At 71.0% G+C, this 55,563-nt stretch carries 52 protein-coding genes and 3 pseudogenes (2 of these 55 only partly in view); 25 read left to right on the top strand and 30 right to left on the bottom strand.

Going from position 1 to position 55,563, the window contains the following annotated elements:
* Both ACIQTP_RS32155 and eno read left to right on the top strand, forming a co-directional pair.
* Positions 1-2,203, top strand: partial view of a discoidin domain-containing protein gene (locus ACIQTP_RS32155; protein WP_403406522.1) — the 3' portion only. 2,069 nt of this gene lie to the left of the window's left edge; the window shows 2,203 of its 4,272 coding nt (coding positions 2,070-4,272); its start codon lies beyond the left edge, outside the window; the stop codon is at positions 2,201-2,203.
* Positions 2,204-2,475: 272 nt separating this feature from the next.
* Positions 2,476-2,688, top strand: a pseudogene (gene eno / locus ACIQTP_RS32150) (phosphopyruvate hydratase); the annotation flags it as partial.
* A 25-nt stretch (positions 2,689-2,713) separates the two neighbouring features.
* Here eno and ACIQTP_RS32145 read toward each other — a convergent pair.
* Positions 2,714-2,869: pseudogene (locus ACIQTP_RS32145) on the bottom strand (substrate-binding domain-containing protein); the annotation flags it as partial.
* Between ACIQTP_RS32145 and ACIQTP_RS32140 the strand changes: the two are divergent.
* Positions 2,870-3,091: pseudogene (locus ACIQTP_RS32140) on the top strand (hypothetical protein); the annotation flags it as partial.
* Between the two features lie 79 nt (positions 3,092-3,170).
* Here the strand turns inward: ACIQTP_RS32140 and ACIQTP_RS32135 are convergent.
* On the bottom strand, positions 3,171-3,671 hold the full coding sequence (locus ACIQTP_RS32135; protein WP_403406519.1) for an HAD family hydrolase: 501 nt from the start codon (positions 3,669-3,671) through the stop codon (positions 3,171-3,173).
* Between the two features lie 321 nt (positions 3,672-3,992).
* Here ACIQTP_RS32135 and ACIQTP_RS32130 point away from each other — a divergent pair, with 321 nt between their 5' ends.
* From ACIQTP_RS32130 to ACIQTP_RS32095, 8 genes are all read left to right on the top strand, one after another.
* Entirely contained in the window at positions 3,993-6,161 is a 2,169-nt protein-coding gene (locus ACIQTP_RS32130) for an MMPL family transporter (RefSeq protein WP_403406516.1), read from the top strand.
* Positions 6,158-6,859, top strand: coding sequence for a response regulator transcription factor (locus tag ACIQTP_RS32125; RefSeq protein WP_403406513.1), 702 nt, complete (start codon positions 6,158-6,160; stop codon positions 6,857-6,859). Before ACIQTP_RS32130 ends, ACIQTP_RS32125 begins: the two co-directional genes overlap by 4 nt.
* Complete coding sequence (locus ACIQTP_RS32120; protein ID WP_403406511.1) at positions 6,856-8,283, top strand: sensor histidine kinase; 1,428 nt, start codon at positions 6,856-6,858, stop codon at positions 8,281-8,283. Before ACIQTP_RS32125 ends, ACIQTP_RS32120 begins: the two co-directional genes overlap by 4 nt.
* A gap of 107 nt (positions 8,284-8,390) precedes the next feature.
* Positions 8,391-9,107 (top strand): GntR family transcriptional regulator, encoded by a 717-nt coding sequence (locus tag ACIQTP_RS32115; protein ID WP_403406508.1) that lies wholly within the window; start codon positions 8,391-8,393, stop codon positions 9,105-9,107.
* Positions 9,108-9,291: 184 nt separating this feature from the next.
* The gene (locus ACIQTP_RS32110) at positions 9,292-10,518 is read left to right on the top strand and encodes an MFS transporter (protein WP_403406505.1); all 1,227 of its coding nucleotides are present in this window, start codon (positions 9,292-9,294) and stop codon (positions 10,516-10,518) included.
* Positions 10,519-10,548: 30 nt separating this feature from the next.
* The gene (locus ACIQTP_RS32105) at positions 10,549-11,910 is read left to right on the top strand and encodes an acyclic terpene utilization AtuA family protein (protein WP_403406502.1); all 1,362 of its coding nucleotides are present in this window, start codon (positions 10,549-10,551) and stop codon (positions 11,908-11,910) included.
* A gap of 2 nt (positions 11,911-11,912) precedes the next feature.
* Entirely contained in the window at positions 11,913-12,230 is a 318-nt protein-coding gene (locus tag ACIQTP_RS32100) for a DUF4387 domain-containing protein (protein WP_403406499.1), read from the top strand.
* Between the two features lie 342 nt (positions 12,231-12,572).
* Complete coding sequence (locus tag ACIQTP_RS32095) at positions 12,573-13,769, top strand: glycoside hydrolase family 64 protein (protein WP_403406497.1); 1,197 nt, start codon at positions 12,573-12,575, stop codon at positions 13,767-13,769.
* A 14-nt stretch (positions 13,770-13,783) separates the two neighbouring features.
* On the opposite strand, the gene ACIQTP_RS32090 is transcribed toward ACIQTP_RS32095, so the two are convergent.
* On the bottom strand, positions 13,784-14,443 hold the full coding sequence (locus tag ACIQTP_RS32090; protein WP_403406494.1) for a TetR/AcrR family transcriptional regulator: 660 nt from the start codon (positions 14,441-14,443) through the stop codon (positions 13,784-13,786).
* A 128-nt stretch (positions 14,444-14,571) separates the two neighbouring features.
* On the opposite strand from ACIQTP_RS32090, the gene ACIQTP_RS32085 reads away from it, so the two are divergent.
* Positions 14,572-15,135: an NADPH-dependent FMN reductase gene (locus ACIQTP_RS32085; RefSeq protein WP_403406491.1), complete on the top strand. Its 564-nt coding sequence runs from the start codon at positions 14,572-14,574 to the stop codon at positions 15,133-15,135.
* Between the two features lie 134 nt (positions 15,136-15,269).
* Positions 15,270-15,947 carry an AIM24 family protein gene (locus ACIQTP_RS32080; protein ID WP_403406488.1) on the top strand — a complete coding sequence of 226 codons (678 nt, stop codon included), beginning with the start codon at positions 15,270-15,272 and terminating at the stop codon, positions 15,945-15,947.
* 64 nt (positions 15,948-16,011) lie between these two features.
* Here ACIQTP_RS32080 and ACIQTP_RS32075 read toward each other — a convergent pair whose 3' ends face one another.
* From ACIQTP_RS32075 to ACIQTP_RS32065, 3 genes are all read right to left on the bottom strand, one after another.
* A complete protein-coding gene (locus ACIQTP_RS32075) occupies positions 16,012-17,787 on the bottom strand; it encodes a M4 family metallopeptidase (protein ID WP_403406485.1) in 1,776 nt (591 codons plus the stop codon).
* Positions 17,788-17,988: 201 nt separating this feature from the next.
* Complete coding sequence (locus ACIQTP_RS32070; RefSeq protein ID WP_403406482.1) at positions 17,989-19,044, bottom strand: polyprenyl synthetase family protein; 1,056 nt, start codon at positions 19,042-19,044, stop codon at positions 17,989-17,991.
* Complete coding sequence (locus ACIQTP_RS32065; RefSeq protein WP_403406479.1) at positions 19,041-20,099, bottom strand: tetratricopeptide repeat protein; 1,059 nt, start codon at positions 20,097-20,099, stop codon at positions 19,041-19,043. Before ACIQTP_RS32065 ends, ACIQTP_RS32070 begins: the two co-directional genes overlap by 4 nt.
* Before the next feature lie 292 nt (positions 20,100-20,391).
* Between ACIQTP_RS32065 and ACIQTP_RS32060 the strand changes: the two genes are divergently transcribed.
* Together ACIQTP_RS32060 and ACIQTP_RS32055 are read left to right on the top strand one after the other, a co-directional pair.
* Positions 20,392-21,294 (top strand): aminoglycoside phosphotransferase family protein, encoded by a 903-nt coding sequence (locus ACIQTP_RS32060; protein ID WP_403406476.1) that lies wholly within the window; start codon positions 20,392-20,394, stop codon positions 21,292-21,294.
* Positions 21,295-21,339: 45 nt separating this feature from the next.
* A complete protein-coding gene (locus ACIQTP_RS32055) occupies positions 21,340-21,966 on the top strand; it encodes an alpha-ketoglutarate-dependent dioxygenase AlkB (RefSeq protein WP_403406473.1) in 627 nt (208 codons plus the stop codon).
* 39 nt (positions 21,967-22,005) lie between these two features.
* On the opposite strand, the gene ACIQTP_RS32050 is transcribed toward ACIQTP_RS32055, so the two are convergent.
* The 3 genes from ACIQTP_RS32050 to ACIQTP_RS32040 all read right to left on the bottom strand — a co-directional run bounded on the left by ACIQTP_RS32050 (position 22,006) and on the right by ACIQTP_RS32040 (position 25,349).
* Positions 22,006-22,605 carry a TetR family transcriptional regulator gene (locus ACIQTP_RS32050; protein ID WP_403406614.1) on the bottom strand — a complete coding sequence of 200 codons (600 nt, stop codon included), beginning with the start codon at positions 22,603-22,605 and terminating at the stop codon, positions 22,006-22,008.
* The gene (locus ACIQTP_RS32045) at positions 22,602-24,047 is read right to left on the bottom strand and encodes an MFS transporter (RefSeq protein ID WP_403406470.1); all 1,446 of its coding nucleotides are present in this window, start codon (positions 24,045-24,047) and stop codon (positions 22,602-22,604) included. Before ACIQTP_RS32045 ends, ACIQTP_RS32050 begins: the two co-directional genes overlap by 4 nt.
* Before the next feature lie 99 nt (positions 24,048-24,146).
* Positions 24,147-25,349, bottom strand: coding sequence for an FAD-dependent monooxygenase (locus tag ACIQTP_RS32040; protein WP_403406467.1), 1,203 nt, complete (start codon positions 25,347-25,349; stop codon positions 24,147-24,149).
* A gap of 338 nt (positions 25,350-25,687) precedes the next feature.
* On the opposite strand from ACIQTP_RS32040, the gene ACIQTP_RS32035 reads away from it, so the two are divergent.
* Together ACIQTP_RS32035 and ACIQTP_RS32030 are read left to right on the top strand one after the other, a co-directional pair.
* The gene (locus ACIQTP_RS32035) at positions 25,688-26,083 is read left to right on the top strand and encodes a tyrosinase cofactor (protein ID WP_403406464.1); all 396 of its coding nucleotides are present in this window, start codon (positions 25,688-25,690) and stop codon (positions 26,081-26,083) included.
* A gap of 34 nt (positions 26,084-26,117) precedes the next feature.
* The gene (locus tag ACIQTP_RS32030; RefSeq protein ID WP_403406461.1) at positions 26,118-26,942 is read left to right on the top strand and encodes a tyrosinase family protein; all 825 of its coding nucleotides are present in this window, start codon (positions 26,118-26,120) and stop codon (positions 26,940-26,942) included.
* Positions 26,943-27,350: 408 nt separating this feature from the next.
* Here the strand turns inward: ACIQTP_RS32030 and ACIQTP_RS32025 are convergent, their stop codons facing one another.
* The 3 genes from ACIQTP_RS32025 to ACIQTP_RS32015 form a co-directional block, all read right to left on the bottom strand.
* Positions 27,351-28,070 (bottom strand): ribonuclease H, encoded by a 720-nt coding sequence (locus tag ACIQTP_RS32025; RefSeq protein ID WP_403406458.1) that lies wholly within the window; start codon positions 28,068-28,070, stop codon positions 27,351-27,353.
* Positions 28,051-29,106, bottom strand: coding sequence for an ArsR/SmtB family transcription factor (locus ACIQTP_RS32020; protein ID WP_403406455.1), 1,056 nt, complete (start codon positions 29,104-29,106; stop codon positions 28,051-28,053). Before ACIQTP_RS32020 ends, ACIQTP_RS32025 begins: the two co-directional genes overlap by 20 nt.
* Positions 29,107-29,284: 178 nt before the next feature.
* Positions 29,285-30,082, bottom strand: coding sequence for a VOC family protein (locus ACIQTP_RS32015; protein ID WP_402040455.1), 798 nt, complete (start codon positions 30,080-30,082; stop codon positions 29,285-29,287).
* A gap of 145 nt (positions 30,083-30,227) precedes the next feature.
* On the opposite strand from ACIQTP_RS32015, the gene ACIQTP_RS32010 reads away from it, so the two are divergent.
* The 3 genes from ACIQTP_RS32010 (at position 30,228) to ACIQTP_RS32000 (ending at position 33,564) form a co-directional block, all read left to right on the top strand.
* Positions 30,228-31,244 (top strand): zinc-binding alcohol dehydrogenase family protein, encoded by a 1,017-nt coding sequence (locus ACIQTP_RS32010; RefSeq protein WP_403406611.1) that lies wholly within the window; start codon positions 30,228-30,230, stop codon positions 31,242-31,244.
* 64 nt (positions 31,245-31,308) lie between these two features.
* Positions 31,309-32,535, top strand: a complete 1,227-nt coding sequence (locus ACIQTP_RS32005) for a PP2C family protein-serine/threonine phosphatase (RefSeq protein ID WP_403406452.1) — start codon at positions 31,309-31,311, stop codon at positions 32,533-32,535.
* Between the two features lie 96 nt (positions 32,536-32,631).
* Positions 32,632-33,564, top strand: coding sequence for an SGNH/GDSL hydrolase family protein (locus ACIQTP_RS32000; RefSeq protein ID WP_403406449.1), 933 nt, complete (start codon positions 32,632-32,634; stop codon positions 33,562-33,564).
* Here the strand turns inward: ACIQTP_RS32000 and ACIQTP_RS31995 are convergent.
* The 9 genes from ACIQTP_RS31995 to ACIQTP_RS31955 form a co-directional block, all read right to left on the bottom strand.
* A complete protein-coding gene (locus ACIQTP_RS31995; protein WP_403406446.1) occupies positions 33,533-33,820 on the bottom strand; it encodes a hypothetical protein in 288 nt (95 codons plus the stop codon). The genes ACIQTP_RS32000 and ACIQTP_RS31995 overlap by 32 nt on opposite strands.
* A 328-nt stretch (positions 33,821-34,148) precedes the next feature.
* Complete coding sequence (locus tag ACIQTP_RS31990; protein ID WP_403406443.1) at positions 34,149-34,544, bottom strand: nitroreductase/quinone reductase family protein; 396 nt, start codon at positions 34,542-34,544, stop codon at positions 34,149-34,151.
* Positions 34,545-34,599: 55 nt separating this feature from the next.
* Positions 34,600-35,241: a TetR/AcrR family transcriptional regulator gene (locus ACIQTP_RS31985; RefSeq protein WP_403406440.1), complete on the bottom strand. Its 642-nt coding sequence runs from the start codon at positions 35,239-35,241 to the stop codon at positions 34,600-34,602.
* Positions 35,238-37,244, bottom strand: a complete 2,007-nt coding sequence (locus tag ACIQTP_RS31980) for a CocE/NonD family hydrolase (RefSeq protein WP_403406437.1) — start codon at positions 37,242-37,244, stop codon at positions 35,238-35,240. The genes ACIQTP_RS31985 and ACIQTP_RS31980 overlap by 4 nt, the downstream gene beginning before the upstream one ends.
* Entirely contained in the window at positions 37,241-38,968 is a 1,728-nt protein-coding gene (locus ACIQTP_RS31975) for a dipeptide ABC transporter ATP-binding protein (RefSeq protein ID WP_403406434.1), read from the bottom strand. The genes ACIQTP_RS31980 and ACIQTP_RS31975 overlap by 4 nt, the downstream gene beginning before the upstream one ends.
* Positions 38,968-39,861: an ABC transporter permease gene (locus ACIQTP_RS31970; RefSeq protein ID WP_403406431.1), complete on the bottom strand. Its 894-nt coding sequence runs from the start codon at positions 39,859-39,861 to the stop codon at positions 38,968-38,970. The genes ACIQTP_RS31975 and ACIQTP_RS31970 overlap by 1 nt, the downstream gene beginning before the upstream one ends.
* Entirely contained in the window at positions 39,858-40,814 is a 957-nt protein-coding gene (locus ACIQTP_RS31965) for an ABC transporter permease (protein ID WP_403406428.1), read from the bottom strand. The genes ACIQTP_RS31970 and ACIQTP_RS31965 overlap by 4 nt, the downstream gene beginning before the upstream one ends.
* 3 nt (positions 40,815-40,817) lie before the next feature.
* A complete protein-coding gene (locus tag ACIQTP_RS31960; RefSeq protein ID WP_403406425.1) occupies positions 40,818-42,401 on the bottom strand; it encodes an ABC transporter substrate-binding protein in 1,584 nt (527 codons plus the stop codon).
* A gap of 592 nt (positions 42,402-42,993) precedes the next feature.
* Positions 42,994-43,476, bottom strand: a complete 483-nt coding sequence (locus tag ACIQTP_RS31955; protein WP_402040428.1) for a VOC family protein — start codon at positions 43,474-43,476, stop codon at positions 42,994-42,996.
* A 158-nt stretch (positions 43,477-43,634) separates the two neighbouring features.
* On the opposite strand from ACIQTP_RS31955, the gene ACIQTP_RS31950 reads away from it, so the two are divergent.
* From ACIQTP_RS31950 to ACIQTP_RS31940, 3 genes are all read left to right on the top strand, one after another.
* Positions 43,635-44,873, top strand: a complete 1,239-nt coding sequence (locus tag ACIQTP_RS31950; RefSeq protein WP_403406422.1) for an epoxide hydrolase family protein — start codon at positions 43,635-43,637, stop codon at positions 44,871-44,873.
* A 193-nt stretch (positions 44,874-45,066) separates the two neighbouring features.
* Entirely contained in the window at positions 45,067-45,720 is a 654-nt protein-coding gene (locus ACIQTP_RS31945; protein ID WP_403406419.1) for an ATP-dependent Clp protease proteolytic subunit, read from the top strand.
* Position 45,721: 1 nt separating this feature from the next.
* Complete coding sequence (locus ACIQTP_RS31940) at positions 45,722-46,324, top strand: ClpP family protease (RefSeq protein ID WP_403406416.1); 603 nt, start codon at positions 45,722-45,724, stop codon at positions 46,322-46,324.
* A 69-nt stretch (positions 46,325-46,393) separates the two neighbouring features.
* Here the strand turns inward: ACIQTP_RS31940 and ACIQTP_RS31935 are convergent, their stop codons facing one another.
* Positions 46,394-46,876, bottom strand: coding sequence for a helix-turn-helix domain-containing protein (locus ACIQTP_RS31935; RefSeq protein WP_403406413.1), 483 nt, complete (start codon positions 46,874-46,876; stop codon positions 46,394-46,396).
* A gap of 87 nt (positions 46,877-46,963) precedes the next feature.
* On the bottom strand, positions 46,964-47,485 hold the full coding sequence (locus ACIQTP_RS31930; RefSeq protein ID WP_403406608.1) for a DinB family protein: 522 nt from the start codon (positions 47,483-47,485) through the stop codon (positions 46,964-46,966).
* A gap of 261 nt (positions 47,486-47,746) precedes the next feature.
* Between ACIQTP_RS31930 and ACIQTP_RS31925 the strand changes: the two genes are divergently transcribed.
* Positions 47,747-47,974, top strand: a complete 228-nt coding sequence (locus ACIQTP_RS31925; protein WP_403406411.1) for a DUF5133 domain-containing protein — start codon at positions 47,747-47,749, stop codon at positions 47,972-47,974.
* Positions 47,975-48,277: 303 nt separating this feature from the next.
* Here the strand turns inward: ACIQTP_RS31925 and ACIQTP_RS31920 are convergent, their stop codons facing one another.
* The 5 genes from ACIQTP_RS31920 to ACIQTP_RS31900 form a co-directional block, all read right to left on the bottom strand.
* The gene (locus ACIQTP_RS31920; RefSeq protein ID WP_403406408.1) at positions 48,278-49,606 is read right to left on the bottom strand and encodes a diacylglycerol/lipid kinase family protein; all 1,329 of its coding nucleotides are present in this window, start codon (positions 49,604-49,606) and stop codon (positions 48,278-48,280) included.
* Between the two features lie 228 nt (positions 49,607-49,834).
* Positions 49,835-50,278, bottom strand: coding sequence for a response regulator (locus tag ACIQTP_RS31915; protein ID WP_402040413.1), 444 nt, complete (start codon positions 50,276-50,278; stop codon positions 49,835-49,837).
* Positions 50,275-51,942, bottom strand: coding sequence for an ATP-binding protein (locus ACIQTP_RS31910; RefSeq protein ID WP_403406405.1), 1,668 nt, complete (start codon positions 51,940-51,942; stop codon positions 50,275-50,277). The genes ACIQTP_RS31915 and ACIQTP_RS31910 overlap by 4 nt, the downstream gene beginning before the upstream one ends.
* Positions 51,939-53,210, bottom strand: a complete 1,272-nt coding sequence (locus tag ACIQTP_RS31905; RefSeq protein ID WP_403406402.1) for a PP2C family protein-serine/threonine phosphatase — start codon at positions 53,208-53,210, stop codon at positions 51,939-51,941. The genes ACIQTP_RS31910 and ACIQTP_RS31905 overlap by 4 nt, the downstream gene beginning before the upstream one ends.
* 35 nt (positions 53,211-53,245) lie before the next feature.
* Positions 53,246-53,698 carry an ATP-binding protein gene (locus tag ACIQTP_RS31900; RefSeq protein ID WP_403406398.1) on the bottom strand — a complete coding sequence of 151 codons (453 nt, stop codon included), beginning with the start codon at positions 53,696-53,698 and terminating at the stop codon, positions 53,246-53,248.
* A gap of 232 nt (positions 53,699-53,930) precedes the next feature.
* Between ACIQTP_RS31900 and ACIQTP_RS31895 the strand changes: the two genes are divergently transcribed.
* A complete protein-coding gene (locus ACIQTP_RS31895) occupies positions 53,931-54,458 on the top strand; it encodes a MarR family winged helix-turn-helix transcriptional regulator (RefSeq protein ID WP_403406395.1) in 528 nt (175 codons plus the stop codon).
* A 7-nt stretch (positions 54,459-54,465) separates the two neighbouring features.
* On the opposite strand, the gene ACIQTP_RS31890 is transcribed toward ACIQTP_RS31895, so the two are convergent.
* Positions 54,466-54,795: an STAS domain-containing protein gene (locus ACIQTP_RS31890; RefSeq protein ID WP_403406393.1), complete on the bottom strand. Its 330-nt coding sequence runs from the start codon at positions 54,793-54,795 to the stop codon at positions 54,466-54,468.
* 261 nt (positions 54,796-55,056) lie between these two features.
* Positions 55,057-55,563 carry the 3' portion of a MarR family winged helix-turn-helix transcriptional regulator gene (locus ACIQTP_RS31885; RefSeq protein WP_403406390.1) on the bottom strand. Its footprint extends 6 nt past the window's final position, so the window shows 507 of its 513 coding nt (coding positions 7-513); the start codon falls outside the window, past its right edge; the stop codon is at positions 55,057-55,059.

Here is a 55,563-nt window from a genome sequence, read left to right as displayed (position 1 = left end):
GAAGGCCGCCACGGCGGTCGTCCCGGCCCTCGCGGCCGGCGATTCGACGACGGTCACGGCGAGCATCGGCACCCGGGATGCGGGCAGTTACCCGGTCGGCGCCGAGGTGGATCCGTCGAACAAGGTCATCGAGCAGAACGAGGCGAACAACACCTTCACCCGCACCGATGCCCTCGTCGTCAAGCCGGTCTCCAGCTCCGACCTGGTCGCCGCACCGGTGGCATGGACCCCGTCCAGCGCCTCGGCGGGCGACAACGTCACGTTCACCGTGGCGATCAAGAATCAGGGATCGGTCGACTCGGCCTCCGGCGCCCACGGCGTCACGCTCACGATTCAGGACGCCAACGGCACCACCGTCAAGACACTCACCGGCTCCTACAACGGCACCATCGCCTCCGGCCAGACGACCGCACCCGTCAGCCTCGGCTCATGGACGGCCGTCAACGGCAAGTACACCGTCAAGACGGTCATCGCCGACGACGCCAACGAACTACCGGTCAAGCGGACCAACAACACCACCACTCAGAATCTGTTCGTCGGCCGCGGCGCGGACATGCCGTACGACATGTACGAGGCCGAGGACGGCACCGTCGGCGGCGGCGCCAAGATCGTCGGCCCGAACCGCACGATCGGTGACATCGCGGGCGAGGCGAGCGGCCGCAAGGCGGTGACCCTCACCGGGACCGGCCAGTACGTCGAGTGGACCACCCGGGCGGCCACCAACACCCTGGTGACCCGCTTCGAGATCCCGGACGGCACCGACACGACGCTCAACATCTACGTCGACGGCCAGTTCCTCAAGGCCATCGACCTCACCTCGAAGTACGCCTGGCTCTACGGCAACGAGACCTCACCCGGCAACTCGCCCGGCTCAGGTGCCCCCCGCCACATCTACGACGAGGCGAACGTCCTGCTCGGCAAGACCGTGCCGGCCGGTTCCAAGATCCGGCTCCAGAAGGACGCGGCCAACACCTCCACGTACGCCGTCGACTTCATCAACCTCGAACAGGCGACGGCGGTCCCGAACCCGGACCCGGCCGCCTACACGGTCCCGGCCGGTTTCTCGCACCAGGACGTGCAGAACGCGCTCGACAAGGTCCGCATGGACACCACGGGCAAGCTCGTCGGCGTCTACCTGCCGGCCGGAGACTACGAGACCTCCAGCAAGTTCCAGGTCTACGGCAAGGCGGTCAAGGTCCTCGGAGCCGGGTCGTGGTTCACCCGCTTCCACGCACCCGCCTCGCAGGAGAACACCGACGTGGGCTTCCGGGCCGAGGCGACCGCCAACGGCTCCTCGTTCACCGGCTTCTCCTACTTCGGCAACTACACGTCCCGGATCGACGGTCCGGGCAAGGTGTTCGACTTCTCCAACGTCTCCAACATCACCATCGACGACATCTGGGTCGAACACATGGTGTGCCTGTACTGGGGCGCCAACACCGACAACATGACCATCAAGAACTCCCGCATCCGTGACACGTTCGCCGACGGCATCAACATGACGAACGGCTCCACGGACAACCACGTGGTCAACAACGACGCCCGCGCCACGGGCGACGACAGCTTCGCGCTCTTCTCGGCGATCGACGCGGGAGGCGCCGACGAGAAGAACAACCTCTACGAGAACCTGACGTCGACGCTCACCTGGCGTGCGGCCGGTATCGCCGTCTACGGCGGCTACAACAACACCTTCCGCAACATCCGGGTCGCCGACACCCTGGTCTACTCCGGCATCACGATCTCCTCGCTGGACTTCGGCTACCCGATGAACGGCTTCGGGACCGATCCGACGACGATCGAGAACGTCTCCCTGGACAGAACCGGGGGTCACTTCTGGGGCTCGCAGGTCTTCCCGGCCATCTGGGCGTTCTCGGCCTCCAAGGTCTTCCAGGGCATCCGGGTCAACGACGTCGACATCGACGACTCCACCTACGGAGGAGTGATGTTCCAGACCAACTACGTCGGCGGCCAACCGCAGTTCCCGGTGCAGGACACGATCTTCACCGACATCTCCATCACCAACTCCAAGAAGAGCGCAGACGCGTTCGACGCCAAATCCGGATTCGGCATCTGGGCCAACGAGCTGCCCGAGCCCGGTCAGGGACCCGCCGTCGGTGAGGCCACGTTCCGCAACTTGCGGATGAGCGGCAACGCGGAAGACATCCGCAACAAGACCACCACCTTCCAGATCAACATCCAGTAGCTCCCGACAGCACCGCATCGAGCGGGGCCGCCCTTGTGAAGGGCGGCCCCGCTTCGCCATGTCCGTGGCGAGCTGGCGAAGTGCCTGGGTGTCGCCTGTGCCGGCGGCCTTCCGGGCGAACCGTTCAGCTGTCGTTCCGTCCGGCGCGATCGACGCGCCCTTCCGCGCCGTCGGCGTGCCGGCCGGCCCCTGACCGCCGCCCAACTCGCGGTCGGCCGAGGGAACTCGACACATGCGTCGGCCCCTGCCGGACGGCGCGAAACGTCCAGCCGGGCTACACCGTCGTCATGTCCCACCGCTCGGGCGAGACCGAGGACACCACCATCGCCGACCTCGCCGTCGCCACCGGCTGCGGCCAGATCAAGACCGGCTCGCTCTCCCGCGCCGACCGCACCGCCAAGTACAACCAGCTCATCCGCGTCGAGGAGGACCTTGGCACCCAGGCCCGCTACGCGGGCCGGAAAGCCCTGGGGCTGCGCCGCTGACGCCGACGCGCTGCTCAAGGGGCCGCGCCTTCGCCACAACAGGTTTGTTCGCGTTCTTGAGCCGGGCGATCGGGTAGTCATTGATGGCGTCGGCCGACTCGGGGAAGTCCACACCCTCCACCTTGTCACCGGCCGCCTTCACATCGGTCTCGTAGACGACCACCGCGTCGGCCTCCTTCACAAGGTCTGCGTCCAGGACCGGATGCGCGAACACGGTCACCCGTCTGCGGCAGTGGCTCCAGGACGGCGCCCACTTCTACGTCTGCGGCGGCGCGGCACGCGTGGCCAAAGACGTCGGCCAGCGCTCAAGGACATCGCCGCCACCCAGGGCGGCATGGACAAGGATGAAGCCACTGCCTACGTCAGGCGTCTTTCCGCGGAGGAACGCTACGCCCGCGACGTCGACGGACTGACGGCGCTTCCTGCCGAGGCGAGACCGGCCCGGCGGAGCAGGGGGCCCATCTCATTCGGGCTGATGCCGCTCATGCCCTGCCCCGTTGGCTGCTTCCGGCCGGTGGGGATTCCACCCGACCCCTACGGCCCCGCGCATCGCGTCGCGGCCCAATTCCCTGGCCCAATCCAGCAATTCGGGTGCGGCCAGGCCGGTGCCGGTCGAGGGCGGCCCCGGGAAGGGACGGTACGACCGCGACGTACAGCCCGGCAGCGCGCGCCGAGGAGATGCCGGTGGCCGAGTCCTCGAAGGCGACGGAACGCTTCGGAGCCGCACCGAGCGCCCCGCACGCCGTGAGGCAGAGGTCTGGAGCGGGCTTGGGGGAAGGCACCTCGTCGGCGGCGAACGAGTGGGTGAAGCAGTCGGCGAGGCCGGCCGATCCCAGCGCCGTGTCCAGCGGTTCCCGGGGACTGTTGCTGGCGACGGCCACGGGCACGGCTGCCCGGCAGGCGCGTACCAGCTCCGCTGCCCCAGGGAGGGCGACGGCACCCCGGGCCAGTTCCTTGCGAACTCCTCCGAGGAGTTCTGTCATCGCACATCACACCTCACGATGACGCTCTTGACCTTGGCATTCCGCTTCCCTGGCCGAATGGCGGCCGAAAGAACGAGAGGCAAAGACGAAATGTCAGCAGGTTCTATAGGGAATTCCTGTGGCAGCCCGGCAGGCGAGAGCGCGAGGTGATCAGCGAGGCCGGAACCGTCAAGGAACCGTCAGGTTGTGCGGGGCAGAACCGTCAAGCGCCAGAGCTTTGCTGAGGGCTTCGCTGACACCTCTTGACGGAAACGGACTGTGATCATGGCTGTGTTGCTTCATCGATGGGGGGTGTTCGCGGTACGCCGTCGCCGTACGGTCTTGACCGTATGGCTGCTCGTCGTCGCCGCGATCGCCACTCTGGGAATCGGTTTCGCGGGGAGCTTCGACTCCAAGTCGGACATCCCCGGATCGGCCGCCCAGAGCGCCCTGACCAAGATGGACCGGCATTTCGGGTCGTCCGACCACCAGAGCGCGGAGATCGTCTTCGAGGCCCCGACGGGCACCTCGTTCAAAGACCCGGCCAAGGCCACCGCGCTGAAGCAGTCGCTGACCGCTGCGGCCACCGTGCCCGGCGTCACGTCGGTCAGCGATCCGATGCGCAGCCAGACCGTGTCGCCGGACGGGAAGACGGCTGTCGCCCAGGCGGAGTTCTCCACGGCCAAGGACCAGGACGTTCCCCAGGCCGACCTTGATGCCCTCAAGGACACCGGAGCCAGCAGCCGCGCCGCAGGGATCGACGTGCTCTTCGGCGGCGACGCCTACAAGCAGTCCACGGCACCGGTGGGGCCGACGGAGGGGATCGGCGTACTCGTGGCGCTGGCCGTTCTGGCGATCACCTTCGGTTCTCTGCTGTCCGCAGGAATGCCGCTGGTCACCTCCCTGCTCGCGGTGGTGGCGAGCATGACGGGGCTGATGGGCCTGTCCTCGGTCCTGAGCATCTCCGACAACGCGCCGACGCTCGCCATCATGCTGGGCCTCGCGGTGGGCATCGACTACGCCCTGTTCATCGTCTCGCGCCACCGCACCGAGCTGGCACAGGGCCGCAGCGTGAAGGACGCCGCGGCCCGCGCGACCGCGACCGCGGGGAGCGCGGTGGCGTTCGCCGGACTGACCGTGGTCATCGCGCTGGCCGGTCTGACGGTGGCGGGGGTTCCGGTGCTCACCTCGATGGGCCTGAGCGCCGCGGCAGCGGTGACCGTTGCGGTCGCCATGTCACTGGGGCTGCTGCCGGCCCTCCTGGCAGTCGCCGGGGAGAGGCTGCGCCCCAAGCCCGGTTCACGAGCCGCACGAAGGATGCGCAGCTCCCAGGATCCGGCCGCCAAGCCTTCGATGGGGGCGCGCTGGGTCGGGGCCGTCGTGCGCCGTCCGTGGCGGGCGGTCATCACCGTCACCCTGGCTTTGGCCGCACTCGCCGTGCCTGCCGCCCAGCTCCAGCTCGCCCTCAGCGACGACGGCAGCGAACCCACGTCGACCGCCGCGCGCCAGGTCTACGACAAGATCGGTGACGCCTTCGGTCCGGGCGCCAACGGCCCCCTGGTCGTCCTGGTCACCGGCGCGCCGAAGGGTGCTCTGAAGGACACCGGCCGGGAAGTCGCCAAGGATCTGTCCGGGATGAGCGGCATCACGCGCGTCAGCCCTGTCGACTACTCCCCGGACGGAGCCGCCGCCCGGGTGCAGGTCATCCCGACGACGGGACCCCGAGATCCGGCGACCAGCACCCTGGTCACCCGTTTGCAGGATCGTGTGGCGCCGCTGGCCAAGCGGAGCGGCAGCGACATCGCCGTCACCGGCCAGACCGCCGTCAGCATCGAGGTCTCCGACAAGCTCAGTGCCTCCCTGCTGCCCTTCGCCCTCGTCGTTGTCGGACTCTCGCTCCTGCTGCTGATGTCCGCGTTCCGTTCCATCGCCATCCCCGTCAAGGCCACCGTCGGCTTCCTGCTGTCCGTCGGCGCGTCCTTCGGCGCGATCGTCGCCGTCTTCCAGTGGGGCTGGCTCGCCGGGACGCTCGGTGTGCCCTCCACCGGGCCGATCGCCAGCTTCGTGCCCATCATCGTGATGGCCGTCCTGTTTGGCCTGGCCATGGACTACGAGGTCTTCATGGTCTCGGCCATGCGCGAGGAGTACGTGAGGACGAAACGGCCCCATGCTTCGATCATCGGCGGTGCCCGGCACGCCGCCCGGGTCGTCACCGCCGCCGCACTGATCATGGTGGCCGTGTTCGCGAGCTTCCTGTTCGGCCACGATCCGGCGATCATGCCGATCGCCCTGGCCCTGGCGATCGGCGTCCTCATCGACGCCTTCGCTGTCCGGATGACGCTGGTGCCGGCCGTCATGTCGCTGCTGGGTCATCGCGCGTGGTGGCTGCCACGCCGGCTGGACAAGTGGCTGCCCGACCTGGATGTCGAAGGGGCACGCCTGAAGGAGAATGAACCGGCACCCGCCCCCGTGGCACACCTCCACAGTCCCCGGCAGGACGTCACTTCATGAACTCCCCGCACACGGTCCTCGTCGTCGAAGACGACGCCGGCATCCGCGACCTGATGGCCTCAGCCCTGCACTTCGCGGGCTTCGACGTCCAGCTCGCCGAGGACGTACCGCAGGCGCTCACCCGTCTCGCGCAGCACACCCCGGACGTCATCGTCCTGGACGTGGGCCTGCCGGGAGGCGATGGCTTCGAGGTGCTGCAGCTGATCCGCTCGCGCGGCGTCACGGTGCCGGTGCTGTTCCTGACCTCCAGGGACGCCATCGAGGACCGTGTCCGGGGACTCCGGCTCGGCGGCGACGACTACGTCACCAAGCCCTTCAGCGTCGTCGAAGTCGCCGCCCGCCTCCAGGCCCTGATCCGCCGCTCGCGCGGCAGCGCGGGTCCCGCGGCCGACGACGGCATCCTGCGCTACGCCGACATCGAGCTCGACGACAAACGCCACGCCGTCACCCGCGGCGGAGACACCGTCGACCTGTCTCCCACCGAGTTCCGGCTCCTGCGCTACCTGCTCTCCCACCCCGGCCATGTCATGACCCGCTCCCAGATCCTGGAGGCGGTCTGGCAGTACGACTTCGGCGGAGACTCCGTCGTGGTGGAACGCTTCGTGTCCAACCTGCGCCGCAAACTCGACCACGGCCGCGAACCCCTCATCCACACGGTCCGCGGCATCGGCTACAGCCTGCGCCGGCCCTCCTCATGAAAAGACCGCGCCTTTCGTCACTCAGACCGCGCCGGCTCGCCACCATCCGCGGGCGGATCCTCATCGGCGTCCTCCTGCTGCTCGCCGCCGGGCTTGTCGGCAACTCCGTCGCCAGCGCCGTGACCCTGCGCAACTACCTGGATCACCGGGCAGAGGTATCCCTGCGGGCATCCGGCGACCGCGTTCACCAGATGCTCTCCGCCGGCCCTCAGACGGTCAACGGAACCCAGCTGTCCGCTCTGATCTCGCCCATCCTCGGCATGACCGTCATCGGCCCCGACGGCACCGTCGCCGACCAGGCAGGGGAGGGCGTGCCGAAGGCGATCAACGGCCTGACCGCCGGCCGACTCGACCAGGTCGTCACCATCAAGGACGACCCAGCGGTGCCCGACCTGATCGCACTGCGCATCCCCACCAGCGGCCTGACCGTGAAGACCTCCGAAGGGGAGGTGACCGCCTCAGCGGTCATCCTCACTGTGCGCACCGACATCGACCGGGTCACCGTCACCGACTTCATCTCCAGCCAAGCCACCATCGTCGGCATCACACTCCTCCTGGCCTTCGCCACCGCGCTCCTGGTCCTGAAGTTCGGCCTGCGGCCGCTGGGCCGTATGGCCAATGCCGCCGACGCCATCGCCTCCGGCGCCCGCGACGAACGCCTGCCCACCTACGGGGACCGCAGCGAGACCGACCGCCTGGCCACCGCCGTCAACCACGCCTTCGACGCCCAGGCCCGCGCAGAGGACAACATCCGGGCCTTCGCCGCGGACGCCTCCCACGAGCTGCGCACCCCGCTTGCGACCATCTCCGGCTGGCTCGACCTCTACCACCAGGGCGGCCTCACCACCCCCACCGAACTCGAACGGGCCCTGGAACGGGTCGACGGCGAGGCCGGCCGCATGCGCCTGCTCGTCGAGGAACTCTCCCTGCTCGCCCGCCTGGACGCCGGACGCCCCCTGGAATCCGAACAGGTCGACCTGCTGCGCCTGGCCACCGACGTCGTCGAAGACGCCGGCGTCGTCGCCCCCGACCGCACTGTCCGGCTGCACGCCGCCGGGCCCGTCCATGTACGCGGAGACGCGTCACGACTCCAGCAGGTCCTCAACAACCTCGTCGGCAACGCCATCCAGCACACCCCGGCCGGCACCGCGATCGACGTCTTCCTCGAGTCGTCCGGCGGCGAGGCCGTCATCCGGGTGACCGACCAGGGGCCCGGGATCGCGCAGCGAGACCTCTCCCGCGTGTTCGACCGGTTCTGGCGAGCCGAGGCCAGCCGCGGCCGGGCCCGCGGCGGCTCCGGACTCGGTCTGGCCATCGTTCAGGCGGTCGTCCACGCCCACGACGGCACCGTGCGCGTCACCTCGCACACCGGCTCGGGGACCACCGTCACCGTCACGCTCCCATCCCTGCCACCACCACGCTGACCACGTGGAGCACAGGGTGGCCAGAGACACGCCACGGCACCCTCCCGGAAAGGAATCAGCAATGAACCCATTGACTGTTTGCTATAGCAGGAGTCAGTCTGGGCGGCATGACGAAGGACACCCTCGGCCCCATGGAGACGACATCGCTGGCCGACCAGGCGTACCGGCGGCTGCGCGAGGCGATCCGCGAGGGCACCCTACGGCCGGGCGAGAAGATCACCGAGCGGGACCTCGCGGCTCGCCTGGGAGTGAGCCCCACCCCGATCCGGGAGGCGCTGCGCCAGTTGGTCCACGAGAAGGTCGTCGAGCGGGTCGGGCCGCGCTCGCTGCGGATCGCCGACCACTCCGCCGCCGCCCGCAGCGAGATCGTCGAGGCGGAGGTCCGCCTGTCCGCCCTGATGGCCCGCCTCGCGGCCCGCCACGCCACAGCCGCCCAGCTGACCGAGCTCGTCGGCCTCCTGGACCGCGCCGACCATCTGGTCTCCCAGATCGAGCGGACACTGGCCGACCAGGGAATCGATGCTCCGGTGGCCGACCAGGTCACCGCCGTGTTCCGGCTGCTGCGCGAATTCCACCACCACATCGAAGCCTGCGTGGCCAACCCGGTGTTGGAGGGCCTGCTGGCCCAGGCCCGCGCGTTCAGCGACGAGGAACGCCTCGACCTCACCGTGAAGCTGGCCCCCGGCCGGGCCGAGAGCTTCCGCGGCCGCTACCGCGAGCACCGCGCGCTGCTCGACGCCCTGCTGGAGCGCGACGAGGACCGCGCCGAACAGCTCGCCGCCGCCCACCACCGCGCCGCACTCGTCCAGCTGTCCAGCACCTGACCCCCTTCGTCAGCTGTCCGCCCGTCGGCCCCTCGGGAGGCCGCCGACGCGCAGACACCACCATGTTGCTATAGCATATGGCATAGGAGCCGTCATGTTGCACGACGAACCACCCCAGCCCCCCGCGTCGGCGGCTGCACCGGCCACGCTCGAGGCCGCCTCCGCGGCCCTACGGCCAGAGCGCATGAGCGGGAGCGCCGTCCTGTGGGTCACCCTCGCGATCTTCGCCCAGGAGTCGGTGTGGAACTTCTACGACGCCCAAGTCCCCGCTCAACTACGCCACTTCGTGTCCTCCGCCACCGTCATCGGCCTGATCATGGGCCTGGACACCGGGCTCGGCGTCATCATCCAGCCCTGGATGGGTCTGATCTCCGACCGGCTGGCCCCGCGCCGCACCGGACGCTGGCCCATCGTGGTAGCCGGGGCGTGCGTGGCGGCCGTGCCCTTCGCGCTGATCCCGTGGGCCACCAGCCTGCCGATGCTCATGCTCTGCATCTTCGCGTTCGGCCTGACCGCCAACTCCTTCAAGGGCGTCACCGAGACCCTGGTCTCCGACTACGTCGCACCCGAACAGCGCGGCAAGGCCCAGGGGTTCATCAAGGCCGGTGTCAGCCTCACCATCATCGTCTCGGCACTCATCAGCCTGCTGGTGGTGGACCACAGCCTCAAGGCCGCCTTCGCCATCCCGCCGGTCCTGATGATCGTCATGGTGGCCCTCTCCTACCGCTTCCTGGGCCGCCGCCACCCCGCGGCGCTTCGCCGCGAGGACACCAACACCGACCAGGCTGACCGGTTCTCCTCGCCGTGGGCGGTCCTCAAGGACCTCGTACGGGAACCGAGCCGGGCCCGGCTGCTGCTCATGGCCGGCATTTTCTGCTTCGCCGGCATGTGGGCGGCACTGCGCTCGCTGACCACCCCGTACGGCACCGAGGTCCTCGGCATGACCCGGGGCGCAGCCGGCGGCATCGCCCTGCCGGGCGCGATCGCCTTCCTCGTCTGCGTCGTCCCGCTGGCCTACCTCTCGCACCGGCTCGGCGAGCTCCGCATGATCCGCTACGGCATCGCCCTGTTCGTCGCGGGCCTGCTCGTCGGCTTCGCCGAACCCACCCCGGCCTTCACCGCCGCCTCCGTGGCCATCGCCTCGATCGGCTACGCGGTCTTTTCCGTCAACGGCCTGGTCGCCCTGTGGAGCCTGGCGCCCAACAACCGTGTCCTGGGCGCCTACACCGGCCTGTACACGGTGGCCTCGGCCTCCGGCATGGCGCTCGGCCCCGCCCTGCTCGGCGCCACCGTCGACCTCACCGGCTGGCGCTACATGCTCCTCAACGCCTCCGCGTTCGGCGCGGTCACCTTCGCCGTCTTCACCCTTGTGGCCCGCCGCGCCGAGCGGCCGCTCGCAACTGCTTCGTGACCCTCACCCGTACGACAGAAAGCCGCTCTCATGGACATGCGTATCCTCGCCCCGACTGGAGCCCTCGGCGCCGGTTTCGACACCGCCGCCCTGGATCGGGGTGTCGCCGCCCGCCCGCACGTGATCGCCTGCGACGCCGGCTCCACCGACTCCGGCCCCGCGGCGCTGGGCTCCGGCACCCCCAAACTCTCCGCCCAGGCCGTCACGCGTGACCTGCGCCTGCTCCTGCGGGCCCGCGAAACCCTCCAAGTACCGCTGATCATCGGCTCCTGCGGCACCAGCGGACGCGACGACGGCGTCGACCTGGTCGCCGGCCTGGCGCGAACCATCGCCGCCGAGGACAACCTGCACTTCAAACTCGGCCTCATCTACAGCGACCAACCGGCAGAACGACTCCAGCACCTGTACGACCAGGGCCGCATCCGACCGCTCGCCAACGCCCCGGTCATCGAACGGGAGTTGTTCCAGCGCAGCCACACCGTCGCCATGATGGGCGTCGAACCCATCCAGGAAGCCCTGCGTGACGGCTGCGACGTCATCCTGGCCGGCCGGGCCAGCGACACCGCCCTGTTCGCCGCCCTGCCCCACCTCAACGGCGCCGACCCCGGCCTCACCTGGCACATGGCCAAGACCATCGAATGCGGCGCCGCCTGCGCCATCCCGCCCGACGCCAACGGCCTCCTGGTGACCCTGCGCGAGGACCACTTCGACGTCACCACCCTCGCCGACGGCAGCCGCCTCACCCCGCGCTCGGTCGCCGCCCACACGCTGTACGAGAACGCCGACCCATTCCACATCGCCGAGCCCTCCGGCGCCCTCGACACCACCCACGCCACCTACGAGGCCGTCGACGAACGGACCGTCCGCGTCAGCGGCGCCCGCTACATCAAGGCCGACGGCTACACCAACAAACTCGAAGGCGCCGAACTCGTCGGCTACCAGACCGTCATCATCGGCGGCGTCCGCGACACGGTCGTCATCGAGCGCCTCTCCGAGCTCCTGCCCATGGCCAAGAAGTACTTCGACGCCAAGATCCTCGACGTGTTCGACGGCCAGGTCGACCCGGACACCATCGACATCGACTACCGCCTCTACGGCACGGGAACGATCCTGGCCGGCACCGAACCCACCCCCCTGCAACCCCAGGAACTCGGCGTCCTGATCACCGTCACCGCACCCGACCAGGACACCGCCCACGCGATCTCCACGTTCGTCGCCCACGCCTCCTCGCACCTGCCCATCCCCGAGTACGACGGCCTGGTCTCCACCCTCGCCTACCCCTATTCACCGCCGGAGACGGACCGCGGCCCGCTCTACCGCTTCACCCTCAACCACGTCGCCACCGACGTCACCCCCACCGAGCTGTTCCGCACCACCACTGAAGAGGTCTGACCATGGCCACGCTGCTCGACTACTGCTCCCTCGTCCGCTCCAAGAACGCCGGTCCCTTCACCCTCACCTTCGACTTCATGTGCCGCGACCAGCACACCTACGAGGCACTCACCAACACCGGAATCCTCAACCGGACCCTGTTCGCCGGACTGTTCAACACCACCGAGAACGAGATCCTGGTGGTCAACCACCCGCTCGCCCTCGCGGTCAAGGTCTCTCTGCCGCGCCCCTGCGTCCAGGGAGACCTGCACGACAGCGACTGCTACGCCGGCCAGCAGTACGCCCCCCTGATGCAACTCCAACTGCCCGAACTCCCCTGAGCCTGTAAAGCTGGACAAGGCCGGACTCGGCGTGCACGCGGACACCGTCGGAGTACCTGACCACTGGTCACTGGAGTCAGCGAAAGGCCGGCAAGGTCTGATCAGGACCGGTCACAGACGCCGGCACCCGCACGCCGCGCTCCGGCCCTTGCCGATCTACGGGACGTGTCCCTCCCCACCATGTGACGCCACCGAGCCCAGTTGGACCAGACCAATCCTGTCCGGATCGTTGACATGTACGTCACCCGCCGCAATTCTGAGAGCGCTCTCAACGAGATCCGGACGGCTCCACTCCGGCCGGAATCCACCTCGTTGAAATCCCCCCACCCAAGGAGAGAGCGAGTGCCCAGACGGCTCAAATGGCATGCCCTGGCAGTGGCTGCGGCCACCGCCACCACGGCGCTTCTCACGTTCGGCGCCCCCTCCCACGCGAACGCGGCCGTCCCGACGACGATCCCCCTGAAGTTCACGAACAACTCCGGCCGCAGCGAACCCGTTTACATCTACGACCTCGGAACACTCCTCTCGACGGGCCAGCAGGGCTGGGCCGACGCGAACGGCACGTTCCACGCCTGGCCCGTCGGCGGCAATCCGCCGACTCCCGCACCCGACGCCTCGATCACGGGACCGGCCAACGGCCAGTCGAAGACGATCCGGATGCCCAAGTTCTCCGGCCGGATCTACTTCTCCTACGGCCAGAAACTCGACTTCCGCCTCACCACCGGCGGTCTGGTACAGCCGGCCGTGCAGAACCCGAGCGACCCCAACCGCAACATCCTCTTCAACTGGTCCGAGTACACGCTCAACGACTCCGGGCTGTGGCTCAACAGCACCCAGGTCGACATGTTCTCGGTCCCGTACGCCGTCGGGGTCCAACTCGCCGACGGGAGCACCAAGAACACCGGCCACCTCAAAACGGGCGGCTACACCGGGTTCTTCAACGCCCTGCGCGGTCAGCCGGGCGGCTGGGCCAATCTGATCCAGACCCGGTCCGACGGCACCGTCCTGCGGGCGCTGGCTCCCGGTCACGGCATCGAGGCGGGCGCGCTGCCGGGCACCGTCATGGACGACTACATCAACCGCGTGTGGCAGAAGTACAGTTCGTCGACGCTGACGGTGACGCCGTTCACCGATCAGCCGAACACGAAGTACTACGGGCGGGTCTCCGGTGGCGTCATGAACTTCACCAACAGCGCCGGAGCGGTCGTCACCAGCTTCCAGAAGCCCGACTCGGACAGCATCTTCGGTTGCTACAAGCGGCTGGACGCCCCCAACGACCTGGTACGCGGACCCATCTCACGGACCCTGTGCGCGGGCTTCAACCGCTCCACACTGCTCACCAACCCCAGCCAGCCGGACACGAGCTCGGCGAACTTCTACCAGGACACGGTGACCAACCAGTACGCCCGCAAGATCCACGCGCAGATGGCCGACGGCAAGGCCTACGCGTTCGCTTTCGACGACGTCGGCAACTACGAGTCCCTCGTCCACGACGGCAACCCCCAGCAGGCGTACGTCACGCTGGACCCGTTCAACTGACGGACACCGAAGGGCTAGTCGGACACCGGACAGGTGGTCCGCTTCACGAGGTCGTGCCAGCCGGACTCCAGGCGTTCCAGGGGCATCCCGCACTGTCGCGTCAGGTGGTGGATCAGGGCGGGTTCCAGGTAGCCCATGAGGGTCTGGGCGAGGAGAACGCTGTCCGCGCCGGGCACGGCCTCGCGCAGGAGCATGGAGACGTGGGTGAAGCGGACGCGGTACGGGGCGGAGCTGAACCGGCGGGAGGCGTCCGGCTCGGCGGCGATGTACAGGTCGAGCCGGTCGTGGATCTCGCGCAGGACGCGGCAGCCGAAGGCGTGCAGGCGGTCCGCCGGTGACGCGCCGGGGCCGAGAGGTGGCGGCCCGCTGAGGAAGGCGGCCTGGAACCGCTGCTCGGTGTGGTCGAGCAGGGCCATCAGCAGGCCGGTGCGATCACCGAAGCGCCGGAAGACGGTTCCCTTGCCCACCGAGGCCGCGACGGCGACGGCCTCCATCGTCACATTGGCGACCCCGTGCTCCTCCACCAGGCGGGTGGCGGCCTCCAGCAGCCGGGCGCGGTTGCGCGCGGCATCGGCGCGGAGCTGGGGCACGGCAGGACCGACGGTCAGCTCCAGCGGGACCGGGGCTCCCGAGGGTTCCTGCCCTCTCGGGAAGGGCGGAAGTGGGGTGGACATGAACACAGCGTAACGGCAGACGGGGACAACTGGACCCTGGTCCGTTTAGCTGCTACAACATTAAACAGACCAGCAAGCGGACCTCGGTCCGCTTTATTGCCGTAATGTTTCGTCCCCGGGAGTTCCCCATGTCCGTACGCATCCTCGCGCTCGTCGGCAGCCTTCGCGCCGGCTCCCACAACCGCCAGCTCGCGGAGGCGGCCGTCAAGCTCGCCCCCGAGGGCGCGGAGATCGAGCTGTTCGAGGGGCTCGCCGAGGTCCCGTTCTACAACGAGGACCTTGACGTCGAGGGCAAGGTGCCGGCCGCCGCCACCGCCCTCCGTGAGGCCGCGGGCCGCGCCGACGCCTTCCTGCTCTTCTCGCCGGAGTACAACGGCACGATCACCGCTGTCCTGAAGAACGCCATCGACTGGCTGTCGCGTCCGTACGGCGCCAGCGCCTTCACCGGCAGGCCCGCCGCCGTGGTCGGCACCGCTTACGGTCAGTTCGGTGGCGTCTGGGCGCAGGACGAGGCCCGCAAGGCCCTGGGGATCGCGGGCGCCGCCGTCCTGGAGGACCTCAAGCTCTCCGTTCCCGGCTCCGTGACCCGCTTCGCCGAGACCCACCCGGTCGACGACGCCGAGGTCGCCGCCCAGCTCACCGAGGTCGTCGCCCGTCTGCACAGCCAGGTCGGCACCGCCGGCGCCTCCTGACGACTCCCCCCCAGGGCCGGTCCGGTACCCGGACCGGCCCTTCGCGCGTTCCCGGCAGCCGCCGACCGCCCCCAAACGATCCCCGTTTGTCAGCGATCTTGGCGGAACCGAACCCTCCGGGCCAAGATGCCCGCATGAAGGGTGATCTCTTTTCCAGTGACCACATGGTCATGCCCGCCGTCGCGCCGGGCATGACCATCCAGAACGCCAAGTCGATCAAGTACGCCGTCAACGGCGACATGCTCGCGCGCCAGGGGGCGATGATCGCCTACCGGGGGAATCTGCAGTTCGAGCGCAAGGGCCAGGGCGTGGGCGGCATGCTCAAGCGGGCGGTCACCGGTGAGGGACTGCCGCTGATGACGGTGCGCGGGCAGGGCGAGGCCTGGTTCGCGCACGAGGCGCAGAACTGTTTCATCATCGACATCGAGCCGGGCGACCTGTTCACCGTGAACGGGCGCAACGTCCTGTGCTTCGACTCCACACTGTCGTACGAGATAAAGACCGTGAAGGGCGCGGGCGTCGCCGGCGGCGGCATCTTCAACAGCGTCTTCAGCGGTCACGGCGGACTGGGGCTGGTCTGCGAGGGCAACCCGCTGGTGATACCCGTCTCGCCGCAGCAGCCGGTGTACGTCGACACGGACGCGGTCGTCGGCTGGACCGCGCAGCTCCACACCTCGCTGCACCGCTCGCAGTCGATCGGTTCGATGCTCCGCGGCGGCTCGGGCGAGGCCGTGCAGCTGAAGCTGGAGGGCGACGGCATGGTCGTCGTACGGCCGAGTGAGGCGACTCCGCAGAAGACACAGCAGCACTGACGCCGGGGCAACCGGCGCAAGGGACCCCGCCGGATGGCGGGGCCCCTTCTTCTCGTGCCGTCCGTCAGCGCCCTGCGGCCGGGGTGTTGGCGGTGGTGACGTTGACGGCGGCCCACGCCGCGTCCACCGCCCGGTACTCGGTGCTGGTCGCCCCGTACATGTCGGCGGCGGCCTCGAGGGTCGCGGTCCGCGCGTCGTGGAAGTCCGTCGTGGAGACCATGTAGCGGGTCAGCGCGCGGTAGAAGATCGCGGTCGCCTTGGCGCGTCCGACGCCGGTCACCCGTGAGCCGTCGTACGTCGGCGAGTCGTACTTCACACCGCCGATCGTCTTGCGGCCACTGCCCTCGGCGAGCAGGTAGTACGCGTGCGAGGAGACGCCGGAGCCGGCGTGCACCTCGGTGTCGTACGCCGCGGGCGACCAGTAGTCGATGGTGCCCTCCAGCTTGTCCAGGGAGGGGTGGTCGAGGCGGCGCAGGAACTTCTGGGCGAGGCCCAGCTTCTCGCCCATGAGGTAGTTGGGCGGGTTCTTCGGGTTGTTGGCGGAGAACTCGACGTTGGACCCGAAGACGTCGGCGAGGGACTCGTTGAGTGCGCCCGGCTCGCCGTACTGGTTGCCGTCCGCGTCCACCCGGGTGGGTTCGAGGGCGGCGGTGGCGTCGACGACGCCGTGGGTCAGCTCGTGGCCCGTGACGTCCAGGACCACCAGCGGCTTCTTGAACATGGCGCCGTCACCGTCGCCGTAGAGCATGCAGCCGCATGTCGAGTCCCAGAAGGCGTTGCCGACCTTGCGGCCGAAGTGGACCATCGCGCGGGCGCCGGCGCTGTTGTTCCTGATGCCCTTGCGGCCGAAGGTCTTCTTGTAGAAGTCCAGCGTCTGGGTGATGCCGTACTGGGCGTCGACCGCGGCGGTGGTCCGGTTGGCGGTGGTGCCGGTGCCCCACTTGTTGGTGGTGCTGGTGAACTTCGTGCCGCGCGAGAAGGCTTCCAGTGCCGCGCCCTTGGCGTCCCGGGTCTCGGTGTTCCAGCGGGTGGGGTCCTTGAGGAGGAAGCTGGTGCGCGCGGTCCTGGTCGTGGTCAGCGTCACCTTGCCGGCGAAGAGGGAGGTGCCGCTGCCGGTGGCCTTGACCGGGTAGCGGGCGGCCGCCGTCGCGCCGAGGAGACCGGACGGCTGGGTGGCCACACCCGTCACCGGGCTCGCCGTCTCGCCCTTCTCGCGCAGCGTCTTCTCCAGGTGCGGCGAGATGAACTCGTCGCTGTCGGGAGTGTTGCTGCGGATGCGGCCGCTCTGCGCGTCCACGACGACCGTGCGGGAGCCGCCGGCCTCGGTGGTGTCGCTGTCCGTCACGCGCACCTGGTAGGCGAGGGCGGCGGCGCCGTCGCGGGCGTCGACGACGAGTGCGGCGCTGCCCGCGTCGCCCTGGGCGACCGCGGCGGCCTTCTGCTCGGCCTGCTGGGGCGTCAGCTTCGCCTCGGTCGTGGCCGGCTTGACGGCGTGGTCGGCGGCCCGGGTCACGCCCAGGTAGGCGGACTGCTTGCCGAGGTGGACGACGAGGTCGCCGCCGAGCACCGGGAGCCCTTGGTGGCTGCGGACGAAGCGGACGTGCTGCTTGCCGTCCGGGTCCGTCATGACGTCCGTGGCCCGCAGGGTGTCACCCGGACCGACACCGGTGGCCGGAGCGTGGGCGAACGCGGCGGCCCTGGCGGCCTCCACCGGCGAGGAGGCCGAAGTCGCGGCGCGGGCGGGCGAGTCGGGCGCCGCGAAGGCGGGGCCCGTCGGAAGCGTGGCCGCCGTCGTCACCGCGACGGCGATCGCCACGCGGCGTATGTGGGGTCTACGCACGGAGTTCCTTCGAACGGGAGCGGCCGGCCTCGCCAACCGCCCTGAGGCACGGCGCCGTTGAACGCCGTGGAGGCTGTCGGGCCCTCCCGACAGATGCGAGGAGGGGGGCGGTGGTTGCCCGACGAGGTCCACCAACCCGCACATGTGATCGAGGTCGCAGCGCCTCCGGCCGCCGGCGGGGGAGCCGGAGGCGAGCAGGTGTCAGATCGTGCGGTGGGCGAGGGAGGAGAGGAGGGTCCGCAGGTCCGTGGCGGGACGTGGGGCCAGGGAGGCTCCCGCCAGCAGGGTGTCCGCCGCTGCGAGATGCCGACGCGCCGCGCTCAGGGCCGCCGAACGGCCGCCGGCCCGCTCGATCAGGGTCGCCGCGCGGCGTACCGCGCCGTCGTCGAGGACGGCGGTGAAGGCGAGGAGTTCGGCGAGCGCGGAACGGCTCGGCGCGGCCAGGGCGGCGAGAACGGGGAGGGTCTTCTTCCCGTGCCGCAGATCACTGTGCACCGGCTTCCCGGTGACGGCCGGATCGCCCCAGATGCCGAGCAGGTCGTCGGCGATCTGGAAGGCCACCCCGAGATGCCGTCCGGCGCGGTCCAGGGCGTCGGCGGTCTCCTTCGGCGCGCCCGCCAGCTGGGCCCCGAGGGCCAGCGCGCAGCCGAGCAGCGCACCGGTCTTGTGCTCCGCCATCGCCTCGTACTCCCCCGCGCTCACCGCGTCGGGGCCGGTCCACGGGCGGTGGGCGAACAGCAGGTCGTCGGCCTGACCGCGGACCAGGTCACGCGAGGCCCTCGTCAACCGCCCTACGGCCGCCGCGGCCTCGGAGGTCGGGGGCGGCGCGGTGAGGGTCTCGACGGCCAGGGCGAAGAGCGCGTCGCCCGCGAGGACGGCGGGGCCGGTGCCGTACGCCTTCCACACCGCAGGGCGCCCGCGGCGCAGCGCGTCGCCGTCCATGATGTCGTCGTGCAGGAGGGAGAAGGTGTGCAGCAGTTCCACCGCCACCGCGCCCGCCACGCCCGCCTCGGCGGAGCCTCCGGCCGCCTCGGCCCCGAGCACGGCGAGTGCCTGCCGTACGCCCTTGCCCTGGCGGTGGGTCGTGGGGGCGCCCCCGACCTCGCAGCGGCCCAGCGCGTAGCCGGCCATCTCCGCCACCCAGGGGTGCAGCCCGTCGATCGCCTCCTCGAGGGCCGGGGCGACCAGTTCGCGGCAGCGCGCCAGGATCTCCGGGGCGGCGGGCGGCGCCGTCAGGACCGTACGGGGAGAGGTCATCGGGCGGCCTCCGGGTCCGCGTCCTCCGCCGGGGTGAGGCCGAGTTCCGTCCGCGCCCGTTCGACCATCTCCCGGGCGTGCCGCAGCCCGATTCCCTCCAGCACCCGGGCCAGTTCCGTGAGTTCGGCGGCGGTCTCGGCGTGATCGCGGCCGAGCCTGGCCAGGGACTTGACCAGCCCGAGCCGCGACAGCGCCCGCCCGCGCGGCTCGCTCATCGCCTCGAACTCCGCCAGGGCCTGCGCGTAGAGGTCCCGGGCCCGCTCGTAACGCCCGGCCCGGTAGAGGACGTTGCCGCGCATCTTGTGGTTGTAGGCGAGTGCCCCGGACAGGTTCATCGCCCGGCAGGACACCTCAGCCTCGCTCAGCAGTGCCAGCGCGCGGTCCGGGTCCCGGTCGCGTACGGAGACGATGTCCGCGAGGCCGCGCAGGGCCCAGGCGTGGCCGCGCCGGTCCTCGGCGCGCGCGGCGATCTCGGCCGCTTCCTCGAACATGGCGTACGCGGAGTCGTAGGCGCCGGTGTTGCGGTGTATCTGCGCGATGCCCTCCAGGGCCCACACGGTGTGGCGGGCCTCGCCGCGCTTGCGGGCCTCGGCCAGCAGTTGTTCGTGCAGGACGGTCACGGCGGCGTAGTCGCCCTGGATGCGGCCGGTCTCCGCCATGCCCGCCAGGGAGTAGCCGCGTACGACGACGTCCCCGGCCTGCTTGCCGAGTTCGGCGGCCAGCCGCAGCAGCCGCCAGGCCAGCGGGAACGCCCCGCGCTGGCGGGCCAATGTGCCGCCGCTCCACAGCGCCCACGCCATCGCGCCGGTGTCCCCGGCCTCGCGGGCGGTGCGGTAGCTCGCCTTCCACGCCCGGTCGGCGTCGGCCACCTGCCCGAGCCTGCGGTGCGCCTCGGCGACCGCCAGGCCCGAACGGGCCGCCTCGGCACGGGCGCCCACGCGCTCGGCGGCGCGCAGTTGCTCGGTACCCGCCGCCAGGACATCGGTCAGCGAGGAGTTCACGGACAGGGTGGTCAAAGCGCCCTGGTATTCCGGGGCGAAGGCCTTGCCGTACATGGATCCCTTTCGATCGGCCGACTTTCACGGATCGGCGGCTCCCGACGACTCGACTATGCACCTCACGTATACACACCTTGTATACACGGAGAGTATAGTGTGCTGGATTTCCACTCGGGAATCCGTGCCCCATCGCGGTTGCCACGTCGCCCACCCGTTGCCGATCAAGACGGCGACGGCGTGCACCAGGTTGCCTGCCGCGAAAAAGAAGCGCGAACCTCCCTCGTCGCAGGCATAGTTGGACCCCGTGTCGGACAGAGAACCAGAAGCGCAAACGATCCCCGAGGGCCCGATGCGTCCCGGTGAGTTCCCGATCGACGTCTCGCTCGTGCGACGACTGCTGGCCGCGCAGTTCCCACGGTGGGCCGAGCTGCCCCTGAAGCGCTTCCCGTCGGCGGGTACCGTCAACGCCCTGTACCGGCTCGGCGACGACCTGGCCGTACGCCTCCCCCGGATCGAAGGGGGCGCCGAGGACGTGGGCAAGGAGGCGCACTGGGTGCCGCGGCTCGCCCCGCTGCTCCCGGCCGCCGTCCCCGAGATCCTTGCCACCGGCACACCCGGCGAGGGCTACCCGTGGCCCTGGATGGTGCAGCGCTGGCTCGACGGCGAACCCCCGCGCGCCGGCCGTCTCACCGATCCGCTGCCCCTGGCCGCCGACCTCGGCGCCTTCGTGGCCGCGCTGCGCAGGGTCCGGCTGCCCGACGGGCCGACCGCCTACCGGGGTGTGCCCCTGTCCACCGCCGACGCCATGACGCGCGCCGCGCTCGACGAGCTGCGCGGCACGATCGACACATCGGCCGCCACAGCGGCCTGGGAGGCGGCGCTCGCCGCGCCCGCGTGGACCGGTCCGCCGATGTGGGTCCACTCCGATCTGATGCCCGGCAATCTGCTCGCCCGCGGGGGCCGGCTCGACGCCGTGCTGGACTTCGGCACCGTCGGCGTCGGCGACCCGGCCTGCGACCTCATCCCGGCCTGGAACCTGCTCCCCGCCGGGGCGCGGGACACCTTCCGGCGGGCGGCGGGCGCCGACGACGCCACCTGGGCGCGGGGGCGCGGCTGGGCCCTGTCCATGGCGCTCGTCCAGCTCCCGTACTACCGCGTCACCAATCCGGTGATCGCCGCCAACGCCGAGCACGTCATCCACGCGGTCCTCACGGAGGCCGGCACCCTCGCGGAGGCCGACGCCGGGCCCTGAACATCACAATGGAACGCATATTCGAATACGGAGTACGCTGGAGGCATGTCCACGCACCTCCAGGGCTCGCTGTTCGACCAGACCGACGAGCTCCACCTCAGTCAGCTGAACGCGATGCGCCGGACGGTCCTGGGCGACGGGGCCTGGATCGACCTGTTGCCCGGATGGCTCGGCGGCGCCGACGCCCTGTTCGCACGGCTCGTCGACGAGGTGCCGTGGCGGGCGGAGCGGCGGCAGATGTACGAGCACGTGGTGGACGTACCGAGGCTGCTCGCGTACTACCGGGAGGGCGACGCGCTGCCGCACCCGATCCTCGACGAGGCGCGAGGGGCGCTGTCCGCGCACTACGCCCGTGAGCTGGGTGAACCGTTCACCACCGCGGGCCTGTGCTACTACCGGGACGGCCGCGACAGCGTGGCCTGGCACGGGGACCGGATCGGGCGGGGCGCACGGGAGGACACCATGGTCGCGATCCTCTCCGTGGGCGCTCCGCGCGACCTGTTGCTGCGCCCGCGCCGCGGCGGGCAGACCGTGCGGCGCCCGCTCGGACACGGCGACCTGATCGTGATGGGCGGCTCCTGCCAGCGCACCTGGGAGCACTCCATTCCCAAGACGGCGCGGGCGGCGGGGCCGCGGATCAGCGTCCAGTTCCGTCCGAACGGCGTGAACTGAGACGAACGGGGGCGTTCGTGTCCGGCGGCGCCCTTCGCCTCACGGCGTCAGGAGTGCCTGGACCGTGGGGCCGTACCGGTCGACGATGTCCTCGATCGGGGTCGCGCGCAGCCGGGTGCCGCGTGCGATGCCGTACATCGCGCCGAGGCCGAGCAGTGTGCCGACGGCGAGTTCGGCGCGCAGGTCCGCGTCGGGGCCGCTCAGCCGCAGGGCGAGGCGGTCGCTGACCTGGGTCCGGAAGTTGGCGCGCATGGTGTCGCCCTGGTCGCCCTGGCGCGGGGCGAAGATGATCCGCAGGACGGGGTCGGCTCCGCGCTCGGTCTGGCCGACGAGCACCTGGCGGACCATGTGGGGGCCGAGGTGGTCCAGGGGCGCGTCCAGGAGGGCGGCTGCGTCCGTCTCGAAGGACATCACGCGCCCGAAGAGCGCGTCCTTGTTCCCGAAGTACTTGAGGATCAGCGGAGCGCTCACCCCCGCCCGGTCGGCGATCGCCTTGAGCGTGATGTCCGCGTGGGCATGCCGGGCCATCAGATGGCGGGCCGCGCGGAGGATGGCCGCCTTCGTGGCCTCGGCGTCGCGACGCGGTGGGGCGATCGGGGTCGCGCTGAGGCCGGGGGGCGGAGTGGACACGGTGCTCAGGCTCCTTCGAATGCCTCGTCCCGAGGTGCGCCCGAACTGCTGGAGGCCCGTCGGGTGTCACGGACGGTGGGGTCGGCGGGTATGACGAGGGCGGCGGCACAGGCCACCAGTGCGACCGTACCCGCCATGGCGAAGGCCAGCAGATAGCCATGCAGCGTGGGTATCGGGGCACCGCCGACGAGGCTGGTGTGGTGGACCAGGATGGCGGCGACGGCGGCGCTGCTCACGGCCTGGCCGACGGTGCGCATCAGCACGTTGACACCGTTCGCGGACGCGGTCTGCCCGGCGGGCACGGCGCGCAGGATGAGGGTGGGCAGCGCCGAGTAGGAGAACGCCGTTCCCATCGCGCAGACCGCGGAGCCCAGCAGGATCACCACCAGGCTGTGGCTGTTGATGATGCGTATGCCGTAGCCGGCGGCGATGACCAGGGTGCCGATGGCCAGCGTCACCCGGGCACCGCGGGCCGCCGAGACGCGCGCCGAGACCGGCGAGAGCAGCAGCATGATCACCCCGCCGGGCAGCAGGACCAGACCCGTCGCCACGATGGACAGCTCGAGGCCGTAGCCGGTCGCCTTGGGCGCCTGCACCAGCTGCGCCGTCACCAGGGAGTTGGCGTAGAAGGCGAAGCCGGTCAGCAGCGCGGCCACATGGGGCAGGGCGACGCGGGGGCTGGTCGCCAGCCTCAGGTCGACCAGGGGCCGTTCGGCGCGCAGTTGCTGCGCCCACCACAGGCCGAGGACACAGACGCTCCCGACGAACAGGCCGAGAATCCGGGGGCTGGACCAGCCCCACTGGCCGCCCTGTGACACCCCCAGCAGCAGACAGGAGAACCCCAGGGCCAGGCCCAGCGCGCCGGTCATGTCGAAGCGGCCCGGCTCGCGGACGGGCGACTCGCGCACCGCCCACCAGGCCAGCGCCGTCCCGAGGGCGCCGACCGCGGTCGTCCCCCAGAACATGACGTGCCAGCTGGCGTACTGGACCACCATCGCGGCGATCGGGAGGCCGAGGGCGGCGCCGATCCCGACGGTGGAGCTCATCAGCGCCACCGCGGAACCCGTGCGCTCGGGCGGCAGTTCGTCCCGCAGGAGACTGATCGACAACGGTACGACGGCGGCCGCGGCCCCCTGCAGGGCCCGGGCCGCGATGAGTATGCGGATGTCGGACGTGAGGGCACACATGAGCGAGCCGACCGTCATCATCCCGAGGGCGATCAACAGCACCTTCTTCTTGCCGTACATGTCGCCGGCGCGGCCCAGCACGGGGTTGAGCACCGCTCCGGTCAGCAGCGTCGCCGTCACCATCCAGGACACGGCACCCGCCGACGCGCCCGTCAGCCGCGGCAGGTCGGGCAGCAGCGGCACCACCACCACCTGCATGACGGCCATGAGGCTCCCGCCGAGCGCGAGGACCGGGACCGTCAGTCGGTCACGCAGTGCCACCATGAACTCTCCAGAAGTCGGCGCGAAGAAGGGGGGTGAATGGCAATTCACCATAGTCGGTGAATTGCCATTCACCCAACGGGCGCCCTACTTCAGGGGTCGCTACCGGCGCGAGCGGGCCTGCACCGTGCGCGCCACGCGCGGACCCAGCCAGCGCTTGAACCGGCGCAGCGCCTCCAGTTGCCCGGCCGCGCGGTCGATCCGGTAGTACAGCTGCGGCGGGACGTACGGGAGCAGCGGAGAGTGCCGCTGGCCGAGCAGGGCGAACATCTGCGCCGGGGGGAGACGGATGTAACGGGGCAGGCTCTCGTACCACTGGGCGCTGTGCCGGGCGGCGCTCTGCACCGGCAGCAGCGCCGCCCTGCGGTCCTGTTCGTAGTGGGCGAGGGCGGCGGACAGCTCCTGGTGCTCGCCCAGGGCTCCGGCCAGGGAGATGGCGTCCTCCAGGGCGAGGGTGGTGCCCGCGCCGATCGAGTAGTGCGTGGTGTGGGCGGCGTCGCCGAGCAGGACGAGGTTGCCGCGGCTCCAGGTGCGGTTGGTCAGGGTGCGGAAGTTCAGCCACTGCGCGCTGCCGTCGGCCTGCGCCCGCCCGATCAGTCCATGTCCGCCGAGGAGGTCGACGAAGAGCTTCTCCAGCAGCGCAAGGCCGTCCGCCTCGCTCGCCCGGTCGAGCCCGAGACCGGTCCAGGTCTCCGGGGCGCACTCGACGACGCAGGTGCTCTCCCGGGCGCTGAATCCGTAGGCGTAGCACCAGATCCAGCCGTGGTCCGTCTCCACGAAGGCGAAGGTGAAGGAGTCGAGGACCTTGGTGGTGCCGAGCCAGATGTACAGGTTGCGGCCCAGGCTGATGTCACTGCCGAAGTGGTCGGCGTGACGGGTGCGCAGTGCGCTGTTGACTCCGTCGCCGGCGACGACGAGATCGGCCTCGGGCAACCGGTCCGCGGTGACCTCGTGCTCGAACTCGACGCGTACGCCCAGGGATCGGGCCCGCTGCGCGAGGAGGTCGAGCAGGCACCGACGGCCGATGCCGAACCCCTCGTCACCGTGGTGCACCGTCGTCCGGTCGCCGACGTGGGCGACTCCGTCGCTCCAGCACACCGAGTGGTCGCGGACGGCGCGCGCGGACTCGGGATCGCCCTCGTGGAGTTTGTCGAGCAGGCCCGCCCAGTACGTCACTCCCCAGCCGTAGGTCGATCCGGCCGGGTTCCGTTCGTAGACGGTGATGTCGTGGGACGGGTCCTGGCGCTTCATCAGGATCGAGAAGTACAGGCTCGCGGGTCCGCCACCGACGCACGCGATCTTCACGCGCACTCCAATTCGTCACACAAAGCGGTCAATTGATCACGTAGAGTAGCAGTCAGGCGCGACCCCGCGGTTCGCGCCAGCTTGCGGGCGTGAGCCGCGCCACCCTCCACCGGCCGGCTCGGGAAGATCATCGGCGGAGCGTCCACGGACCGGAGGAATTCCGCCTTCCGGTCGATCGCGGACACCTGCACAGCAAGATCATCTTCGTTCAACCTTGCACGACATTTACTTAATTGTCCTGATCATGGCCAACCGACATCCGGCGATTTCTCCCGCTCTCCGACGAACCGATAGGCATATCGCGTCATCGACCGAGATTGATCGCAGGAGGTCTCCGCATGCCGGAACTCACCCGTCGCCGTGCCCTCGGGGCCGCGGCCGCCCTCGCCGCCGCGGCCGGCACCCAGACCGTCGCCGTGGCCAGGGCCGCGGACACCGGACACCACGGCGGGCCCGAGGCCTTCGACGAGGTCTACCGGGGCCGTCGCATCACGGGCCGTGCCGCCGACGGCGGCGGTCACCACCACGAACACGGCGCCGGGTACGCGGTGTTCATCGACGGGGTCGAGCTGCACGTGATGCGGAACGCCGACGGCAGCTGGATCAGCGTCGTCAGCCACTACGACCCGGTGCCCACCCCGCGCGCCGCCGCCCGCGCCGCGGTCGTGGAACTCCAGGGGGCACCGCTCGTCCCCCTCGGCATGCCCATGCCCATGCCCATGCCCCCGCAGTGACCCAGCCCCGTCAGCACAACGTGGAGTCCCGCACATGACCGTACGCAAGAACCAGGCGAACCTGACCGCCGACGAGAAGCGGCGTCTCATCGACGCGCTCCTCCAGCTGAAGCGCAGTGGCCGGTACGACGACTTCGTCACCACGCACAACGCCTTCATCCTCGGCGACACGGACAACGGCGAACGGACCGGCCACCGTTCGCCCTCCTTCCTGCCCTGGCACCGCAGATTCCTGCTGGAGTTCGAGCGGGCGCTGCAGTCCGTGGACGCCTCCGTCGCCCTCCCGTACTGGGACTGGAGCACCGACCGTTCGCCCCGTTCCACCCTGTGGGCCCCCGACTTCCTCGGCGGCACCGGGCGCAGCCTGGACGGCCGGGTGATGGACGGCCCCTTCGCGGCCTCCGCGGGCAACTGGCCGATCAGCGTGCGCGTCGACGGCCGTACGTATCTGCGGCGTTCGCTCGGCAGCGGTGTCCGTGAGCTGCCGACCCGCGCGGAGGTGGACTCCGTGCTCGCCATGGCGACGTACGACATGGCGCCCTGGAACAGTTCCTCGGACGGTTTCCGCAATCACCTCGAGGGCTGGCGCGGCGTCAATCTGCACAACCGGGTGCACGTCTGGGTCGGCGGCCAGATGGCCACCGGTGTCTCCCCCAACGACCCCGTCTTCTGGCTGCACCACGCCTACATAGACAAGCTCTGGGCCGACTGGCAGCGCCGTCACCCCGCCTCCGGCTATCTGCCGCTCGCCGGCACCCCCGACGTGGTGGACCTCGACGAGACCATGAAGCCGTGGAACGACGTGAAACCGGCGGACTTGCTGGATCACACCGCGTTCTACACCTTCGACACCGTCTGACCGCGCGTTCACGGGTCCGGCCCCGGTCGCCCCTCCGCACCGGGAGGGGCGACCGGGGCCTCCCGCCGCTCGTCCACCCGCCCTCCACCTGCCGGCCGTCCGCGTACCCGATCCGTACGTGCGTCGCGGTGGTGTCCTTCTCGTCCTGATGCGGCAGGACGACGGGGCGCTGTCCGCCACGCACTTCGGGGGCTGTCCGCCGAGCGTTCGGCGGACAGCCCCCGAAGGAGGACCGGGAAAGTACTAGTGCCGCGGCAGGCAACGTTTGCCCGTCAAGGAGCGGCGTCCGGTGCGTGCTCTCGGCGTGCCGGCCGGAGGCCCTCGTACTGGACGTACTTGGGTCTTCGGCTGGTGCGGCGAGAGTGCGTGCCGGGCGTCGCGACGGGGCGAACGTTGCCTGTTGCGGCACTAGGCGTTGCTCGCCTCGGCCGTACGGCACTCGGGGTGCCCCCAGCCCTGGCCGTTCTTGGCGATGGGCTCGCCCGCCGCGTAGGAGCGGCCGCAGACGCAGCGCCCCGGGAACTTGGCCTTGAGCGTACGGGCCGACGTGCCCTGCCGGGGTGTCTTGGCGGAGGCGGTGGCCGTGGTGCGGCGGCGGCCGGCGCCCGAGGGGGCCGGGGTGTCGGGGGACGGCGGGGGCTCCGGGGAGCCGAGGTCGCTGCCGGCGGCCCGCTGGACGATGGCGGCCTGGCTCGCGGCGCGGTCGGCGAAGTCGTTCAGACGGTCGCCGTCGACCTGGTGGGCGGGGACGTAACGGAACTCCACGGTGCGGCCGTCGAGGAGTTCGTCGATGCGGGCGACCAGTTCCTGGTTGGCGACCGGCTTTCCGGAGGCCGTCTTCCAGCCCTTGCGCTTCCAGCCGGGCAGCCAGGTCGTGACGGCCTTCATCGCGTACTGGGAGTCCATCCGGATCTCCAGCGGGACGTCCGGCGCGATCGCCGTCAACAGGCGCTCCAGCGCGGTGAGTTCGGCGACGTTGTTCGTCGCCGTGCCCAGCGCTCCCGCCTCCCAGCGGGTCGGCGTCTCCGCTTCGTCGGCCACGACCCAGGCCCATCCGGCCGGTCCCGGGTTTCCCTTCGAAGCCCCGTCACAGGCGGCCACCACACGTTCAAGCATGTCCCCGATCATGCCACGGTCCGGCGGCGGCTCCCCGCACGGGCCGCAGCACGCTCTCCCGGACCCGGGGGCTGGTGCCGAGCAGCCGCAGACCCAGTAGCGTCGCCGTGTGCAGGACGTACTTGCCGTCACGGTGGCTGGCGACCAGTCCCCCGTCGCGCAGCACGCCGATCTGGTAGCTGGCGCTCGGCAGCGCGATCCCCACGGCCTCGGCCACCTCCGAGGTGGTGCGGGCGCTCTGTCCGGCGACCTCGGTCAGTACGGCGGCCCTGGTGCGGCCGAGCAGGCGCTCGACCCCGTTGTCCGTACCGTCCGCGAGGGCGAGCGGAGTCTTCGCCACCGGGTAGACGAGCACGGGGGCCAGACCGGGGTCCGCCAGCGCGGTCGGTCTGCGCCAGCAGAAGTAGGAGGGCACCAGGAGAAGTCCTCGGCCCTCCAGATACAGGTCTCGCTGGACGGGATAGTCCACTTCGAGCACCGGGGCACTCCAGCGCGCGACCGGGCGCAGGCTCTCCAGCAGTGCCTGGGTACCGCCGTCGAGGAGGGCTCGGGCGCGCACCCCGACATCGTTGCCCACCGCCGTACTGATGTGCAGCCAGTGCGGTTCCAGCAGACCGCGGAAGTAGATCCCCAGGGAGTTCGCCAGCACCTTGAGCGCGTCGTTGCCCGGTCTGCCCAGCGAGGCGGCCCAGCTCGGGACCGGGCGCGACTCGGCCAGCCGTGTCAGTTCCCGGACCAGTTGCACACGCGGTGTGCGCAGCAGTTGGTCGAGTCCGGCGGAAAGACCGCCGCCGGTGACCGGCGGGGTGAGGAAGTCCGGAATGTAGCCGGTGGAGGGAATCAGGGCGCGCAGCGGGCGCAGTGCGCGGCCCAGGTTCGAGTCGCCGGAGAATCGTTGCCGCGCCGAGCGACGCCAATGTCCGAATTCCAGTGGTCCCTGGCCAGTTTCCAGACGGCAGACACTGCACATGAGTTCCCACAGGGGATCAGGCTGCCGGGCCACTCGAATGTTCTGCAGGTCTTCCGATGTGAAGTGAATGCGGAGCATGGGGTCTCTTTCGCTCGCAATCCTTGTGGGGGGTTCGGCCGCTCGAACGTGCCGCAACCACAAGAGGGGACGAGCACCGCATGCGCATGGTTGCCCCGGAGACAAGAGGCCCCGGCCCGCCCCGGAGGAATTCCGCCATTCTCCGGGGCGGCCGGTGCGCGGGGGTCCCGCGGTCCGTTCAGGACACGTCGGTCGCCTTGGGCATCGCGCCCTCGGTCGTCTTGACGTCGATCACGGAGAACGCCGCGCCCTGCGGGTCGCTCAGCGCGGCGAACCGGCCGAACGGGCTGCTCATCGGCCCGAAGCGGAGAATCGCGCCTCGTTCGGTGGCCTTCGCGACCGCGGCGTCGCAGTCCTCGACGGTGAAGTACACGTTGAAGTACGGCGGGACCTCGGGAGGGAAGTCGTCCGTCATCCGCATCCGGCCGAGGACGGGATCCTCACCGAGGTCGTACAGCCTGAAGTCGACGGCGTCGTCGTCCAGCTGCTTCATGCGGTACCCGAAGACGGCCGAGAAGAAGGCGTCCGACTTCTCGGGCTCACGGGTGAAGACCTCGGCCCAGCAGTACGCGCCGGGCACGCCCCGGGCCTCGAAGCCCTCGTGCCGGCCGGGCTGCCAGACGCCGAAGACGACCCCGCTCGGGTCCCGGGCGATCACCATCGTGCCGAAGTCGCCGACTTGCATCGGCTCCATCAGCACCTCGCCGCCGTCGGCCCTGATCTTCTGGGCGGTGGCGGCCGCGTCGGGCGACGCGAGGTACAGACACCACGCGGACTGGCCCTCCTGGCCGGGCATCGGCGGGACGACGGCGGCCACCGCCTTGCCGTTCGCGTAGGCCTGGGTGTAGTTGCCGTACTCCGAGGACGACTCGCCGAACGTCCAGCCGAGCACCTCACCGTAGAAACTCTTCGCTCCCTCGACATCGCTGAACATCGCGTCCGCCCAACAGGGCGTTCCCTCGGGCTGTACGGCCATGGCGTTCCACTCTTCCTGTTTCGTCATGATTCATCCCGGTTTCACGCTAGCCAGCCTCCGTCCGGGCCGCGCGCCGAGCGGAGCGCCCTGGACGACACTGGAGAGTGGCCTCGGGTGGTCGTCGACGGGACGGGGACACGGGATGATGCACGCGTGGGAAGTGGCCCGGCCCGGGCCGATCGAGGGGGAACCGCTGCGTTTCGTCGAGCGGCCGATCCCGGTGCCGGGGACCGACGAGCTTCTCGTCCATGTGCGCGCGTGCGGGGTGTGCCGCACCGACCTGCACGTCAGCGAGGGAGACCTGCCGGTGCGGCGACCCCACGTGACGCCCGGCCATGAGGTCGTCGGCGTGGTCGCGGCGACGGGCGAGGACGTGCTCGGCCACGCGGTCGGTGACCGGGTGGGCGTCGCCTGGCTGCGCCGTACGGACGGCACGTGCCGGTACTGCGCGCGGGGGGCCGAGAACCTCTGCCCGGCCTCGCAGTACACGGGCTGGGACGCCGACGGCGGCTACGCGGAGTACACGACCGTGCCTGCGGCCTTCGCCTACCGGCTGCCCGGCGAGGTGGACGACGTCGCGCTCGCGCCGCTGCTGTGCGCGGGCATCATCGGCTACCGCGCGCTGCGGCGGGCCGCGCTGCCGGACGCCGGACGGCTCGGCCTGTACGGCTTCGGCGGCAGCGCCCATCTGTGCGCGCAGCTGGCTCTCGCACAGGGCGCCACCGTGCACGTACTGACGCGTGACCCGGCCGCGCGGCGGCTCGCGCTGGAACTCGGTGCCGCGTCCGCCCGGGGCGCGTACGACGAGCCGCCCGAGCCGCTGGACGGTGCGATCCTGTTCGCGCCGGTCGGCGATCTGGTACCGGTCGCGTTGCGGGCCCTCGACCGGGGCGGGATCCTGTCGGTCGCCGGGATCCATCTGAGCGACACTCCGCCACTGCGCTACGAGAGCGACCTGTTCTACGAGAAGGAGCTGCGCAGCGTCACCTCCAACACCCGCCGGGACGGGCGGGACTTCCTGGCGCTGGCGGCCCGCCACGGCGTACGCGCCACGACGCACGCCTACCCGCTGTCAGAGGCGCAGCGGGCCCTGCGGGACCTCAAGGCCGGCCGTTTCGACGGGGCGGCCGTGCTGGTGAACGACTTTCCGCCGCGCACCTGAGCATGCGCGCCCGGGGCGCGCGTGCGTGGATGGACCCAGATGTGTGTGCGGCGGTGGAGGTGGCATGACGGGCCTGGGCGGTGAGGACGCTACGGGGGTGGGGGCGTCGTTCGCCGCGATGGAGGACGCCGTCGAGGCGATCGGCACCACCCTGGACGAGCGGACCACCTGCGAGGAGCTCGCGCAGTTCGTGTGCCGGGAGGTCTGCGACGCCGCCGCGGTGGATCTGCTGCCCATTGACGTCCCGGCCGCACAGCACACGCACGAGCCGAACCTGACCCGTGTCGCCACGGGTGGCCGGACCGAGCTGCTCACCCCCTGGGCCGCGCACGGCGCCCGCCCGCTGTCCGTCCAGGCGCTCGACGAGGGGCTTCCGATCACGGCGTCGCTCGACCTGTCCGGCACAGTGCCCCGGGAGGTGATGACGGTGCCGCTGCTGGCACACGGCCACCTGTACGGAGTGCTGCTGGCCGTCCGACAGGGTCAGGCCTTCAGCGACCGGGGCACCGCCGTCACGCACTACGCGGCACGGCTCGCGGCCGTCCACCTCGGCCACTCACGGCAGCACGACGACGTACGCAGTACCGTCCTCTCCCTGCAGCGGGCGCTGCTGTCCGAACCGGGCCGCCCGCATCCCAACCTCGACCTCGCCACCCGCTACCTGCCGTCCGGCAGCAGCGTCCTGGTGGGCGGGGACTGGTTCGAGACCGTACGGCTGCACTTCGGGCGCACTCTGCTGGTGGTGGGCGACGTCATGGGGCACGGACTGGACGCCGCGGTGGACATGAACGCGTACCGCTCGATGCTGCGCTACGTCGCCTCCACGGATCTGCCGCCGCACCGGGTGCTGCGCCGCCTGGACGCGGCCGTCGCCGAGGACGGCGCCCGGCGTCCGGCGACCTGTCTGCTCGTCCAGGTCGACCCGGCCCGGGGCACGGCCACGCTGGCCAGCGCCGGGCATCTGCCGCCGGTCGTGTTCGCCGGGGACGGCACCGGGGAACTGCTGCACCTGACGGTCGGTCCGCCGCTGGGCACCGGCGTGGGCGGCTACGAGGCGGTCACGCGCGCGCTCGCTCCCGAGGACACCCTGGTGATGTTCACCGACGGTCTGGTGGAGCGGCGCGGCGAGGACATCGACGCCTCGCTCGCTCGGCTGGCCGGGCTGCGGCTGTCTCCCGGGACCAGTGTCGACGCGGCCCTCGACGCGGTCCTCGTATGGCTCGACGCCCGGCACGCGGAGGACGACGTGGCGCTGCTGGCAGCCCGCATCCGCCACCGTCCCCCGGCCTGAGGTCCGACGCCGCCGTGACCGACGTACGTCTTCCCCCTTCCGCCCCGCTGTGCTTGCCTGGGGACCCCTTTCGGCGGGCGGGGCGGGAGTTGCTTCATGCGGAGGCCGTGGATCGTGGGGATGCTGTTGGCCGGGCTGCTGCTCGGCGCGTGCGGGGATCCCGCGTCGGGGCCGGAGCAGTCGCCGCCGGAGCCCGTGGTTCCCACGGCCGCTCCGTCACCGGCCACGACCACCCGCCAGCGCCCCGCCGCCTCCCCCACGGCTCCCACCACGGTTGACGCGGCGGCGAAGGCGCCCGCCGTTCTCTACCTCGGGGACTCGCTCGCCATGGAGAGCCAGAAGGTGCTCGGGCAGTCGCTCCGGGAGGAGGTGAACGCCCGTTACACGAGCGCCCCCTACTCCGGCACCACCCTCTGCGACTACCTGGAGGGGACCGGGGAGCGATCCCTCGTGCCGCCCGCGGACAAGGCCGCCGCGCTGGTGCGCTCGCTGCGGCCGGACTTCGTGGTGCTCCAGTTCTGGGGCAATTCCTGGGGCTACACGCCCTGCATGGGCGGCATCACGTACGACAAGGAACCGGCCACGTACTTCAAGCGGTACGAGGCGGACATGAAGCGGCTGACCGAACAGATCGCGGACGCGGGCGGCGCGCGACGGCCCCGGATCGTCTGGGTGTCGCAGGGTCCGGACCCGATCACCCCCGAGCGGATCCGGACCGTGAACGCGCTCTACGAGGCACGGGCCGCGGCCTCCCACGACCTGGTCGCCGATGCCGGGAGGACGGTGAGCCCGGCGACGGCCCGCTACACGTGGGCGCAGTACCTGCCGTGCACCGCGTACGAGCACGACCATCCGTCGTACTGCAGCGAGCCGGGCCGCGACCGCACCGCCCTCCACCGCGACGACGACTATCTGCACTTCTGCCTGGCGCCGACCACGTCCACGCCGAAACCCTGCCCGCTCCGCTCCCCTGGCATCGTGCGGATCACGCGCGAGATCACCCGGGTGATAGCGGACCGCGTCGGCTGACGGATCGGGTGAGGAGTCCGGCGACGGCCGGTTCGTGGAGGCGGTCGGCGAGCATGCGGTCGCTGATGCCGGGGTGGGCGTCAGCCCATGTGGACCGGGGCGGCGCCTTCGGTGTGCCGCTGCCCGCCAGAACGGCCAGGTCGATGGGGATGTTGACGAAGAACACCCAGCGCCGGTCCAGGACGTCGGTGAGCGTGCCGCCGAGCAGCAGGCCGACGGTGGCGCCGACGCCGCCCATCGCCGCGTACACGCCCATCGCGGTGTTGCCGGCCTCCGGACGAGGAGCCGGACGTATCCAGCCCCGGAAATGCCGATGCCGCGATCGGGGAAAGGAAAGAGCGAACGGAGTCTGACGAAACGGAACACTCGCTGTGCAATCCGAGGCCAGGGTGCCGATACGGCACGCGATCCGGACTCGGGACGAGGCTCAACCGCAGCACTCTTTCGGCAATGTTGTCAATCTCGCTTGACGAACAGCCGCGAAGTGTGGGCACGGAAAAGGAACACAAGCACGTGCCCACACTTTTTTGGAAAAGACAAAGGGGAATTCCATGTCGGGCGCACAATTCCCCGTGCGCCGGGGATCAGTCCGTGAGATCGACGCGCACCGTCGTCAGACCGGCGCCCATCGCCCGCACCGCGGCGCTGTTGAACCGCGGCAGGCTCTTCAGTCGCGCGCGGGCGTCGTCCTCGGGCATCACATGGGCGGTCCCGGTGTACCAGCGGCCGCGGACGCGGACCCGGACCCGCGGGTCCGCCTGGATGTTGCGCACGTACTGCGAACGCGCGCCGTACTCGCTGACGAACCAGAACTCCCGTCCCGCCAGCCGTCCGCCGACCGGGGTCCGGCGCGGCAGCCCCGACTTGCGTCCCGTGGTCTCCAGCAGGGTCTGGATCGGCAGGCGCTTCAGGAGCGGGTTGCCGATCCACCGCTGGAACGACGTGACGACGCGGTATTTCCGTTCGGGGTTGCGGGACATGTGGGAGTCCTCCTGTTCGGTGCCGGGCACCATTGTGCGGCGCCGGGCGACCGTCTCACGACCGCCGTCGGAGTTCCGTTTCGACCAGACGGTTGAGGTGGCGGCGCGCGTCCTGCGTGCTCAGCGGGGGTGCCTGCCGCAGCCGTTGCAGGGCGAGGCCGTCGGCGAGTGCGGCGAAGCGGACCGTGAAGCCGTCCAGGTTGTCGGAGCTGAACTCCCCTTCGGCGACACCTCGTTCGGCCAGTTCGCGGATCTGGGTGTGCCAGGCTTCGTAGCGCTCGGCCTGGCCGCGGGCGAAGGCCTGGTCCGGGTCCTGGTCGCCCGCGTTCCAGTAGTCGAACCACATCCGCCAGTGTCGGTCGGTGTCCTCGGTGAACAGCGCGTCGACGAGCAGCCGCAGCGCCTCGGCCGCGCCGGCCGCCTGCGCGGCGGCCTCGCTGAGCGCCGCGTAGTACCGCTCGATGTGCAGCACCATCGCCTCGGAGAGGATCTCCTGCACGCTCCCGAAGTGGTACGTGACCGTGCCGACGGACACCCCGGCCGCGGCGGCGACGTCCCGCACTCCCACCGACGCGTAGCCGCGCTCGGCGATCAGCGGCACGGCGGCCTCCACGATGAGGCGGCGGCGCACCTCGGTGGGCTGGCGGGTGCGGTCGGCGGCGGCGACGGCACGGCGAGGGGGCCTGGCGGCCTTCATACCGACGTCCTCGGGGTGGTGCGGTGCCATGCGCGCTTGGCCACTGTCTCTCCGTTCGCCCGTGCCTCGATGCGGCTGTCCATGATGAAGTCCGTGGCCGTGGCGCGCAGCTCGGTCCGCGTCACGATCTCCGCGTCCCCATCCTCCCCGCGCGTCAGCCGGATCGTCCATTCGGAGACCGCGGACGCGCAGAGCGGATCGTCGCGGCGGATGCGGTAGGTCTCCCGGGCGCTCTCCTCGTAGCGCAGTCCGTCGGGATAGGTCCGCGATCCCCCGTAGTTGGGGTCGACCTCCAGGGTCCACTCCCCCGTGGCCACGTCGTGTGTGACCAGCCGCTCGGGCCGCGGTTCGGCGGGCAGGTCGTAGGTCACCGGGAGCGGAGGTGCCTGCTCGGGTTCCTCGAAGCGGATCGACGGCTCGTCCACCGGCTCCCGCACGGGAAGCAGCAGCGAGCTGCGCGCGGGTACGACGCTCAGTTCGCCGCGTTCGCCGTGCGGCCACACCCACGGCCAGTAGGCGTCGGAGACGGCGACACGGACACGGTGGCCGGGCGGGAAGGCGTACCCGATGCCGTTGAGTTCGAACTCGACGTCCTCGTACGTCCCCGGCGTCCACTCCACGGCCTTGTCCCGCCCGTGCCGGGAGAGCAGGTTCAGCACGCCCCGGGTGACGAGGGTGGACGAGCCGTCGGGGGCGACGTCGCAGAGGCGGGCGACGACGTTGGCGCGCGGGGTCGCGCTGTCGAGCCGGAGCCGGACGCGCGGGCGGCCGAGGATCTCCACGCGCTGCGTGAGCGGCGCCGAGTCGAAGCACACCGAGCGGCCGTCCTCCTCGCGCTGGTCGGGCGGCAGGTCGCTCGCGTTGCCGAAGGGGAAGAAGCGGCCCGCGTCGAGGCCGGTGTGCTGGGGCGACCGTACGAGGACGGGTGTCTCGCCCGCTCCGAGGATCCGCTCGTCCCAGGTGACCGACGGGGAGGGCCAGTTCGTGTCACCGACCCAGCGCCCCGGCATGACGTCGTACGAAGTGGCGGGCGGAACGGGGTCGTTGATCCAGGCGCGGAGCAGCGGCTCGCGCATGACGCCCGTTTCGATGCCCTTCAGGTGCTGGTCCCACCAGCGCAGGGTCTCCTGGAGGAAGCCGATCGCGGGGCCCGGGGGCAGCCCGCGGTCCGGGTACTGGTGCGACCAGGGGCCGATCAGCCCCCGTACCCGGTCGCCCGGCAGATGCTCCACCAGCCGCAGCACGGTGTCGCGGTAGGGGTCGTGCCAGCCGCCGACCGCGAGGACGGCCGCGTCGATGGCGTCGTAGTCCTCGCAGACGCTGCCGTGCCGCCAGTAGTCGTCGCGCTGCTGGTGGGCGAGCCAGGTGTGCAGGAAGGGTTCGAGAGCTTCCAGGCGCTCGCGCCACATGGTCAGCAGGCGGTCGTGGCCGACGTTCGCCGGGTCCGGCGGGCGGGAGGCGAACGCGAGCATGGTGCCGGCCCAGGCGAGCATGTCGATGCCGAGCAGGGCGCCGCCCATGTAGTGCACGTCGTTGTCGTAGCGGTCGTCCGTCGAGCAGACGGTGACGATCGCCTTGAGCGGCTCGGGGGCGAGGGCGGCGATCTGGAGGGAGTTGAAGCCGCCCCACGAGATGCCGAACATGCCGACCTTGCCGGTGCACCAGGGCTGCGCGGCGAGCCAGTTGACGACGTCGACGCCGTCGGCGAGTTCCCGCGCGTCGTACTCGTCGCCGGGCGTGCCCTCGCTGTCGCCGTGGCCGCGGATGTCGACGCGGACGGAGACGTAGCCGTGGCCGGCGTACCAGGGGTGGCGCTGGGCGTCCCGGGGCGCGGTCCAGTCGCTCTTGCGGTACGGGAGGTATTCGAGGAGCGCGGGGACGGGGTCGGTGACCGCGTCGACCGGACGCCAGACACGGGCGTGCAGGCGGGTGTTCCCGTCCCGGGTGGGGATCCAGACGTCCTCGCGGACGACCTGGCGCTCGAACTGCTCGCGGTACTTCACGAAACTCCCTCGGTGGTGAGCCGGTCCGCCGGGTGCCAGCGGCGCACCCGGTGTCCCGGGCCGTGGTCCGTCCACAGGTCGTCGGGTTCGGCGGCGTCGCTCCAGTCCACGGCGCCGTCGACGAACGGCGTCGCGTCCGGGTCGGGTTCGAGGGCGGCCGCCATCAGCAGGCGGGTGTACGGGTGTCCGGGCGAGGCGAACACGGCGTCCGTGGGCCCTTCCTCGACCACGACCCCGTGGCGCAGCACGACGACCCGGTCCGCGATGCCCCGGACGACCGCCAGGTCGTGGCTGATGAACAGACAGGCCAGTTCGCGTTCCCGGCGCAGGTCGTCCAGGAGGCGCAGCACGTCGGCCTGGACGGAGACGTCGAGGGCGGTGGTGATCTCGTCGGCGATCAGGACGTCCGGCTCGCCCGCCAAGGCCCGTGCGATACCGATGCGCTGACGCTGGCCGCCGGAGAGCTGGGCGGGCAGCCGGTCGGCGAGGGCCGGGTCGAGCCGCACGTCGGAGATGAGCCGCCGGGCGTGGTCCGCCACCTGCGTCCGGGTGGCGGCCGTGCCGAAGAAGCGCAGCGGACGGCGGACCGCGTCGCCCACCGAGCGGCGCGGGTTCAGCGAGGTGTCCGCGTTCTGGAAGACCAGCTGTACCCGGCGGCGCAGGGCGAGCGGCCGCTTCTGCGCGGGGCGCGCGAGGTCGCCGGACTCGTGGGTCATCGTGCCGCCGGACGGGGTGCGCAGGCCGGCCAGCGTCCACGCCAGCGTCGACTTGCCGCTTCCCGACTCCCCCACGAGCGCGAGGACCTCGCCGCGCCGGACGTCGAAGGACACCCCGTGCACGGCTCGCGAGGACCCGTAGTCGATGGTGAGGTCGCGCGCCGAGACCGCGACCACAGCGGCGTCCGGCACGTGTGCCTTGGGCCGCACCTCCCGCTCGCCCGCCTCGCCGACGATCGCGAGACCGGCGTCGTCGAGGCGTGGCACGCTCGCCAGCAGGCGTCTGGTGTACGGGTTCTGGGGCATCGCGAAGAGCCGCCGGGTGGGCGCGGACTCCACGACGCGACCGGAGCGCAGCACGGTCACCTCGTCGGCCATGTGCGCGACGACCCCGAGGTCATGGCTGACCAGCACGGCGGCGAGGCCCAGTTCGTCGCGCAGGGCGCCGATGAGGTCGAGGACGCCGCGTTGGGTGACGACGTCGAGCCCGGTCGTCGGTTCGTCGAGGACGAGGATCTTGGGGCGGGCCGCGACGGCCATGGCGATGGCGACGCGCTGCTGCTGGCCGCCGGAGAGTTCGTGCGGGTAGCGGCGGGCGAGTTCGGCGGGGCGGGGCAGGCGGACCTGTTCGAGCAGGTCGACGACGGGCACGTCACCGCCGGCCTCGGCGATCTGCCGGCCGATGCGCATGGAAGGCGTGAGCGCTTGGCCCGCGTTCTGCGCGACCATGGCGACCGTGTTCCCGCGCAGCCGCCTCAGCTCCCGTGCGGACAGGGCGAAGACGTCCGAGCCGTCGACATGGACGGAACCCGCGGTGATCCGGGAGCCGTGCCTCAGATGTCCGAGGAGGGTGGCGGCGACGGTGGATTTACCGCTGCCGGACTCGCCGACGAGGGCGAGCGTCCGCCCTCCGGCCACCTCCCACGACACCTCGTGCACGACGGACACGTCACGGCCGCCGGAACGGTAGGCCACGGACAGCGAGTTCACGGACACGATCGAGGTCATCAGGAGCCCTCTCTGATCCGGTCGACGCCCCACGCCTTGGACAGGCCGTCGGCGGCGAGGTTGAGCCCGACCACGAGCGTGGCCAGGGCGATGATCGGTGCGAGGCTCGCCATCGGGACGACGGTGATGGCGGTGCGGTTCTCGGCGACCATCAGCCCCCAGTCGGGAGTGGGCGGATCGGCGCCGAAGCCGAGGAAGGAGAGGGAGCTGATGAGCAGCACGACCCACGACGCCCGCATCGCGAACTCCACGCACACCACGTCCGTGATGTTCGGCAGGACTTCGCGCCGCAGGATCGACCAGGTGCCCTCGCCACGGGCCCGGGCCGCGGTGACGTAGTCGGCGGGTACCACGGCGAGTGCCGCGCCCCGTACGACCCGTACGACCTGGGGCACGTACACCACGGCGATCGCGAGGACGATGACCGCCGGGCCGGTGCCCAGCGCCGTGACGACAACAAGCAGGGCCAGGATCGACGGCACGGCGAGGACCGCGTCGAGGACCCGGCCCAGGACGTCGTCGAACCAGCCGCCGCGCAGGGCCGCCGCACAGCCCACCATCGTGCCGAGGGCGACTGTCACCAGGGTCGCGGCGACGGACACGCCGAGCGCGTAACGGCCGCCGTACAGCACCCGGGCGAGGACGTCGCGCCCGTACTGGTCCGTGCCCGCCCAGTGGTCCCAGCCGGGTCCGAGCAGGGCGTGCGAGGAGTCGTTGGCGATGGGGTCGTAGGAGGTCAGGAGCGGAGCGAGCAGGGCGATCAGGATGTGGACGGCGACGATCGCGAGGCCGATCACGGCGGCGCGCGAGGAACGCACGGTGTGCCAGGCACGGGCGGCGCGCGCCGGAGCGGTCGCGGGCGGGGCCGGCGGGGCGGTGTCGAGCGTGGTCATCGGGTCCTCCCGCGCGTACGGAGCTTGGGGTTGAGGGCCATGGCGCCAAGGTCGGCGGCGAGGTTGCAGACGACGTACACGACGGCGCTGATGAGGGCGATGGCCTGGATGACGGGCAGGTCGCGGTTCTGCACGGAGGAGAGCATCAGCTTGCCGATGCCCGGGTAGTTGAAGACGTTCTCGACGACGGCGACCCCGCCGGCCAGCCAGGCCACGTTCAGCGCGATGACGTGCAGGGTCGGCAGCATGGCGCTGGGCAGGGCGTGCCGGGTGACGACCCGCCAGGTCGACAGGCCCTTGAGACGGGCGGTGGTGACGTACTCGCTCGCCATCACGTCGATGACGGAGGTCCGGGCCATCCGCACGATGTACGCGGCCATCACGACGGCGAGGGCGAGGGCGGGCAGCCAGACGGCGGGCAGGAGTTGGCCGACGCTCGCGTCGGGGCCGTAGAGCACGACCGCGGGGAACCACGGCAGCGCCACGGAGAAGCAGAGCACCAGCACGGTGGCGACCACGAACTCGGGGACGCTCATGCCGACGAGGCTGACGGTCGAGATGAGGTGGTCGGGCCAGCGGTCGCGGTAGAGGCCCGCGAGGATGCCGAGCACGATCGAACCGGTGACGGCGAACAGGACGGTGATCAGGGCGATCAGCGCGGAGTTGCCCAGGTACATGGAGACTTCGCCGCCGACCGCCTTCCCGGAGACCAGGGAGGTGCCGAAGTCGCCGTGCAGGGCGCCGCGCACCCAGTCGGCGTACCGCTCCCAGGCGGGCCGGTCGAGCCTCAGCTTCTCGCGCAGGGCGGCGACGGCGTCCGGGGTGGCGTCCTTGCCGAGGACCTGGGTGGCGACGTCGCCGGGCAGGGCCTGGACGGCGAGGAAGACGAGGACGGAGGAGAGGAAGAGGGTGCCGAGGGCGGCGGCCACCCTGCGGACTATGAAGGAGACCACTGCTCAGGCTCCCTTCAGGCCGATGCCGAGGTAGTCGAACTCGAAGCCGTGCTCGGCGTATCCGCGCACCGTCCGTGACAGGCCCACGAGCCGGTCGGCGAACATCGGGGTCATCGCCCCGCCCTTCTCGACGACGAAGGTCTGCGCCTCGCCGTACAGTTCGCGCCGCCGCCGGTCGTCCGTCTCCCGTCGCGCCCGGTCGAGCAGGGCGTCGAAGTCCTTGTCGGACCAGGCGGTCTCGTTGTAGGAGGAGCCGCCTCGGAAGACCTGCGTGAAGAGCTGGTCGACGGGTCTGCCGGTGTACCAGTAGGTCGCCATGAGCGGCTTCTTCATCCAGATCTGGGTGTAGTACGAGTCCGCCGCGGCCGTCTTGACCTTGATCCGGATGCCCGCGCGTCTGGCCGAGTCCTGGTAGGCGAGCGCCATCGGCGTGAAGATCGGGTCGTAGGAGGAGGTGTAGAGGTCCATCGCGAGGCCCTCGTGCCCGGCCTGCTTCAGCAGGTACCTGGCCTTCTCCGGGTCGTGCGCGGGGTGCGCGGCGATGTGCGCGGGGTCGCCGGGCGGCACGGGGTTGTCCCAGCCGGCGGTACCCGCGCCCTGGAGCGCGACCTTCACCACGTGCTCGGGGTCGTAGGCGAGCTTCATCGCCTGCCGCACCCGTACGTCCGTGAAGGGCTTCTCCGAGGTGAGCATCGGGAGCACGTACCACTGGGCGTTCTTCACACGGGCGACGGTGGCCCGGCTGGAGGCGGCGACGACCCGGGCGGTCGCGAAGTCCAGGTTGGTCTGGGAGAGCAGATCGACCTGCCCTGCGAGCAGCGCGTTCGAGCGGGCGGACATGTCGGCGACGGAGTAGAAGGCGATCGCGTCGAGGACGGGGCGGCCCTGCCAGTGGTCCGTGTAGGCGGTGACACGGCCGGGTCCCGCCGGGGCGAAGGACTCCAGCTTGAAGGGGCCCGTGCCGATGCCGGTCCGCCCGATGGAACGGGCGCTGCCGTCGGGCACGACATAGCAGTTGTAGTGCGTGAGCAGGCTCGGGAACTCGGCGTTGGGGGTCTTCAGCGGCACGACGAGGGTGTGCTCGTCGGGAGTGCGGAGCGTCTTGGGGTCGATCAGCGGGGCGAGGACTGCGGCCTGGGGCGAGGCGGTCGCCTTGTCGAGGATGTGGCGCAGGGTGTACGCGGCGTCCGCGGCGGTGAGCCTTCGGCCGTCGTGGAAGGTGACGCCCTCGCGGATGCGGAAGGTCCAGGTGCGGGCCTGGGCGTCGGGCTCCCAGGACTCGGCGAGGTCGGGCGCGAGGTCGCCGTTCGCGTCGACGCGGACGAGGCGGTTGTAGAGGGCGCCGAGGTATTCGTACGCGGAAAGGGCGCTGGCCGGATCCAGCGTCTCGGCCTCGGAGGCGGGCGGCCGGGCGATGCGGAGGGTGCCGCCGTGGTCGGGGGCGCCCTTCTTCGCCGCCGCGGGCAGCACGGGTGCGGCGGCGGCACCCGTACAGCCGGTGAGCAGCCAGGACGCACCGAGTGCCGCGGCGCTCGCGGCTCCCGCGGCGAGGAGCGATCGCCGTCCCGGGTGGTGGATGTCGGACATGGACCGACCGTCCTTCTCGCTATTCGTTCAGCGGAACGATTGAGTGAAGTGCGTGAACGATAACGAGGGGATGGTTCCGCGCCAACCCTTGGAACCCGGAAATTAACCTCGGAAACCCACTCGTTACGGGGTGGGTGAGGGTGTCGAGTCTCAGACTCGGGCTGTTCGGGGGCGGCGCGCGCTGCGCTTGTGCGCCCTTCGGGACGCCGCCGTGCGCGCGGCGCCGCGGGACGCCGACGCGCTGGATTTCGTGGACCGGCTACCGGTTGGGCGAGGGCCCGGCCGGCGGATCATGCCGCAGACGCCGGGCTTGGCACGCCCATCCGCGGCGTTGTCGTCGGTTGCCGACTCCCCCACATGCGGCTTCGCTCGAGCGGGGGACCCATCGCGGGGGCTGATCCGCCACCCCGGGGGCCTGGTCCTGCACCAGGCCACCTCGGCGCTGGACACGCACTCGGAGGCCTCCGGGAGGTCGGCTCGCGCGCGGTGTCGCTGCGCCGGGGTGGCGGGCCCGGCGCCGCACAGCGGCCGGCTCCCCTGATCTTCCGCCCGGGGCGAGGAGCCGCGGGCCGGCCGTCGTGCCGGCGGTCCGTTACTCGCCCGCGTACGCCTTCTCCAGAGCCGCGATGTCCAGCTTGGACATCTTGTACATCGCCTGGGCCGTCCGGGCCGCCTTCTCGGTGTCCGGGTCGCTGATCAGGTCGATGAGCCTGCTCGGGACGACCTGCCAGGACAGGCCGTACTTGTCCTTGACCCAGCCGCAGGGGCCCGCCTCGCCGCCGTCCTCGACGAACTTGTTCCAGTAGTGGTCCACCTCCTCCTGGTCGGCGCAGTGGATCTGGAACGAGATGGCCTCGTCGAACGTGAACTGCGGGCCGCCGTTCAGCGCGACGAACTTCTGTCCGTTGGCCACGAAGTCGACGGCCATCACGGAACCGGCGGTGCCGTGCTCGGACTCGGAGAAGCGGGCGATCCTGCCGAGCCGGGAGTTCTTGAAGATCGAGACGTAGTAGTGCGCGGCCTCCTCGGCCTGACCGTCGAACCACAGACACGTGGTGAATCCGTCGGCGGACATACGTACCTCCTGCGGCGGGAAAAGTTTCGTCACCTCTGTCGACCGATCGTCGTCCCAAAACTCATCGGCGTCGCGCGGGATCCTTTCGCCGGAGGGACGGTGGCGGCCGGTCGCGTCATTCGGCGCGCCCTCCAAGGGGCGCTATAGCATGCGCGGACATGACCTCCTCCGCTGATTCCCCGACCCCTTCCTCCACCCCTTCCTCGGTCCCGGACAGCGCGCGCGTCGAGCCGTTCCGTATCGACTTCCCGCAGAGCGACCTCGACGACCTGCACCAACGACTCGATCGCACCCGCTGGCCCGACGAACTGCCGGGGGTCGGCTGGGCCTACGGCGTCCCGCGGGAGTACCTGCGCGAACTCGTACGGTACTGGCGGCACGACTACGACTGGCAGGCGGCGCAGGCGCGGTTGAACGCATGGCCGCAGTTCACGACGGAGATCGACGGCGCGCGGATCCACTTCGCGCACATCCGTTCCGCGGAACCGGACGCGACCCCGCTGGTCATCACGCACGGCTGGCCCGGCTCGATCGTCGAATTCACCGACGTCGTCGGCCCGTTGACCGACCCGCGCGCACACGGCGGCGACCCGGCCGACGCGTTCCATCTCGTCGTACCGAGCATTCCCGGGTTCGGGCTGTCGGGGCCCACCCGGGACACCGGCTGGGAGTTCCAACGGGTGGCCGCCGCCTTCGCCGAGCTCATGACACGGCTCGGGTACGAGCGGTTCGGCGCCCAGGGTGGCGACTGGGGCGGGGCCATCTCCCGGGAGCTGGGCAGGGCGTACCCCGAGCGGCTCATCGGTGTCCACCTGAACCTGCTGCCCGGATCGTCCGCGGTCACCGAGCCGACGCCCGAGGAGCTGGCCGCGCTGAGCCCCGAGGAGCGCGAGCGCGCGCTGCTGTCATGGCGGGGAGGTCTGGAATGGCGCCGCGAGGAGGCCGGGTACGCCGAGCTCCAGGGCACCCGGCCACAGACCCTGGCCTACGCGCTCACGGACTCTCCCGTCGGTCAACTCGCCTGGATCGCCGAGAAGTTCAGGGCGTGGACGAACGCGAAGGACCGCCCCGAGGAAGCCGTCGACCGCGACCTGATGCTGACCAACGTGATGCTGTACTGGCTGACCGCCACGGCAGGGTCCTCGGCCCGCATCTACTACGAGCGGGCGCACGCGGACTACTGGGGCACCGCACCCGAGCCGTCGACGGCGCCGACCGCACTGGCCGTCTTCCCGCACGAGCCCCTCGTACCGCTGCGGCACATCGCGGAGCGCACGAACAACATCGTGCGGTGGACGGAATTCGACCGGGGCGGACACTTCGCCGCGGCGGAGGAGCCCGAGCTGCTGGTCGAGGATGTGCGGTCCTTCTTCCGGGACCTGCGCGCCGGCTCCTGAGCACGGGGCGGACACCTGGGCCCCGGCCCCCCGCCGGGGCCGTCGTGGCGCCGGTGGCCCCGGTGGCGGCAACCCCGTATCCCCCTCTGCCCGTGGCGAATCTGCCGCGGGCAGAGAAAGCTGATCCGCAAGGGCCTTCGGTCCGAGAGTGGGGATCGCGGCGACGACAGCCGCGCCACCACGAGGAGGACCGATGACTCCACTCATCACCGGCCGGTACCCGGCCCACGCACCGCGTGCCGAGGACGGCGACACCCCCGCGACCCGCTTCGACGACCATCTGGCCGCGCAGCTGCTCGCACAGCGGATCGTCCTTCTCGGCACCCAGGTCGACGAGGTGTCCGCGAACCGGGTCTGCGCCCAGCTGCTCGTGCTGTCGGCGGAGGATCCGCGCACCGACATCAGCCTGTACATCAACAGCCCGGGCGGATCGGTGACCGCGGGGCTCGCGATCTACGACACCATGCGTCTGATCCCCAACGACGTCTCGACCCTCGCCATGGGATTCGCCGCGAGCATGGGGCAGTTCCTGCTCAGCGTCGGCACGCACGGCAAGCGTTACGCGCTGCCCAACGCGCGGATCATGATGCACCAGCCGTCGGCGGGTATCGGCGGCACCACCGCCGACATCGAGATCCAGGCACAGAACCTGGAGTTCACGAAGCAGGCCATCGAGCGGATCACCGCGGAGCACACCGGCCAGAGCGAGGAGACGATCTCCCGGGACGGCGACCGGGACCGCTGGTTCACGGCCGAGCAGGCCAGGGAGTACGGCATGGTGGACCGGGTCGTGGAGTCGCTCGACGACGTCCGCCCGGCCGCGTCACGGCGACGGATGGGGCTCTGACATGGGTACGTACACGATCCCGAACGTCGTCGAGCGGACCCCGCAGGGCGAACGGTCCTACGACGTCTTCAGCCGGCTGCTGTCCGAGCGGATCATCTTCCTCGGCACCGAGATCGACGACGGGGTCGCCAACGTCGTCATCGCGCAACTCCTCCATCTGGAGTCGTCGAACCCGGAGAGCGAGATCGCGATCTACATCAACTCGCCCGGTGGGTCGTTCACTTCGCTCATGGCGATCTACGACACGATGACGTTCGTACAGGCGCCGATCTCGACGTTCTGCGTCGGCCAGGCGGCCTCCACGGCGGCGGTGCTGCTGGCCGGCGGGGATCCCGGACGGCGGTTCGTGCTGGAGCACGCGCGTGTGCTGCTGGGCCAGCCCGCGAGCGGTGGGCGGCAGGGGACGGTGTCCGACCTCGCCCTCCAGGCCAAGGAGATGCTCCGTATCCGCGCCCAGGTCGAGGAGGTCCTCTCCCGGCACACGCACCACGAAGTGCCGACCCTGCGCGCGGACATGGACCGCGACAAGGTGTTCACCGCGCAGGAGGCCGTGGCCTACGGGCTCGCGGACGAGGTCCTGAGCCGACGGCTCGCGCCGGTCTGACACCGGACCACCGCCAGGGCCCGCCGCTGCGGCATGGTCCGCCGGGCAGGCCCTGGCCCGCCGTCCCGGTCAGGCGGCGAGGCACATGCCGTCGTGCTGCGAGGCCGACCGGGTGCGGTGGCGGGCGGGCCGCACCTGGGCGAGGCGCGTGAGTTCGCCCTGGGCCAGCGACAGCAGATCGGTGAGCCCGAGGCCCAGGGCGCGCGCGGCGGCCGCGAGGACTTCGGACGAGGCCTCCTTGCGGCCGCGCTCCAGCTCCGAGAGGTACGGCATCGAGATCCGGGCCGCGTCGGCCACGTCCTTGAGTGTCCGCTCCTGCGCGAGCCGCTCGCGCCGCAGGACGTCACCCACCAGGTCCCGCCACAGCGGCTCCCTGCTCCTGGGCGCCGGTGGCGCCTGCCGGGGCGCGAGGGCCGGGCGGGGCCGCTGGGGCGCGTCGGCCACGGGGGCGGCGGGGCCGGTGCGACGGGCCGCCGGACCGGTGACCGGAGCCGGGCCGGTCGCCGGGCGGAGGGGAATGACGCGGGCTTCGTTCGGCGCTTGGTTGCTCACCCCTTCAGCCTAGAAGTGCCGAGCCGCGAGGGAAGGGATCGGCTCGGCATTCCGCTCTCGGGGGAATCGAGCCACGTCACGCGCCCGTCACTGCCCGACGCGCCCGTCGATCCGCTCGCGCAGGAAGTCCGCGTGGCCGTTGTGCCGGGCGTACTCCTCGATCAGGTGCACCAGCACCTCCCGCAGCGCGATCGGCTCGTCGTGGCGGGTGCCGGTGATGCCGAGGTCGCGGGCCTCGTCCACGAACCGCTCGGCGAAGGCCACCTCGGAGCGCCAGGTGTCCCAGGCATCCGCCACCACCTCGGGGTCGGGGACCGCGCCGTTGAAGTCGCCGTCCGGGTCGCCGTCCGAGCGGTAGTGCCGCGGCGCGTCCTGGCCGGCCAGCACCCCGCGGAACCAGGCCTGTTCGACCCCCGCCAGATGACGCACCAGCCCGAGCAGCGACATGTTCGAGGGCTCGACGGAACGCCGGGCCATCGCCTCGGCGTCCAGACCCGCGCACTTCATCTCCAACGTCAGCCGCTGGTCGCGCAGATACCCGACGAGCGTGTCCCGCTCCCCCACGAATCCCCCGTCGGAGCGTGGATCGTCGTCCGGGTGCACGAACATGTCCGACCACCCGAAGGTTCGCTCGGACGAGGTGTTTGCGGACTGTGGAAGTGTGGTGTCGGCCATGCCTACGAGCATCGACTCCCCGACCGTGATCCGCCACCGGTTTTCCGCCGTCCCGAAACGGTGTCACATCGCCCGCCGTGCCCGGGAGTCGGGGCGAGGACCGGCCCGCGTAAATCGGGAAGGACCGGGTAGCCGGGATCGGGAACGATCACCGGACACGACCGACCAGTCGGCCCACCCAACCGGAGGACTCCCGTGCTGATGGCCCACCCCGTGGTACTGCGCAACCTCGTCGAGCAGTACGTCACCCTGCGCACGCTCCACGCCGAGAACGGCGGAGCGGAAGTCCGGCGGCGGATGGACGACGTGGCCTACACGCTGTGCGTCTCGACCGGTACGAGGGACGTGGACGCGGCGCTCATCGCGGCCCGCCACCGGCTGCCCGGGGCCCGCGCGATGGACGACTCCGTCCTCGCCACCTGACCCGAGGCGCGGACCTTGGTGCCCAAGGAGCCCTGGTGTCCGAGCTCAGTGAGTGATCTGAACCGGGTCGGGGGGGGGGGGGGGGGGGGCCCCCCCCCCCCCCGCCCCCCGCCCCCCCCCCCCCGGGGGGGCGGGGGGCGGGGGGGGCGGGGGCGCCCCCGGGGGGGCCGGGGGTGGGGCCCGCCCCCCCTCCCCGGGGGCCGGTCCGTGGGCCCCATGGGCCCGTGGTGGACCTCGGCTTGTTTGTTATACCGGGGGGGGGGGGGGCCCCCGGGCCCCCCCCCCCCCCACCCTTCGGCCCCTTCAGCGCAGCCACTGGTCCTTCTCCGCGGGCCGGTACAGCGTCACGGCCCGTGTCAGCTTGTCGAGCACCAGCCTCGGCGCCGCGACCCGGGTCACTTCGCCGTCGTAGGAGAACCGCGGGTCGCCGTGCAGCACTTCGAGCCGCAGGCCCCGCACCTGCGCCGTGGTCAGGACCCGGCTGTTGTGCAGGGTGCCGGTCAGGACGGCGAGCAGCAGCCGGGTCCTGGCCAGCGGAGTACCGGCGTCGACGGCACGGACGTCGAGCAGTCCGTCGTCGAGTTGGGTGCGGTAGGTGGGGGCGAACCCGGCGGGGTGGTAGATGCCGTTGCCCGCGAAGAGGAGCCACAGACGCTTGGGGCGGCCGTTGACCGAGACGTTCACGGGGCTGCCCTTGGCGAGGACCCTGGCCAGTCCGACCACCAGCGCCGGCCACTTCCCGATCCGCTGCTCCAGCTTCTCCCGGGCCCCGACCAGGTCCGAGTAGACGCCGAGGCTGAAGGTGTTGAGGAACACCTGCTCCGGCCCGCCGGGGGCGCGGGCGCGCCCGAGGTCCGCGACGACCGCGTCGCCCGCCTGCACGGCTCGTACGACGTCCTCCAGGGTCTGGTTGCCGAGGTCGACGGCGAAGTGGTTGAAGGTGCCGCCGGGGAAGACCGCGAGCGGCAGGCCGAGCCGGGCGGCGATCTCCGTCGCGGCGTTGATCGTGCCGTCCCCGCCGCAGGCGCCGAGGGCGCCGCCCTCCTCCTTGGCCCGCCGGGCGGCCTGTTCCAGGAGTTCCACCAGGTCCTGGTCCTCCTGCGGCACCGTGATCTCGGCCTTGGGCAGCGCGGCGCGCAGATACGCGCTCGCGTCGGGGGTGTCGGCGCTCCACGAGAGCCCCGAGGACGGGTTGACCACGATGTGCAGTCCGGCGCCCCCGGGCAGCGCGGGAGCGGGCCGTCGCGGCCGGGCCGCCGCGGCCGCAGCCTCCGGTTTGACGGGCCACCAGCGGGCGGTCAGCGCGGCGGCGCCGACACCGATCGCGACGCCCACGGCCACGTCGCCCGGACGCCGGTCCCCCGAGCGCGTGCGGGCCACGGTCAGTGCCGCCGCGCCGGGCACCGCGAACAGGCCGTAGCGGGGCGCTTCGAGCAGGACGCCGACGGCGAACGCGGCGGCCGACGCGACCCGGCCGGCCGCGTCGAGCGGCTGCGCCTCGCGGGCCGCCGGGCGCGCCAGCACGCGGGTCACGGCCGAGGCGATGGCGACGGTGCCGATGCCGCGCAGCGCGGCCCGGCGCGCGGTCCGGTTTCCTGACGCGCCGAGGGCCGCGGCAGCGGCACTCCACACGAGTCCGCCCCCCACGGTCCGCCGCCATCCGGAGGGGCCAGCCGACCCCATGGTCGCCCCGCCCGGCCGCCACGGCGTCCCACCGCTCGTCCATCGCCCCGTCCCGCGCCTTCTCATCAGTGGCCCACCCTCGCGTCTCGACAACAGATCTCCTGGTCGGCAAGGTTGTGCCGCCGTTGTCCCTGTTCCCCGAGTTCGCGCATTCATGGACCCCGGTCGGGGCGGCGGTCAGGTGGTCTTGGGCAGCTTCACCACGGTCACGAAGAAGTCGTCGATCTGGCGGACCGCGGCGATGAACTGGTCGAGGTCGACCGGCTTGGTCACATAGGCGTTCGCGTGCAGTTTGTAGCTGCGCAGGATGTCCTCGTCGGCGGAGGACGTGGTGAGGACGACGACGGGGATGTGGGCCAGATCGTCGTCGGACTTGATGCGCTCCAGGACCTGGCGCCCGTCGTACTTGGGCAGGTTGAGGTCGAGCAGGATCAGGTCGGGGCGCGGTGCCCCGGTGTGCTGGTTGGTGCGGTAGAGGAAGTCGAGGGCCTCCTCGCCGTCCCGTACCACGTGCAGGGTGTTGCGGATCTTGTTGTCCTCGAACGCCTCTCGGGTCATCAGTTCGTCGCCGGGGTCGTCCTCGACGAGCAGGACCTGGATGGGTTCGACGGGGGTGGTCACGTGTGTGCTCCTTCGGGTGGGCGCGCTGCCTGCTCGGATCCGAGGTCGGGTTCCGGTCGCGCCATGGGCAGGGTGAAGGTCACGCACGTGCCCGTACCGGCGGTGCCGTCCAGGGTGATGGCACCCCCGTGATGTTCGACGATCTTGCGGCACACGGCAAGGCCGATGCCCGTGCCCTCATACTCGTCGCGGCCGTGCAGCCGCTGGAAGATGACGAAAACCTTCTCCCTGAACTCGGGCTCGATGCCTATGCCGTTGTCCTGTACGGTCAGCCGCCACTGTCCGTCCTCCGGCTCCGCCTCGCAGCGGACGGCGATCTCGGGCGGCCGGTCGGGGTGGCGGAACTTCACGGCGTTACCGATCAGATTCTGCCAGAGCATGGTCAGGGTGGTGGCGTCGCCCGTCACGGTGGGCAGCGGCCCCTCCCGTACGACACGCGCACCCGTCTCCTCCAGGACCACGCTGAGGTTGCCGAGTGCCCGGTCCAGTACGTCGTCGAGCGCGACGGGGACCGGTTCCTCGCCGACGCGGCCGACGCGGGAGAAGGTCAGCAGGTCGTTGATGAGGATCTGCATGCGTTTGGCACCGTCGACGGCGAAGTCGATGTACTGCTTGGCCCGGTCGTCCAGTTGGTCGCCGTACCGTTTCTCCAGGAGCTGGCAGAAGGACGCGACCTTGCGCAGGGGTTCCTGCAGATCGTGCGAGGCGACGTAGGCGAACTGCTCCAGCTCCGCGTTCGAGCGCTTCAGTTCCAGGGTCTGGGCGTCGAGTTCCTCGGTCTGCCGCTCCAGGAGGCCCTCGCGGGCCTGGGAGGCCGAGAGTTCCTCGACGATGCGGCGGCGCATCTCCTCGACGGCCCGGGCCACCCTCTCCAGGTCGCGCGGCCCGTCGAGCCGGATCCTGCGCTCGAACGCGCCGCCGCTGACGTCCACCGAGGCCGCTTCCAGGACCCGCAGGGGGCGCCCCACGATTCGGTGCAGCAGCAGGGTCAGCGCGAGGCCGCTCGCCAGGAAGGCGGCGAGCATGCCGCCGAAGAGGAGGTCGCGGGACCGACGGCTGTCCTCGGCCGAGGCCCGGGTCCGGTCGCGCAGCTGCTGGATGTCCTTCTCCAGGATGGCGAGTTGACCCCGGATCTCGTCGAACTTGGCCTTGCTCGCATCCAGGGAGGGGGCTTTGGCGCCGCCGGGCGTGCGGGCCGCTTTGATCAGCGGCTCGGCGTAGTCACGGCGCCAGGCGTCACTGAGGCGGCCGGCCGCCTTCAGGTCCGCGGCGATCGGGGCGTGGTCGGAGAATTCCGCTGCCAGGCGGGCCTGGAAGGTCTTCTCGTCCCGTGCCCCCGACGCGTACGGATCGAGGAAACTGGTGTCCCTGCTCAGTACATAGCCTCGTACGCCCGTCTCCTGGTCCACCAGCGAGGTCTCCAGCTGGTAGGCGGCGGCACGGGCCGGCTGGATGCGGTCGGTGAGCAGATCGGTGCGGTCGTCGGCGCGGGCCTGGAGGACTCCGCCGGACACGGCGAAGACGATCACCAGCAGTACGTTGGCGGCCAGCACCACATGGATCCAGCCCTGCACGGTCAGCCGGGCGACGCGCGTGGGCTTCTTGTCCTCGGGACGGTCCGCCGTGGCGTCGTCCGCTCCCGGGTCGTTCGGCGTACGGGTCATGACATTCCGTCCGTCGCGAGGTGCAGGACGGCCACGTCGTCGGCGAGTCCGCCGTGGGAGGCCGTCAGCGCGGCGACGTCCTCGACCACCGCGTCGACGAACGGCCGCCCCCGCAAGGTCTGGTGTTTCCTCGCCACCTCGAGCAGTCCTTCCTCTCCCAGCCGCCGGCCCGGGGCCACGACGCCCTCGAAGAGACCGTCGGTGAACAGCGTCACGGCGCTGATGTCGTGCGCGGGCAGCTCGGTCTCCGGCCAGTGGGCCCGGCCCGGGAGCAGTCCGAGCGCGGGGCCCGGGGTCGGCTCGAACAACTCGATGCCGCGCGGTGTGCCCACGAGCAGTCCCGGGTGTCCGGCGCGGATCACGCTCATACGGCTGCGGTCCTTGGCGATCCGCAGCACGGTGAGGGTGGCGAAGATGTAGTCCGCGGCGCGCTCGGCGTCGATGATCTCCTCCAAGAGCTCGAGCTGGCGCGTGCCCACGCATCCGGAGAGCACGGCGGCCCGCCAGGCCACCCGCAGACAGACGCCGAGGGCGGCCTCCGCCGCGCCGTGGCCGGAGACGTCCCCGATCACCGCGTGCACAGTGCCGTCGTCGCCCTCGACGACGTCGAAGAAGTCGCCGCCGAGCAGGGCGTGGTCGCGTCCCGGGCTGTAGCGCGAGGCCACCTGGCAACCGGCGCCCCGCAGCAGGGGCGTGGGCAGCAGTCCACGCTCCAGGCGCGCGTTCTCCCGGGCCAGCAGCCGGCTCGCCTGGAGTTCGGCGCCCGAACGCTCCACCTGCTTGCGTTGCAGGGCGTACCGGACCGCGCGGCTGAGCGCCTCGGCGTCCAGGCCGTCCTTGGCGAGGAAGTCCTGCGCTCCTTCGGCCACCGCGGCGAGTCCGGCCTCGTTCTCGGCGACTCCGGTGAGCACCACGACGGCGGCGTCGGGCGCCGCGTCACGCACCAGCCGGACCGCGCTGAGGCCGTGGGTGTCGGGCAGATGCAGGTCCAGCAGGACGCACACGGAGTACGACGTGGCGTCGAGGAACACGCGTGCCTCGGCGAGGGACTTGCACCAGGTGACCTCCATCGGCAGTCCGCTGTCGGCCAGCACCTCCCGCACCAGCAGCGCGTCTCCGGCGTCGTCCTCGACCAGCAGCAGTACCGCGGTGGCGTCCAGGGCCCAGCGGGGATCCGAACTCCTCTGCCGGGGCACCGCGCCTCGTTCACCTGTCCGCGGCAGGCGATCCGCCACGCTCGCCCCCTCTGGCTGACCCACGCCGACCATGGTGCGCTGTGAGCCTACTGATACGTCGTTCCGGGTCAACGGCGCAGGGCGAGCTGGGCCTTGACGCATTTCCCGACCGGTACCCGCCCGACGGTCACCTCCGTCGCGAGCGCGTGCACGATCTCCAGGCCGTGCCGCCCCACGCGTTCGGGATCCCGCGGATAGCGCCGGGGCAGGGCGGCGCTGCTGTCGTACACGGTGACGGTCACGGAGGTGTCGGTTCCCTCCAGTTCCAGGATGTACGGCCCGTGGCTGTGCCGGTCCGCGTTGGTGACCAGTTCGCTGACGACCAGCAGGAGGTCGCCGGTGGCCTGTGCGCCGATCTCGGCGCACCACTCCGAACGGAGCTGTTCGACGAACAGCTCGGCGAAGTGGCGTGCTTCGGCGATGCACCCCGGCTCGCCGGTGTAGTGCGCCGCGCGCCGAAGCGGTTCCACGGGCACGTCGAAGCCAGTCGGTATCACCGCTCCGTCCAAGCGCTCGATCATGTGGTTCTCTCTCGGATGCCGGTATGTCCGGACATTACGCGTCCGAACACTGCTGCACAGTGGCTCGTACCCCGTGAAGTCCTCCGCAGTCACCCCGATATTCCCCCGTCCCGGTGGCTTCCGCACACGATTCCCACAAGGCAACGGTGTCATCCGGACGCGTCCGGGCAGGGCCACCAGGCGAGGCATGACAGGTCACCGAGTTCTCGGTGCGAGCAAGGGGCGCGGACGGATGGACGGACAGGACCCCGAAGTACGTGACGGCATACCGCTCCGGGAACGGGACAACGCCCTGCTCCAGGCGGCCGACCGGCTCGCGGCCGCGGCGGAGATCCTGGTCTCCGTGTCGGCGCGAACCGCGGTCGAGGTCGACAGCAGACTGTCGCCGCCGCTGCTGCGCGCCCTGACCCTGGTGGGCACGGATCCGGGTCTGACGCTCGCGGCACTCGCCGAGCGGGCGCAGATCAGCCGCTCCCGGGCGAGCCGGGTGTGCGACACGCTCGAAGAAGCCGGGCTCCTGGCCCGTTCACCGCGCACCGAGGACCGCAGGGGCGTCGGCCTGAGTCTGACCGGCCGCGGCCGCTCCGCCCTCGACCGGGTGCGGGAACAGCGCACCGCCTGGATCAAGGACGCCCTGCTACGGATGCCGGAGTCCGATCTGAGCGGCCTGCTGGCCGCCCTGCGTTCGCTCGGCGCGTCCCTGGCCCACGGGCATCCGGGGCACGCGGAGACACCCGGGCAGCGCGATCGGTCCGCCTGACGCGCCCTCAGACCGCATCCGCCTCCAGCGCCTCCTGCACGGCATGGAAGACCGGCAGCACGTCCATGAGGCCTGTGATGTCCAGCACACGCTCCACGAACGGGGACAGAGCGGCCAGCCGGAGCCGCGGGCCGAGCACCCCGTGGGCCCGCAGGACGACGTTGATCGTGGTCGAGTCCAGGAAGGTCACCGCGGCCAGATCGAGGACCACCGCGCCCGGACAGGCCCGGCCCGCCGCGGCGAGGGCCTCGTCGAGTTCGCCCACGTTGTCGAGATCCACCTCGCCGCGCACCGCGATCACGGTCGAGCGACCGGCCTCGCGCGTGGACAGCGACATGGCCGCCTGACCTGGACTCCGGCCTGAATGCACAGCGATCCCTCAAAATGTTGTCGAATCCGCGGAGAGTGGGGTAACCGCATGGCGACGGTGCGCCACAACGCCGCGAAGGAGCGGTGTCAGGCACTACCGTAGCCGATCGTTGTCATTTGACAACAATTGCTGTCAGGCAACAATCTGGTCCCCCTGCGATCCCAAGTCCGGCGACCGGTGGGCCGGTTGTCGCAGTGATGGGTCGCACCGAAAGGGACGCAGATGGAGCTAACCGGTACCGGTCGCACGCCCGGGCGCCCGGCCGGACCCGCCGGAGCGCTCTTCGAGCTGGTCCAGCGCCGTCGCCCGGAACGCTTCGAGGCCTTCGGTGAGCCGGGCAACGTCCGCCGAGGACATCTGGTCCAGCACGGCCCGCACCTCACGGGCGCGGTGCTCCCGGAGTTCGCGCAGCACCTGCTCGCCGAGCGGGCTGAGCCCGACCTCGACCTCACGCCGACTCGTCGAGCTCGGCACTCTGCGGATCAGGCCGACTGCCTCCATCCGGTCACACAGACGGCTGACCGAGGAGGGACGCGAGGCCAGGGCGTCACCGAGCGAGCGAAGATTCATGGACCCGCCCTGCTCGATCACGATCAGGGCCCGTAGCTGAGAGGGCGGCACCGGTCCGGACGGCGCGGACTCCTGCCCTCGACCCCAAAGGAGTTCGAGGAGCTCCGAGACGGCGTCGAGCGTGTGCGCGGCTTCGTCTCGGGAGACGGGTGGACGGATCGAGCG

Source organism: Streptomyces sp. NPDC090798 (assembly GCF_044768965.1).
Classification (GTDB): domain Bacteria; phylum Actinomycetota; class Actinomycetes; order Streptomycetales; family Streptomycetaceae; genus Streptomyces.
This window is presented reverse-complemented; position numbering and strand designations above follow the sequence as displayed.

What these genes read in the sequence shown, in the direction of transcription:
- ACIQTP_RS31970 (WP_403406431.1), bottom strand. Translation starts at nt 39,861, where the DNA reads ATGACCACGCTCGACACCGCCCCGCCGGCCCCGCCCGCGACCGCTCCG.
- ACIQTP_RS32015 (WP_402040455.1), bottom strand. Translation starts at nt 30,082, where the DNA reads ATGGCCGTACAGCCCGAGGGAACGCCCTGTTGGGCGGACGCGATGTTC.
- ACIQTP_RS31975 (WP_403406434.1), bottom strand. Translation starts at nt 38,968, where the DNA reads ATGACCTCGATCGTGTCCGTGAACTCGCTGTCCGTGGCCTACCGTTCC.
- ACIQTP_RS32025 (WP_403406458.1), bottom strand. Translation starts at nt 28,070, where the DNA reads ATGATCGGGGACATGCTTGAACGTGTGGTGGCCGCCTGTGACGGGGCT.
- ACIQTP_RS31990 (WP_403406443.1), bottom strand. Translation starts at nt 34,544, where the DNA reads ATGTCCCGCAACCCCGAACGGAAATACCGCGTCGTCACGTCGTTCCAG.
- ACIQTP_RS31945 (WP_403406419.1), top strand. Translation starts at nt 45,067, where the DNA reads ATGACTCCACTCATCACCGGCCGGTACCCGGCCCACGCACCGCGTGCC.
- ACIQTP_RS31890 (WP_403406393.1), bottom strand. Translation starts at nt 54,795, where the DNA reads ATGTCGCTGTCCACGCGCGAGGCCGGTCGCTCGACCGTGATCGCGGTG.
- ACIQTP_RS31960 (WP_403406425.1), bottom strand. Translation starts at nt 42,401, where the DNA reads ATGTCCGACATCCACCACCCGGGACGGCGATCGCTCCTCGCCGCGGGA.
- ACIQTP_RS32005 (WP_403406452.1), top strand. Translation starts at nt 31,309, where the DNA reads ATGACGGGCCTGGGCGGTGAGGACGCTACGGGGGTGGGGGCGTCGTTC.
- ACIQTP_RS31905 (WP_403406402.1), bottom strand. Translation starts at nt 53,210, where the DNA reads ATGGTCGGCGTGGGTCAGCCAGAGGGGGCGAGCGTGGCGGATCGCCTG.
- ACIQTP_RS31950 (WP_403406422.1), top strand. Translation starts at nt 43,635, where the DNA reads ATGACCTCCTCCGCTGATTCCCCGACCCCTTCCTCCACCCCTTCCTCG.
- ACIQTP_RS31900 (WP_403406398.1), bottom strand. Translation starts at nt 53,698, where the DNA reads ATGATCGAGCGCTTGGACGGAGCGGTGATACCGACTGGCTTCGACGTG.
- ACIQTP_RS32060 (WP_403406476.1), top strand. Translation starts at nt 20,392, where the DNA reads ATGCGTCCCGGTGAGTTCCCGATCGACGTCTCGCTCGTGCGACGACTG.
- ACIQTP_RS31895 (WP_403406395.1), top strand. Translation starts at nt 53,931, where the DNA reads ATGGACGGACAGGACCCCGAAGTACGTGACGGCATACCGCTCCGGGAA.
- ACIQTP_RS32135 (WP_403406519.1), bottom strand. Translation starts at nt 3,671, where the DNA reads ATGACAGAACTCCTCGGAGGAGTTCGCAAGGAACTGGCCCGGGGTGCC.
- ACIQTP_RS32030 (WP_403406461.1), top strand. Translation starts at nt 26,118, where the DNA reads ATGACCGTACGCAAGAACCAGGCGAACCTGACCGCCGACGAGAAGCGG.
- ACIQTP_RS32035 (WP_403406464.1), top strand. Translation starts at nt 25,688, where the DNA reads ATGCCGGAACTCACCCGTCGCCGTGCCCTCGGGGCCGCGGCCGCCCTC.
- ACIQTP_RS32125 (WP_403406513.1), top strand. Translation starts at nt 6,158, where the DNA reads ATGAACTCCCCGCACACGGTCCTCGTCGTCGAAGACGACGCCGGCATC.
- ACIQTP_RS31985 (WP_403406440.1), bottom strand. Translation starts at nt 35,241, where the DNA reads ATGAAGGCCGCCAGGCCCCCTCGCCGTGCCGTCGCCGCCGCCGACCGC.
- ACIQTP_RS32020 (WP_403406455.1), bottom strand. Translation starts at nt 29,106, where the DNA reads ATGCTCCGCATTCACTTCACATCGGAAGACCTGCAGAACATTCGAGTG.
- ACIQTP_RS32110 (WP_403406505.1), top strand. Translation starts at nt 9,292, where the DNA reads ATGAGCGGGAGCGCCGTCCTGTGGGTCACCCTCGCGATCTTCGCCCAG.
- ACIQTP_RS32010 (WP_403406611.1), top strand. Translation starts at nt 30,228, where the DNA reads ATGCACGCGTGGGAAGTGGCCCGGCCCGGGCCGATCGAGGGGGAACCG.
- ACIQTP_RS31955 (WP_402040428.1), bottom strand. Translation starts at nt 43,476, where the DNA reads ATGTCCGCCGACGGATTCACCACGTGTCTGTGGTTCGACGGTCAGGCC.
- ACIQTP_RS32045 (WP_403406470.1), bottom strand. Translation starts at nt 24,047, where the DNA reads ATGGTGGCACTGCGTGACCGACTGACGGTCCCGGTCCTCGCGCTCGGC.
- ACIQTP_RS32105 (WP_403406502.1), top strand. Translation starts at nt 10,549, where the DNA reads ATGGACATGCGTATCCTCGCCCCGACTGGAGCCCTCGGCGCCGGTTTC.
- ACIQTP_RS31940 (WP_403406416.1), top strand. Translation starts at nt 45,722, where the DNA reads ATGGGTACGTACACGATCCCGAACGTCGTCGAGCGGACCCCGCAGGGC.
- ACIQTP_RS32085 (WP_403406491.1), top strand. Translation starts at nt 14,572, where the DNA reads ATGTCCGTACGCATCCTCGCGCTCGTCGGCAGCCTTCGCGCCGGCTCC.
- ACIQTP_RS31995 (WP_403406446.1), bottom strand. Translation starts at nt 33,820, where the DNA reads ATGGGCGTGTACGCGGCGATGGGCGGCGTCGGCGCCACCGTCGGCCTG.
- ACIQTP_RS32080 (WP_403406488.1), top strand. Translation starts at nt 15,270, where the DNA reads ATGAAGGGTGATCTCTTTTCCAGTGACCACATGGTCATGCCCGCCGTC.
- ACIQTP_RS32065 (WP_403406479.1), bottom strand. Translation starts at nt 20,099, where the DNA reads ATGTACGGCAAGGCCTTCGCCCCGGAATACCAGGGCGCTTTGACCACC.
- ACIQTP_RS32115 (WP_403406508.1), top strand. Translation starts at nt 8,391, where the DNA reads ATGACGAAGGACACCCTCGGCCCCATGGAGACGACATCGCTGGCCGAC.
- ACIQTP_RS32090 (WP_403406494.1), bottom strand. Translation starts at nt 14,443, where the DNA reads ATGTCCACCCCACTTCCGCCCTTCCCGAGAGGGCAGGAACCCTCGGGA.
- ACIQTP_RS31930 (WP_403406608.1), bottom strand. Translation starts at nt 47,485, where the DNA reads ATGTTCGTGCACCCGGACGACGATCCACGCTCCGACGGGGGATTCGTG.
- ACIQTP_RS32120 (WP_403406511.1), top strand. Translation starts at nt 6,856, where the DNA reads ATGAAAAGACCGCGCCTTTCGTCACTCAGACCGCGCCGGCTCGCCACC.
- ACIQTP_RS32100 (WP_403406499.1), top strand. Translation starts at nt 11,913, where the DNA reads ATGGCCACGCTGCTCGACTACTGCTCCCTCGTCCGCTCCAAGAACGCC.
- ACIQTP_RS32070 (WP_403406482.1), bottom strand. Translation starts at nt 19,044, where the DNA reads ATGACCTCTCCCCGTACGGTCCTGACGGCGCCGCCCGCCGCCCCGGAG.
- ACIQTP_RS32055 (WP_403406473.1), top strand. Translation starts at nt 21,340, where the DNA reads ATGTCCACGCACCTCCAGGGCTCGCTGTTCGACCAGACCGACGAGCTC.
- ACIQTP_RS31910 (WP_403406405.1), bottom strand. Translation starts at nt 51,942, where the DNA reads ATGACCCGTACGCCGAACGACCCGGGAGCGGACGACGCCACGGCGGAC.
- ACIQTP_RS32000 (WP_403406449.1), top strand. Translation starts at nt 32,632, where the DNA reads ATGCGGAGGCCGTGGATCGTGGGGATGCTGTTGGCCGGGCTGCTGCTC.